This is a genomic window from Pseudotabrizicola sp. L79, from assembly GCF_036553525.1.
Taxonomy (GTDB): Bacteria; Pseudomonadota; Alphaproteobacteria; order Rhodobacterales; family Rhodobacteraceae; genus Pseudotabrizicola.
This window is the reverse complement of record NZ_JAZHDA010000051.1, coordinates 57,672-113,582: the sequence shown is the minus strand read 5'-3', so window position 1 is coordinate 113,582 and position 55,911 is coordinate 57,672. Positions and strand designations below refer to the sequence as shown.

The following is a 55,911-nucleotide window of genomic DNA, read 5'->3' as shown; positions in this document are numbered from 1 at the left end:
GGTAAAAAACAGCAAGGACAGGCCGGTCAGTTCCGGCGGTAGAAACCGGGGCCAGCCGTTTTCATCCAGCGCGCCTGCCGCGGCAAGGCGGGCGTGATCCCAGCCGCCGAATTGGCCGGGCAGGTGGCCAGTCCATTCACGCGCCGTTTTCAGCACGTTGAGGAAAGGCTGCTGCACTGTCCAATCGGCAATGCCATTCAATCCAAGCGCCAGATTGGGGTTGGTGATCGGCGTCAGGGCGGTGGTTTCAACCGCCGCTGCCGCAGGTGCCACTTTCGCGGCCTCCTGTTGCGGCACATTGGCTTGGGGGGCGGCGGGTTCGGTGGGGGCTTGGGCCAACCCCACGGCGGGCGGCTGATAGGCGCTGACGGCGGCCCATGCGATGCGCTGCAACGCGGCGGCCTGATCGTCTGTCACCATGCCATCCCGGCTGCGCCAGGCCCGCGTCAACCGCGTTGGCAGCCCTTCGACCGCGCGACCCGTGATGGCAGCGATATGCACCAATGCCACGAAATACTCGCCCTGTTCCGACAGGTGAATGTCGTCGGAAAAAAAGCGATCCATGCTGCTGATACCGGGCACGCGGCCTGCGGCAACCTCATCCGTCAGCAGCGCCATGGCCTGACCGGCGGGCAGCAGTTGCACGACATCAGCCCCCAAAGCCGCGTTTGCGCCCTGCACCGCGCCTTGCCACAGCGGCAGATCGGCCTCTAGCCGCTGGCGCCACGGCATGGCGGCATTGGGGTCGCCCTCGATCACCGTGCCGGGGCCCGAGGTGCGGCTGTGCCAGGTTTCATACAAGAACACCCGCACGTCGGGGTTGGCCGCGCGGGCCAGATCGGCAAAGCGGGCAATCTGGCCGGGGGTGTCGTTCCATTTCAGATGCTCGGCCAGCGGAATGGCCTCGGTCACGATCAGAACATCGGTTTCGGCCTTTTGCAGCTCGGCCTTGGCATCGACGCCTTCGGCCTGTGTGGAATGATCAAAGTTGAATTTCAGCGGGGCGCCGTTGATCAGTTGGGCGCTGACGGTGGCAGGGGCCTGCATGGCGCGCAGGCCGCCTTCCACTGTGATGGGCAGATTGGGGCCGATCAGGCTGTGCCCGATGTAAAGGATATCTGCCAAAAGGCCCAAGAACCCCGCCATGAACCGCTATCCCCCTTGGGCTGCTGCGCCGATACCCGTCGCAGCATAGCCCGAGACAACCTGCCAGACTATCCTTTGCAGGGCGGCAGCCGTTTCGGGGGCGATGGGTGTGATCGGGCTGCCATCGGCACGGGCCAGTGCATGGGGCAAGCCAAGGGGGCTGCGCTGATAGATCGTGGCGTAATGTGTCAGCGCCATCAGATAGGCCCCCAGGTCGTTGAAATGTATCTGGTCGGGGCTGCCATCGGCGGCACTGCCAAACAATTGGCGCCGGTCGGTCAGGCCGGGAACCTGGCCCGCCTCGGCGGCGCGCACGGTTGCCGCCATGACCTGACCACCCGGAATGACATGAATGGTGCCCACCCCATCGCGGGCCATCGCGGGGCGCAGCAGGCCGTCTTGCCAATATCGCGCCAGATCAAGGTCAAGCCGGGTCAGCCAGCCCTCGGGGTCGTCCAGCGGGTGCCATGTTTCATACAGATAGATCCGGGCATCGGGGCGCGCCGTGCGGCTGCGGGCGGCCCATTTCGCAAGGTGCGTGGCGCTGTCGAAATAGCGGATGGCATCGCGGATCTCGACCATTTCGGTCATAACCACCACGGGGTATGCGCCGCTGTCGATGGCGTGCAGGGCCGGGCGAAACCTTGGGTTGGCGTTTTCCTCGGCAAAGCCCGGCACCTCGCCGGTCCAATGGCCCTGCAAAGAGGCGCCCCACCCCAGTTGCAGCGCATAATCATGCCCGCCAAGCTGGGCCAGCATCGCAGGCATATCGCGGCCCACCAGCGAATGGCCCAGATGATAGATGGCCAAATCGGCAGGCGGGGGGGGCAGCGGGGTGGCATAGGCGCGGGCAAAGGCTTCGGGCGACAGCGGGGCGGGGCGTGATAGCCACCACCATGCCGCCACAGCCGCTGCCGCCGTGCTGGCGGCAAGGCCAAGCGCGATATTCAAGACCTTGCGCATGGTGTTTACCCCTGTTGCCTGACGAAGTATCTGGTAGTTCTGGCATCGAAAGACCAGATGGAGCTGCCCCATTGTGCTGAACTTTCTCTTGATCCGGAACGCAAGGCCGGGCCCCCGATTTTACCGGGTCGAGGTGGCCTATAACCTTTTTGGCGAATATTCAGTGGTGCGCGAATGGGGCGCGCGCGGGCGCAACGGCCAGCAATTGCTGGTCTGGTTTTCAAACCTGCGAGAAGCTTGTCAGGCCGCCGAAGGGTGGCGCAGACGGGCAATGCGGCGAGGCTATGACATGGAAGGATCGTCAAGATGACCCATCTTTGGGTGCGGGCCGAACAGCGCCCGAATGAAGAACGCGTGGGCCTGACGCCCGATGGCGCCGCGGCGCTGATCGCGGCGGGCATCAAGGTGACGGTCGAGAGGTCATCGGTGCGGGCGATTGGAATTGATGGCTATGTGGCCGCCGGCTGCGACATTGCCGAGGAAAACCAGTGGCCCAAGGCCCCGGCTGATGCGATCATCTTTGGCCTGAAGGAACTGCCCGAGGATGGCACGGCCCTGAGCCATCGCCACATCATGTTCGGCCATGCCTTCAAGGGCCAACCTGCCGGACAGGTGCTGTTGCAGCGGTTCAAGGCGGGCGGGGGCACGCTGTATGATCTGGAATATCTGGTTGATGAAACCGGGCGCCGGGTGGCGGCCTTTGGCTATTGGGCGGGTTACGCCGGCGCAGCCGTCAGCCTGAAGGTCTGGGTGGCACAGCGGCGGGGTGGGCTGATCGGGCCGGTGGCGAAATATCCGGGCAAGCAGGCCCTGCTGGATGATCTGGCAAGCGAAATGGTTGGGCTTACGCCCCCGCGCGCGATTGTGATTGGCGCCCTTGGCCGGGTGGGCACGGGCGCATCTGATCTGTGCACTGCCTTGGGTGTGGCTGTCACGAAATGGGATATCGCTGAAACAGCCTCGGGCGGGCCGTTCCCCGAGGTGTTGCAACATGACATCTTCCTAAATTGCATCCTGGCCCGTCCGGGCTGCCCGGTCTTTGTGCCTGCCAGTGCCAAAACCGATCCGCGCAGCCTGACGGTGATTGGCGATATCGCCTGTGATCCGACGTCGGATTTCTCGCCGATCAAGGTCTATGACCGGGCAACCGATTGGCAGGCCCCGGCCCTGCGGGTGGCTGAAAACCCGCCGCTGGATGTGATGGCGATCGACAATCTTCCGTCGCTGTTGCCGGTGGAAAGCAGCGAGGATTACGCCGCACAACTGCTGCCCAGCCTGCTGACACTGACAGATCTGGGCCAAGGGGTGTGGGCGCGGGCAAAGGCGGATTTTGACCGCCACAGCGCTGCGGTCTGAACGACGCGCAAATTTCTTTGAAGAAATTTGCCAGGAATTTTGAAAATTCCTGCCGCAAGGCGGGCAGGAAAAGGGAGCACGGATATGACGATTCATTGGTGTGGGACGGGGCTTTCGTCGGTTCCGGGGTTGCGGCGGCTGATCGAGGGCGGGCACAAGGTTGTGGTCTGGAACCGCACCGTCGAAAAGGCCCGCAAGGTGGTGGGCGATCTGGCGCAAGACATCCGTGCCTATGCGCTGGAAACCCTGACCGAGGCATTGCAGCCGGGTGACATTGCCGTGTCGATGTTGCCCGCCGATCAGCACGTGCCGATTGCCAGGGCCTGTCTGGCCCGTGGGGCGCATTTCGTTTCGTCCAGCTATATCGCGCCCGAAATGCGCGAGTTGGATCAGGCGTTTCGCGACAAGGGTTTGGTCAGCCTGAACGAGATCGGCCTTGACCCCGGCATTGATCACCTGATGGCGCATGATCTGGTGGCGCGGTATCGGGCCTCTCATGCCTATCATCCCGAAAATGTGCTAAGCTTCACCAGCTATTGCGGGGGCGTGCCCAAAATTGCCAATCCCTTCCGCTACAAGTTCAGCTGGGCACCGGTGGGTGTGCTCAAGGCGCTGAAATCGCCGTCGCGGTCGCTGAAGAATTTCAGTGAACTGCGGGTCAACCGGCCGTGGGATGCGATCACCGCCTATGACGCGCCACTGCCGCAGCCCGAAAGCTTTGAGGTCTATCCAAACCGCGATTCCTATCCGTTCATGCAGGATTACCGCTTTGATCCGGCATGGAAGGTGCGCGATTTCGTGCGGGGCACCATTCGCCTGAATGGCTGGGCCGAGGCATGGTCGGGCATTTTCCGCACGGTCGAAGGGTTGGAGGGCAAGCCCGCTGCCGAAGTTGATCAGGTGCTGACCGGAATTGCGAATGATCTGCTTAAGGAAAACTCGTATGACGTGGGCGAGCCTGACCGGGTGGTGCTGTTCGTCAGCCTGAAGGCTGAACGTGATGGCAAGGCGGTGTTCCATGAAACCTGGGCCATGGATGCCTGGGGCGATGCGCGGGGGTCTGCCATGTCGCGGCTGGTGTCGGTGCCGGTCTCATTGGGGGTTGAGGCGGTGCTGGCGCGGGCGGTGCCTGTGGGGGTGCATCCGGCCCCGCATGATCCGGCGTTGATCGCGCGCTGGATGGGGGAAGTGGGCCATCTGGCGCAATATCTGGCACGGGTGGATCATCTGGCCTGACCGCGCAAAGCCGGGGTGACAGGTCGTGTCGTTTGCGGCTATGCTGTCCCCCGGAATGCACCGGGAATCCGGGCGAGCAGGGCGGGCGAAACATGTCACTTTGGGTCTCGGGCGCAAGCGGGGGATGGCGGTCACGCCTTGCCGTCTGGCGCGCGTCGCGTGGGCCAAAAGCGGCGGGGTTCACCTCGTCGCCCGATCCGCGCTCGATCGGTATGGTTGCACGCGGGCGGCAATTGCTGGCGGGCAACTATCTGTTTGCCGGCCAGTTGGTCGAAGCGCCAGAGCACGGCCTGTGGGAGATCACCGCACCCGATGCCGATTTCGCAGCGGAAGCGCAGGGGTTTGTCTGGCTGGATGATCTGGCAGCCCTTGGCGATGCCCCGGCACGCCACAAGGCGCAAGAGTGGACGCAGGATTGGATCAGGCGGTTTGGCCGGGGCAAGGGGCCGGGTTGGTCGCCCAACCTGACGGGGCGGCGGGTGATCCGTTGGATTCACCATGCGATCTTTCTGCTGAATGGGGCGGATGGCGCCCAGACACAGGCCTATTATGCGGCGCTGACGGTGCAGACACGCTATCTGGCGTCGCACTGGCATCAGGCCGCCCCCGGTCTGGCCCGGTTTGAGGCGCTGACGGGGTTGGTCTATGCGGGCCTTTCGCTGATGGGAATGGATGGGCTGGTGGCCCCCGCGATTGCCGCGCTTGCCTCAGAGGCAGAGCGCGAAATTGACGCCAGTGGGGGGATCGGCACCCGCAATCCCGAGGAATTGCTGGACGTTTTCACCTTGCTGAACTGGGCCGCACTGGCGATGACAGAGACGGGCCATGTGGTGCCCGAAGCGCATCAGGCCGCGATGGAGCGGATTGCCCCCACCTTGCGCGCCTTGCGCCATGCCGATGGCGGTTTGGCGCGGTTTCACGGGGGCGGGCGCGGGCTGGAGGGGCGGCTGGATCATGCCTTGGCCAGTGCCAGTGCGCGGGCCCTGGCGCCCGAGCATCAGGCCATGGGATATGTCCGCCTGTCGGGGGGGCGGACCACGGTGATCATGGATGCCGCCGATCCGCCCGGTGGCGCGGCGGGGCATTCGGCCCATGCCTCGACGCTGGCCTTTGAGGTCACGTCGGGGCGCAGGCCACTGGTTGTGAACTGTGGTTCGGGCGCGCCCTTTGGCACCGAATGGCGGCGGGCGGGGCGTGCGACGCCCTCGCATTCCACCCTTGCCATCGAAGGCGTATCGTCATCGCGATTTGGCGAGAAAAGTGGCGAGGCTTTGGCCGAGCGCGCCCATGTGCTGACCCTGCGGCAAATGAACACCGAGCAAGGGCGCGGCGTGCATCTGGCGCATGATGGCTGGGCGCTGACCCATGGGCTGACCCATGTGCGCGATCTGGCCTTGTCGTCGGATGGCCGTCAGATTGCCGGGCAAGACGGCTTGATGGCCCTGAACCCCAAGGGCCGCGCGCGCTTTGAGCAAGTTCTCAGTGCAACGGGGCTGAACGGCGTGCCCTTCAGCTTGCGCTTTCATCTGCATCCTGATGCCGATGCCACGCTGGATATGGGCGGCAATGCGGTGTCGGTGGCCTTGAAATCGGGCGAGATCTGGGTGTTTCGCCATGACGGGCGGGCGCGGCTGGCGCTAGAGCCGTCGGTCTATCTTGAAAAGGGGCGCTTGCGCCCGCGTGCGACAAAACAGATCATTCTTTCGGGGCTGGCGGCTGAAATCGAGACGCGTATCGGCTGGACCTTGGCGAAGGCACAGGATACTCCCACCGCCATCCGCGATCTGGACCGGGATGATCTGCCGGTCCCTCTCTGAGCCTGGACCGAAGGGTGTGCCATATGACTGATCTCGTTGCCCCGCGCCGTGCGCTGATTTCCGTTTCTGACAAGACGGGTCTTTTGGAACTGGCGCGTGCGCTGCATGACCGGGGGGTAGAGTTGTTGTCCACCGGCGGCACCAGCGGGCTGCTGCGCCGTGCGGGTCTGCCGGTGATCGACGTTTCAGACGTGACGGGCTTTCCCGAAATGATGGATGGCCGGGTGAAAACCCTGCATCCGCGTGTGCATGGTGGCCTTTTGGCCCTGCGCGACAATGCCGAGCATCTGGCGGCGATGGAAGAACACGGGATCGGCCAGATTGATCTGCTGATCGTCAACCTTTATCCGTTCGAGGCCGCTTTGGCCCGCGGGGCCGGTTATGATGAGATGATCGAGAATATCGACATCGGTGGCCCGGCGATGATCCGCGCGGCGGCCAAGAACCATGGGTTTGTGGTGACGGTGGTGGATGTCGAGGATTACACCGCCTTGCTGGCCGAACTGGATGCGCATGAAGGCCAGACCACTTATGCCTTCCGCCAGAAGATGGCGCAGATCGCCTATGCGCGGACAGGGGCCTATGATGCCGCCGTCAGCAGCTGGATGGCCGGCGCGATCGGAGAGGTGGCACCGCGCCGCCGTGTCGTGGCAGGCAAGCTGGCGCAGACCCTGCGCTATGGCGAAAATCCCCATCAAGAGGCCGCCTTTTATGTGGATGGCAGCGGGCGGCCCGGCGTGGCGACGGCCCGGCAGCATCAGGGCAAAGAGCTGTCTTACAACAACATCAACGACACCGACGCGGCCTTTGAACTGGTGGCCGAATTTGATCCCGCCGAAACGGCGGCTGTGGCCATCATCAAACATGCCAACCCCTGCGGCGTGGCCAAGGGGGCGACCCTTCTGGAGGCCTATCAAAAGGCATTCGACTGTGACCGCACCTCGGCCTTTGGTGGGATTGTCGCGCTGAACCGCCCCCTGGATGCGGAAACGGCACAGGCGATCACAGAGATTTTCACCGAAGTCGTGATTGCCCCCGGTGCCTCGGACGAGGCCAAGGCGATTTTCGCGGCGAAAAAGAACCTGCGCCTGCTGACGACCGAAGGCTTGCCAGATGTTCTGGAACGCTCGCTGACCTTGCGGCAAGTGGCGGGGGGCATGTTGGTGCAAGACAAGGATGCCGGGTTCATTGGCCGCGACGATCTGAAGGTGGTCACCAAAAAGGCCCCGACCCCTGAACAGCTGGATGATCTGCTGTTCGCCTGGAAGGTCGGCAAGCATGTCAAGTCGAACGCGATTGTCTATGTGAAGGATGGGGCCACCGTGGGGGTGGGTGCGGGCCAGATGAGCCGGCTTGATTCGGCCCTGATTGCCGCGAAAAAGGCCGAGCGGATGGCCGATGCCCTTGGGCTGCCCGAACCGCTGACCATCGGGTCAGCCGTGGCATCGGATGCGTTCTTTCCCTTTGCCGACGGGCTGATAGAGGCCGCAGCCGCCGGGGCGAGTTGCGTGATTCAGCCCGGCGGGTCGATGCGCGATGCCGAGGTGATCGCCGCCGCAGATGAGGCGGGGCTGGCCATGGTGTTTACCGGCATGCGCCATTTCCGGCACTGATAGCCCCATGAAGCTGGCCGCCCTGACCGCAACACTGACTTTCGTTCTGGACCAAGCCACCAAACTGGCCGTGGTGCAGGGGCTGAACCTGATCGAACGCGGCGTGATCGAAATCGTGCCCCCGTTCCTTGTCTTTCGCATGGCGTGGAACCGGGGCATCAACTTTGGCTTGTTCGCGGGCGAAGGCGATCTGGTGCGCTGGTTTCTGGTGGCGCTGTCCTTGGCGATCACCGCCTGGGTCTGGCGGTGGATTTCCCGCAGTCATCAGACGCGGCTTGTGCAGATCTCGGCGGGGCTGCTGATCGGTGGGGCGCTTGGCAATGTGATTGACCGGGTGGTCTATGAGGCGGTGGCCGATTTCCTGAACATGTCCTGCTGCGGCATCGAGAATCCCTATGCCTTTAACGTGGCCGATATTACGATCTTTCTCGGTGCCATCGGGCTTGTCCTTTTTACCGGAAGCGGCGAGGATGCGCCAAAGCCCAAGGGTAAAGGGCGAAAGACCCCGTGACGCGCCCGTGTGATTGGGTTAAGAGGGGGCAGACAAGGTGCGGAGGCAAGACATGCTGACAGGACGGACACTCCTCGCGATGACCATCGCGGTGATGCTTTCCGCCTGTGGAGGCAGTGATAAAGCCCCGCAATTGATGAACATCCGTTCGACCACGGCCGGGCCTGATGAATTTGGCATTTTGCCCCCCAAACCGCTGGAAATGCCCAAGGATCTGGCAGCCTTGCCCGAACCGACGCCGGGAGGTGTCAACCTGACAGACCCAACGCCCGAGGCCGACGCGATTCTGGCCCTTGGCGGCACGCCGGGCCGTGGGGTTGGCTTGGATGCGGGGATTGTGGGCCATGCCTCACGCTTTGGTGTCAGCAGCAATATTCGCGCAACATTGGCCAGCGAAGACGTGCAATGGCGTCGTGACAACAACGGCCGGGTTCTGGAACGCCTGTTCAATGTGAACGTCTATTACCGCGCCTACGAAAACATGTCGCTTGACCAGCATGCCGAGTTGTTCCGCTGGCGCAAGCTGGGGGTGCGCACACCTTCGGCCCCGCCGCCGCAAGACGGCGAGACGCAGTAAGTCACGATGCCGTAGGGGTGGCTTGACCACCCGCCTGTGCCGCATAGCTTTGTTCCTGAAATGATGTGGGAGGTCGGCGGTGATTTATCGCGCAACCCTGTGTGCCTTTTTGTCTGCAACCGCGGCGCAGGCCGCAGATGATGTGACGACGTTTTCTTTGGATAACGGCCTGAATGTTGTGGTGATCGAGGATCACCGCGCCGCCGTTGTCACACAGATGATCTGGTATCGCGTGGGGGCCGCCGATGAACCCCCCGGCCATTCCGGCATCGCTCATTTTCTGGAACATCTGATGTTTCAGGGCACCGCCAATCTTGAGCCGGGCGAATTCAGCGCCACGGTCGAGGCGAATGGCGGCGAAGACAACGCCTTTACCAGTTGGGATTACACCGCCTATTTCCAGCGGATCGCGGCGGATCGGCTGGATCTGATGATGCAGATGGAAGCTGACCGGATGCAGAATCTGCAACTGCTGGATCAGGATGTGCTGACCGAGCGCAATGTCATTCTGGAAGAGCGCAAGACCCGCACCGATTCCAGCCCCGGCGCCTTGATGAGCGAGCAAACCCGCGCGGCCCAATATCTGAACCATCCCTATGGAGTGCCAATCGTTGGTTGGAAGCATGAAATCGAGATGCTGGACCGACAGGATGCGCTGGATTTTTACAAGCGCTACTACGCCCCCAACAATGCCACGCTGGTGGTGGCGGGCGATGTCACACCCGATCAGGTGCGCGCACTTGCCGAAAAGCATTACGGCCCGTTGAAACCGTCAGAGGGCCTGATGCCACGCGACCGCCCGGCGGAACCGCCGCAATTGTCGGAACGCCGTTTGGTCTATGCCGATGCCCGCGTGTCAGAGCCCTATGTGATCCGCAGCTATCTGGCGCCCGAGCGTGATCCGGGCGATCAGGCCAAAGCCGCTGCGCTGACCATTCTGGCCGAACTTTTGGGCGGTTCAGGCACCACTTCTTTGTTCGCGCAGGCGCTGCAATTCGGGCCGGACCCGGTGGCCGTCTATTCTTCGGCCTTTTACGATGGCACAACGGTTGATGACACAACCTTTGGCGTCGTTGTCGTGCCTTCCCCGACCAAAACGCTGGCCGAGGCAGAGTCCGCGATGGATGCGGTGATCGCCACCTTTATCGAAGCCGGCCCGGATGCCGATGATTTTGCCCGGATCAAAACCCAGATCGCCGCTGCCCAGATCTATGCGCGCGATAATGTTGACGGCCTGGCCCGCCGCTATGGCGAGGGCCTGTCGATTGGCCTGACGATTGACGATATTCAGGCTTGGCCTGCCGTGCTGGATGCGGTGACGCCCGAAGCGGTGGTGGCCGTGGCGCAAGAGGTGCTGGACAAACGCCGCGCCGTGACCGGCTGGTTGCAGCCCGAAGAAGGGACGAACTGATGAAAATCCTGCGTCTTGCCGCCTTGTTTCTGGCGCTTGCCACCCCCCTGCGGGCCGAGATTGATATTCAGACCGTCACCTCGCCCGGGGGCATCAAGGCTTGGCTGATCGAAGATCACAACATCCCCTTTACGGCGCTGGAAATTCGCTTTCGGGGGGGCACGGCGCTGGATCAGCCGGGCAAACGGGGGGCCGTGAACCTGATGACGGCGCTGATTGAAGAAGGCACTGGCGATCTGGACAGCCCGGCCTTTGCCCGCGCCCGCGATTCGCTGGCGGCCAGCTTTTCCTTTGGTGCCGACGAAGATGCGGTGTCGGTCTCGGCCCGGTTTCTGACCGAAAACCGCGATCAGGCGCTGGATCTGCTGCGCCGTGCCTTGGTGGAACCCAGCTTCCCGCCCGAAGCGGTTGATCGGGTGCGCGGCCAGGTTCTGGCCAATATCCGGTCGGATGAGAAAGATCCGGGCAGTCTGGCCGGGCGCATGTTGCGGGCCATGGCCTTTGGGGATCACCCCTATGCCAGCCCCGGTGATGGCACGGCCGAAACCGTGGCGGCGCTGACGCGTGACGATATCGTGGCCGCCCATGCCGCCACGCTGGCACGCGACCGCATCTATGTGGCCGCTGCGGGCGATATCTCGGCGGCGGATCTGGGGGCGGTGCTGGATGCGCTGTTTTCGGGCCTGCCGGCCAGCGGTGCGCCCCTGCCGGATCGGGCACCGATGAATTTGACCGGTGGCGTGACCGTGGTTGACTTTCCCGGCCCGCAATCGACCGTTCTTTTCGCCCATGAGGGGATGAAGCGCGATGATCCTGATTTCTTCGCGGCGTCCATCCTGAATGAGATCATGGGCGGGGGCCGCTTTGGCGCGCGTCTGATGACAGAGGTGCGTGAAAAGCGCGGCCTGACCTATGGCATTGGCAGCTATCTGGTGGGCTATGATCAGGCCGAATTGTATATGGGCCAGTTCGCCACTGCGAATGGCACAGTGGCCGAGGCGATTGAGGTGGTGCGCGGTGAATGGGCGCGTATGGCGGACCAGGGGGTAACGCCCGAAGAACTTGAAACCGCAAAAACCTATATGACGGGCAGCTATCCGTTGCGCTTTGATGGCAACGGCTCGATCGCCAACATTCTGGTCGGAATGCAAATGATCGGGCTAGAGGCCGATTATCCCAAGACCCGCAATGACAAGGTGAATGCTGTCACGATAGAGGATGTGCAGCGGGTTGCGGCACGGCTGTATCAGCCGCAGGCCCTGCGGTTCGTGGTGGTGGGCCAGCCCGATGGGGTTGCAACAACCGACTAAGCGAATCTATGGCTCTTGGCCCTTTGGCCTGCTAGAATTGGGGATATGAATGTTTCGACCCCCAATATATCCACAGATCGCCCGCCGATCCGCCAACTGGATGAGGCCGCCATCAACCGCATTGCGGCGGGTGAGGTGGTCGAACGCCCGGCCTCGGCCGTGAAAGAGTTGGTGGAAAACGCACTGGATGCGGGGGCGACGCGCATCACGGTTGATTTTGCCGAGGGCGGCAAGACCCTGATCCGGGTCACTGACGATGGCTGCGGCATGACGGGGGCAGATCTGCCCTTGGCCGTGTCGCGCCATGCGACATCCAAGATCGACGGGTCTGATCTGTTGAACATCCGTTCTTTTGGCTTTCGGGGCGAGGCTTTGGCCTCGCTCGGGGCTGTTGGGCGGCTGACGATCACCAGCCGTGTCAAAGGGCAAGAGGCGGCGCAGATCGCGGTGCATGGGGGGCGGATGGCCGAGGTGCGGCCCGCCGCGCTGACCAAGGGCACGGTGGTTGAACTGCGTGATCTGTTCTATGCCACGCCTGCGCGGCTGAAATTTCTGCGCACAGATCGGGCCGAGACGCAGGCCATTGCCGATGTGGTGCGGCGCCTGGCCATGGCCGAGCCGTTTGTGGGCTTTACCCTGAACGAAGTGTCAGACGGATCGTCGCGCTGCCTGTTTCGTGCGGATCCGATGTCTGGCGATCTGTTCGATGCGCTGCACGGGCGGCTGACGGGCATCATCGGGGCCGATTTCACCGCCAATGCCATGAAGATCGACCTGGAGCGCGATGGCTTGCAGCTGTTGGGCTATGCGGCACTGCCGACCTATTCGCGCGGGTCTTCGGCGCAGCAGTATATCTTTGTGAATGGCCGCCCGGTGCAGGATCGTCTGTTGCTGGGGGCGCTGCGGGTGGCGTATTTCGACTTCCTCTCTCGTGATCGGCATCCTGCGGCGGTGCTGAACCTGATGGTTGATCCGGAACGGGTGGATGTGAATGTGCATCCGGCCAAATCCGAGGTGCGGTTTCGTGAACCCGAAGCTGCACGGTCGTTGATCATCAGTGGCCTGCGCCATGCGCTGTCGGGGGCGGGGCATCGGGCGTCATCTACGGTGGCGACCGAAACCCTGGCGGCGATGCGGCCCGAGCTGCCAGTGATGCAGCCCTTGTGGCGCTATCAACCGCCTGAGCGCCCGTCGGAGCAGGCGCTGCAATCGGCCTATGTGGCGCAGGCCCCCGGCCCCTTTGCGCCCACAGGTTTTGCCGAGGCCCCATCGGCCCGGCTGGCCGATCAAGCGGCCCCGGCAGAGATGACGTCCCACCCCTTGGGCGCGGCACGGGGGCAGGTGCATGAAAACTATATCATCGCGCAAACCGCCGATGGGATTGTGATTGTCGATCAACATGCGGCGCATGAGCGGCTGGTCTATGAACGGCTAAAGCGCCAGATGGCCGAGCATGGAATCACGCGTCAGGCCCTATTGATCCCCGAAATTGTTGAGCTTTCGGTTAACGACGCGGCGCGTTTGCTGGAGGCGGGCCCGGCGCTGGAAAGCCTTGGGCTGGTGATCGAGCCTTTTGGCGGCGGTGCCATTGCGGTGCGTGAGGTTCCGGCGATCTTGGGGCAGGTGTCGGCGGCTGCGCTGCTGCGCGATGTGCTGGATGAACTGGCTGATGCGGGGCAAAGCCAGCTGGTCAAGGCCCGGATTGATGCCGTTCTCAGCCGGATGGCGTGCCATGGCTCGGTTCGGTCGGGGCGGCAGATGCGGGCCGAGGAAATGAACGCTCTGTTGCGCGAAATGGAGGCAACGCCCCATTCCGGCCAGTGCAACCATGGCCGACCCACCTATGTGGAGCTGAAGCTGGCGGATATCGAAAAACTGTTTGGGCGCAGATGATTACGCTGTTTGGCCAAAGCTATGCCTGGGATGCGCCCGAGGTTTTGGTGCTGGGTGGCGTGGCCTTGGCCGTGCTGATTTTGCTGGTGCTGATCTGGCGGGCGGCGGGGCGGTCGGCGGTGATGGCGGGGCCTTTGATGCGCGAAATGGGCTGGCTGTCGCAGCGGGTGCAGCAGTTGGGCGACGGGCAAGAGCGGTTGGCCGGTGGCCTGCACCATGTCAGCGAGGCGCAGGCGGTGAGCCAGACGGCCATGCTGCGGATGATGGAACAGCGCCTTGCCGAAGTGCAGCGCCAGATGGGCGAAAGCCTGCATGGCACTGCCACGCGCACAGCGCGATCATTGGGCGAGTTGCATCAGCGGCTGGAAACCATCGACAAGGCACAGGCCAATATCGAAAAGCTTTCAGGCAATGTGCTGAGTTTGCAGGATATTCTTTCAAACAAGCAAACGCGTGGGGCCTTTGGTGAGATCCAGTTGCATGACATCGTGCAAAAGGCGCTGCCGAAGGATGCCTTTACCATGCAGGCCACCTTGTCGACTGGCAAAAGGGCCGATTGTCTGGTGCATTTGCCCAATCCGCCCGGCCCGATCGTGATTGATGCCAAGTTCCCGCTTGAGGCCTATGAAGCGCTGCGCAGGGCCGAAAATCCGCGTCAGATGCAAGAGGCCGGGCAGTTGTTGCGGGTGGCTGTTCGCACACATATTCGTGCAATTTCAGAGCGTTACATCATCGAGGGGGAAACCGCTGACGGGGCTTTGATGTTTTTGCCGTCAGAGGCGGTTTATGCGGAATTGCACGCCAATTTCCCCGATGTGGTGCGCGAAGGCTTTGCGGCCAAGGTCTGGATCGTGTCGCCCACCACTTGCATGGCCACGCTGAACACCATGCGGGCGGTTCTGAAAGACGCCCGGATGCGGGAGCAGGCTGAGGCGATCCGCAAGGAATTGTCGTTACTTTACAATGATGTAGAGCGGCTGGGGGCAAGGGTTGAAAACCTTGACCGCCATTTTGGACAGGCTGCGAAAGACATCGAAGAGATCAAGATTTCAACCGACAAGGCCACCAAGCGTGCCCGCCGATTGGACAATTTCGACTTTGAGGAGTTGGCCCCGGATGACCCCGCCAAGGTGATCGGGCCCACCGCCGCAGAATGACAAAAGGCCGCGAAAATGCGGCCTTTTTGCTGTGCACCCCCTGTGCACCCCCCGTGCACCTTTGGTGCAGACAGGAGGGCAGGCGGTGATCACCCGCGCAGGGTGCCGCCGGTGGCCTTGGTGACCTTCTCGATGATCTTGGCCGAAACGGATTCGATATCCTTTTCGGTCAGGGTGCCCGAGGTGGGTTGCAGCCGGACGGTCAGCGCGATGGATTTCTTGCCTGCCCCCATCTGCGCCTCGGCCTTTTCGCCTGTGAACTGGTCGAAGACCCGCACGCTTTCGATCAGGGCCTTGTCGGCGCCTTGGGCGGCGTTGACGGCAGTCAGCGCCTCGACCCCCTGATCGACGACAAAGGCAAAGTCACGATCCACCGCTTGCAGATCGCTGATCGTCAGCGCCGGGCGGGTGGGGGTTTTCACCTTGGGATAGGGGATATTGGCGACAAGGATGGTAAAGGCCACAGCCGGGCCTTTCACATCAAATTCGCGCAGGATCTTGGGGTGCACTTCGCCAAAGGTGGCCATCACATTCGGCCCCAGGCCAATGACGCCCGAGCGGCCGGGATGCCACCACGCGGCGACCTTGCGGGTGATCTGCACGCGGGCAGGCGCGCCAAGGGCGGCCAGCACCGATTCGGCATCGGCCTTGGCGTCGAACACATCCACGGGCCGACGGCTGCCATAGGGATCACGCGGGGCCGAGGCCCCCACCAGCAGACCGGTGGCTTGCAGATGCTGGTCGCCGGGTTCGCCACCCGTAAAGGCGGGGCCGATTTCGGCCAGCGAAAGATCCATGAAGCCGCGCGCCTGATTGCGGGCAGCGGCGCGCAAAAGGCCGGCCAGCAGGTCGGGGCGCAGATGCGTCATTTCAGACGAGATCGGGTTTTCGACGCGCAGGGCATCTTGCCCGCCGCCGAACAGGCTGGCGGCCTGGTGGTCGATAAAGCTGTAGGTGACACATTCGTTATAGCCCAAGGCCGCGATGGTGCGGCGGGCGGTGCGTTCACGCTGTTGCAGCGGGGTCAGGATCGGTTTGGGCACGCCTGCGGTGCCACGGGTCAGCGGTTTGCCCACCAGTTTGGTCAGGCTGGCGATGCGGGCGACCTCTTCCACCAGATCGGCCTCGCCCAGCACATCGGGGCGCCAGGTGGGCGGGGTGGCCATATCGCCGTTCAGGGTAAAGCCAAGCGCGGTCAGGGTGGCGCGCTGTTCGGCCTCGGGTATGTCCATCCCGACAAGGCTGATCACGCGGGCCGGGTTCAGCCGATAGGCGCGGGTGGTGTCGATGGGGGCGCCATCCTGCGCGATATGGCTGGGGGTGCCGCCGCAAAGGTCGATCACCATTTGCGTCGCCATATCAAGGCCGGGCAGGGTGAAGGCCGGATCGACGCCGCGTTCAAAGCGATAGCGGGCGTCGGAATTGATCTTCAGCGCCCGGCCCGTGGCGGCGATGGTGATCGGATCCCACCAGGCGGATTCGAGGAAGACATCGGTGGTGTCTTCGGTGCAGCCCGAATGTTCGCCGCCCATGATGCCCGCCAGCGATTCGACGCCTGCGGCATCGGAAATGGCCATCATGCCGTCGCGCAGGGTGTAGGTCTTGCCGTCCAGCGCCAGAAATTCCTCTCCGCCCTTGGCGGGGTGGATGCGCAGCGTGCCGCCCTGCACCTTGGCGGCGTCAAAGACGTGCAGCGGGCGGTTCAGGCCAAAGGTGAAGTAGTTGGTGATATCGACAAGGGCCGAGATCGGGCGCAGGCCGATGGCGCGCAGGCGCTGTTGCAGCCAAGCCGGAGAGGGGCCGTTCTTGACGCCACGGATCAGGCGGCCGGCGAAATGTGGGCAGCCCTTGGTTTTCAGCGCGGGGTCGATTTCGACGCGCACGGGGCTGTCAAACTGGCCGTCGATTTGCGGCACGGTCAGCGGTTTCAGCGTGCCAAGGCCACGGGCGGCCAGATCGCGCGCAATGCCATGCACGCCAAGCGCATCGGGGCGGTTGGGGGTGATCTTGATATGGATCATCGGGTCAACCGTGCCGGGGCGGTTTTCGGCCAGCCAGTCGATGAATTTCTGGCCCACCTCGCCCGAGGGCAGTTCGATGATGCCGTTATGTTCGTCTGACAGTTCCAGCTCGCGCTCGGACGCCATCATGCCGTGGGATTCGACGCCGCGAATTTTGCCCACGCCCAAAGTGGTGTCGATGCCGGGAACATAATCGCCCGGTTTGCACAGAACAACGGTGATGCCCGCGCGCGCATTGGGGGCGCCGCAGACGATCTGCTTTTCGCCCTCATCCGTTTGGACGCGGCAGACGCGCAGGCGGTCGGCATCGGGGTGTTGTTCGGCGTGCAGCACCTTGGCCAGCGTAAAGCCTGCCAGTTTGGCGGCCGGGTTCACCACCTCTTCCACCTCTAGCCCCAGATCGGTGAGGGCATAGAGGATGTCATCCAGCGGGGCCTGAGTGTCCAGGTGATCCTTGAGCCAGGAGAGGGTGAATTTCATCGCGGGCGTCCCTTTGATTTCTTGGGTCCGGCCTTAGCGCAAAGGCCGGGGAAGGGGAAGTGTGGGCTGGTCGGTTTCCAGATGCGAAACGGGTTGTCGCGGTTTGCGCAGGGAATTTGCCATAATTGTGCTGAACGGCGCAGGTAAAACCACGGGCATGATGGACCCAATGTTGAACATACCCAAGAACCTGAAGCGAAAGAACCCGTGGGTGCTGATCGTCATGATGGGCATTGCGGCGATCAGCTTCCTTCTGGCGGCCAACGCTTTCGTTTCGGTGGCGGCGGTGATGGCCCTGCCGCCAGCCGGTTTCAGCGGCTAAGGCCACCCGGCAGGTCGGGCATGTCCAGCGCGGCAAAGCCGTAGTGGCGCAGCCAGCGCAGATCGCCTTCAAAGAACGCGCGCAGATCGGGGATGCCGTATTTCAGCATGGCGATCCGGTCGATGCCAAGGCCAAAGGCAAAGCCCTGCCATTCGTTCGGATCAACCCCAGCGGCGGCCAGCACCTTGGGATGCACCATGCCGCTGCCCAGAATTTCCATCCACTTGTCGCCTTCGCCGATGCGCAGTTGCCCGCCGACGTTCGAGTAACGGATATCGACCTCGGCCGACGGTTCGGTAAAAGGGAAATGGCTGGCGCGGAAACGCAGTTCGACCTTGTCCACCTCAAAGAAGGCGCGGCAGAATTCTTCCAGCGTCCATTTCAGATTGGCCATGCTGATGTCGCGGTCAATGGCAAGGCCCTCGACCTGATGGAACATCGGGGTATGGGTCTGGTCCATATCCATGCGATACACGCGGCCCGGCGCGATGACGCGGATCGGCGCGCCCTTTTCCGTCATGGCGCGGATCTGCACCGGGCTGGTGTGGGTGCGCAGCACATGCGGCGGGCGGTCATCGCCGGGGGCGCGGTGCATGAAGAAGGTGTCATGCTCTTGCCGCGCGGGGTGTTCGGGCGGGATGTTCAGGGCATCAAAGTTATACCAGTCGGATTCGACCTGGGGGCCTTCGGCAACCGAAAAGCCCATGTCGGCAAAGATGGCGGTCAGTTCTTCCATCACCTGGCTGACCGGGTGGATGGTGCCGCGCGGGCGCGGGCGGCCGGGCAGGGTGACATCCAGCCATTCTGACTTCAGCCGCTCATTCAGCGCGGCATCGGCAAGGCCCGCCTTTTTGGCGCGCAGGGCGGCGTCGATTTCGGTTTTCAGCACATTCAGCGCGGCCCCGGCGGATTTGCGTTCCTCGGGGTCCATCTTGCCAAGCGTGGCCATCATGGCGCTGATCTCGCCCTTTTTGCCCAAGGCGGCCAGCCGCACCTCCTCTAGCGCGGCTTCGTCTGCGGCATTGGCCACAGCCTGAATGTATTTGCCACGAAGTTCGGTCAGTTCCATGTCACTTGCCTCCGGCGCTTAGCGCCTTGGGGTTAGCGGGAAGGGGGCGGGGATGCAAGGGTGGGCCTAGTCGTCAACACGGGCTGCTGATGGGTTTTGTCGCACCAAGCCAGACAGTGTGCGTGCCAGATCCAGCCCATCCAGCGCCAATTCTTTCCCAAGGTCGCCAGATGTGACGAAACCAAGGGTCTTTGACCTGTTTTCGCGGCCAGAACCAAAAAAGCCCCGACCTTGCGGCGGGGCTTTTGTGGTTTTCGATCTGGTCTGGCTCAGGCGGCCAGGGCGGCCTTGGCTTGGGCTGCGATGGCGTTGAACGCCTCGGGCTCGTGCACGGCGAGATCGGCGAGAACCTTGCGGTCCACTTCGATGCCGGCTTTGGTCAGGCCGTTGATCAGACGCGAATAGGTCATCTCGATGTCGAACAGACGCACAGCAGCGTTGATACGCTGGATCCACAGGGCGCGGAACTGACGCTTGCGGACCTTGCGGTCACGGGTTGCGTATTGCTGGGCTTTGTCAACAGCCTGAGTGGCCGTGCGGAAGTTGGTCGAGCGGGCGGCGTAGTAGCCTTTCGCTTTCTTAATGACCTTGCGGTGACGCGCGTGGGTCACCACGCCGGATTTAACGCGGGACATGTGTGTGACTCCTTAGCGGTTATAGGGCATGTACTTCTTGACGATCTTTTCATCGCTGTCGCACAGGATCATCGTCCCGGTTGCGTCGCGGATGAACTTCGTCGAGCGTTTGATCATGCCGTGGCGCTTGCCTGCCACGCCTGCCTTCACACGTCCCGAAGCGGTGAAGCTGAAGCGCTTCTTCGCTGCGGATTTGGTCTTCATCTTGGGCATTTCGATCTCCAATCGTCAAATGCGCGACTCGGCATGCCACATTGGCCGGCCACGCAGGCTTTCAGAAGTGGCTCTGATAGGGGGCATCGGGCCGATCTGCAAGCAGATAATCAGTGCAGAACCCGGCCAATGACGCGGAAGATGATATCGGGCAGCGCCGAAAGCGTCAGATCGGCAGGCTGGCCCATAAGCGCGGCCCCAAGCAACCCGGCAGATATCAGCAAAACGACGATGGCCACCCAAGGAGGGCGGCCATCGGCATAGGCGGCAAGCACCGAGGGGATGGACAGGGCGGCAAGCGCCAGCCCCACGACGAACATCAGGTCGTAATCCATCGCACCCTCTGGCATGGGGCAGGCCCGACTTATTCGGGATCTGCCTTGTAGATCAGCCGTTCGTCGCAGGGGGCGACGCGCAGAATGTTGGTGGTGCCCTGCACGTTGAAGGGCACGCCTGCGGTCAGCACGATCTGGTCGGTTTCGGTGGCAAAGCCGTGTTGACGCGCCGCGCGCACCGCCGAGATGACGGCCCCCTTGAAGCGGTCTTGCTCCTCGGTGATGACGCAATGCGCGCCCCAGGTCAGGCACAGGCGGCGGGCGGTGTTCATCAGCGGCGTCAGGGCGATGATCGGAACCTTGGGCCGTTCGCGCGCGACCAGACCCACCGTGGTGCCCGATTGCGAGAAGACAGCGATGGCCTTGATGTCGGTCGCCTCGGCGATTTCGCGGGCTGCGGCCACGATGCCATCCGCGACGGTCGAGCGTGCAACGGTGCGGCTGGCCTCGATCACCTGACGGTAGGTCGGATCGCTTTCGACCGAAACGGCCACGTTGTTCATCGTGGTCACGGCCTCGATCGGGAATTTGCCAGCGGCGGATTCGGCCGACAGCATGACGGCATCAGCGCCTTCGTAGATGGCGGTGGCCACGTCCGACACCTCGGCCCGGGTGGGCATGGGCGATTCGATCATCGATTCCAGCATCTGCGTGGCCACGATCACCGGCTTGGCGGCGGCGCGGGCCATCCGCACAAGGCGTTTCTGGATCGGGGGCACGGAATGGACCGGCAGTTCAACGCCAAGGTCACCACGGGCCACCATGATGCCATCAGACACGGCAAGAATGGCTGCATAGGCTTTGACGGCGGCGGGCTTTTCGATCTTTGACAGCACGGCGGCGCGGCCGCGGGCCAGTTCCTTGGCCTGAATCACGTCTTCGGGGCGCTGCACGAAGGACAGGGCCAGCCAATCGACGCCCAGTTCGCAGGCGAATTCCAGATCTTTCAGATCCTTGTCGGACAGGGCGGCCACGGGCAGAACCACGTCAGGCACGTTCACGCCCTTGCGGTTCGAAATGGTGCCGCCGACGGTCACGGTGCAATTGGCGAAATCCGGGCCGCAGTCATCGACTTGCAGGCGGATCTTGCCGTCATTGACCAGCAGGGTTGCGCCCGGTTCAAGGGCTGCAAAAATCTCGGGGTGCGGCAACTGCACGCGGTTGCCATCGCCCGGCGCATCATTGAGGTCGAGGCGGAACTTGTCGCCATCCTCAAGATCATGGGCGCCGTTGGCAAAGACGCCAACCCGCAGTTTCGGCCCCTGAAGATCGGCCAGAATGGCGATCGGGCGGCCCGTGTCAGATTCGATCTGACGGATGATCGCATGGCGGGCCCGGATGTCGTCATGGGTGCCATGGCTCATGTTCAGGCGGAACACATCGGCTCCTGCCTCAAACAATGCGCGGATCATTTCGTAATCATTGGATGCCGGGCCCAGTGTAGCCACGATTTTGACGTTCCGAAGGCGTCTCATGCCTTCCTCCTTCTTCAATATACATTTCGTGGTGGGCCAAGGGTGGGAATAGAGCAATCGAGGGGCTAGGGCAACTGGCGCTTTCGCGGGGATTGGCCTAAATGCGGAAAACCATGGATATGCAACAGTTTCGTGATGGGATTGCATCGATATGCGGCATGAAGCCTTTGAGATTACGGGCGCGGCGCGGCGCGGTTCGTGGCTGGTGACCTGTGATCACGCCACCAATCGTGTGCCCGACTGGCTGGGGGGCGATCTGGGCATCGGGCCCGAGGATATGGGCCGCCACATCGCCTATGACGTTGGGGCCAAGGGCGTGGCGCTGGCCTTGGGCGCGGCGCTGGACAGCCCGGTGATCTGTTCTGATTTCAGCCGTCTGGTGATCGACCCCAACCGGGGCGAGGATGATCCGACCCTGCTGATGAAGCTGTATGACGGCACGATCATTCCGGCCAACCGCCACGCCGGGCCAGAGGAGGTTGAGCGGCGGCTGGAGCGTTTGCACCGCCCCTATCACGCGGCCCTTGCAGGGCTGGCCGAGGGGCGGGCGATTGTGTCGGTGCATTCCTTTACGCCCTGCCTGCGGGGCCGCAGCCCGCGCCCCTGGCAGGTGGGCATCCTTTACAGCCATCTGGATGCGCGGCTGAGCCGGGCGGTGATTGACGGGCTGCGCCATCAGGCCGACCTGTGCCTTGGCGATAACGAGCCCTATTCCGGCCATCTGCCCGGTGACGCGATCGACCGCCACGCCCTGCGGCATGGGCGCCACAACACGCTGATCGAATTGCGCAATGACCTGATCGGCACCGAGGCCGAGCAGCAGCAGTGGGCGCAGAGGCTGGCGCCGATTCTGGTGCAGGCTTTGGTCGCCGTTCGGGAAGTTGATTGTCGCGGAGCGGGTGGCTAGCCCGCCTTACTGATTGTTGGACAATTGCGAACAAAGATGGGTCTTGGCGCTGTTTGGTGGCGGCAATCTATCCATTTGGAAACAAATATTTTTCTTGCTTGATTTGCTGCTGATAGACTGATGTTGCTCACAATATAGTGAAGTGAATGCTGGCCGGTTTGTTCGGTCGGCATCGTTTATGGAGCATTGCGTTATGGGACTGCTGTATCTTCTTCTTCCCGCACTGTTGTTGGGTGGGTTGGCCTTTGGTTTCGGCGGTTCGGATGGTGGAGGTGAAGACGAGTCGAACGAGCCAGAAGAAGACAGCGGAGAGATCGAAACCGGAACCTCTGCCTCGGAGGAAGTGGCTGGAACGTCGCTGAACGATTTGTTGCTGGCGGCTGGTGGCGATGATGTCGTCGAAGGCCTTGAGGGTGACGATGTCCTGCTGGGAGAGTTCGGCGCTGATTCCGTCAGTGGTGACGCGGGCAATGACATCATTCTGGGTGGTGGCGGAAACGACCTGCTGGATGGATCAACTGGCAATGACCTTGTGATCGGCGGCGCCGGGAATGACCGGGTGGTTGGGAATGACGGCGATGACGTTCTGTTGGGGTCGAGCGGCGCCGATACCCTGGTCGGCGGCGAGGGAGACGACCTTCTTGTTGGCCTTGAGTATAACCTTGTTGCGCCGATCCTGTCGGAAACGGCAGACCTTGTCACGTCCGGGCTTTCAGCGCGCTTTGGCGATCAGGTTTCGGACAGGCTGCTTGAGCGGGTCAGCACCAGTGTGATGTCGGGTGATGCGGGCACGACTGCGCCGGATCTGCTGGAAGGCGGAGCAGGTGACGATCTGTTGATGGGCGATGACGGAGACACCCTGTCTGGCGGCAACGGGGCCGACAGCTTTGCCGTTGCCTATAACCTTGGCGATGACGTGACGCGGGTCACTGACTTTGACGCAGAGACCGAGGACTTGGTGCTGTTGGTGGCTAATCCTGCGACGGTTCAGATCAGCTTTGTTGCTGATGGGGCGGGCGGCACCAATATGCTGGCAGACGGTGCTCCTGCGGTGAATTTCGCCAACCTGACTCCGGACGATCTGCTTGCAGATGGCGCGCCGTGGTTGCTGGTTGATCAGGTTTGATACTGCTGCGTGTCGGCCGCTGTGGGCACTGACCAGTTCTTGAGGATGGGTCTGTCTTGCGTCATGTTGGACCGAACAGGAGGACCAGATGGCCGAGATTGACCCAACCACCCGCACCGAACTGGAAGCTGCTGCCTTTCGGGCGCTGATGCATCATTTGCTGGAAAAGCGGCCTGATGTGCAGAACATTGATCTGATGAATCTGGGCGGGTTTTGCCGCAACTGTCTAAGCCGCTGGTATCAAGAGGCCGCCAATGCGCGCGGCATCGAGATGGGCAAGGATGAGGCGCGCGAGATCGTCTATGGCATGCCCTATTCCGACTGGGTGGCCAAGAACCAGACCGAAGCGGATGCCGCAAAAAAGGCCGCCTTTGAGGTGGCCTTTCGCGAGAATGTTGGCCCCAAGGACTGAGACGCAGACCTGGGGCCGAAGCTTAAGGCCAAGGCCGAAAGCCGGGGCCGCCTGTCAAAGGGCGGCCTTGCGCATTTCGTCCAGATAGATTTCGCGCATCCGGGCGGCCACGTTGCCCGGTTTGCCGCTGCCGATGGCGGCGCCGTCGATTTCGACGACGGGCATCACAAAGGCCGAGGCCGAGGTGATGAACGCCTCATCTGCCTGCTGTGCCTCGGCGACGGTGAAGTTGCGCTCTTCGACCTCGAACTGCGCTTCTTTGGCAAAACGCAGGACAGCGGCGCGGGTGATACCGTGCAGAATATCATGGCTGAGGGCGCGGGTGATGATCTTGTTGCCCTTGACGATATAGGCATTGTTCGAGGTGCCTTCGGTGACAAAGCCATCCTGCACGAACCACGCATCATCGACGCCCGCATGTTTCGCCATCATCTTGCCCATCGACGGATACAGCAGTTGCACCGTCTTGATGTCGCGGCGGCCCCAGCGTTCGTCGGGGATCGAGATCACCTTCCAGCCGGTTTTTGCAGCGGGGCTGTCGGCAAGGCCGGGTTTGGCCTGGGTGAACAGAACCACGGTCGGCTCGACCTCGGGCGAGGGATAGGCAAAGTCGCGGTCGCCGGGATTGCCGCGGGTGACTTGCAGATAAACCATGCCGTCGGTCACGGCGTTGCGGGCGACGATTTCGCGGAAAATCGCCAGCCATTCGTCATTGGAATGGGGGTTCTTCATGCCCAGTTCCGACAGCGAGCGACCAAGCCGGATGCAATGGCCCGCAAAGTCGATCAGCTTGCCATCCAGCACGGACGTCACCTCATAGACGCCATCGGCCATCAGAAAGCCGCGGTCAAAGACCGAAACCTTGGCTTCGTTTTCGGGCAGATAGTCCCCGTTCAGATAGACGATGCGGCTCATGCTTATCCCCAGAGTTCGGCGGGTGGCGGGTGGATGCCTGCGCTGGAATAGGCAAGCGGTGTGTCGCGGTCTTGGGCCAACAAAAGCGGTGCGTCAAGATCAGAGAACGCCGCGCCCTGTGCCACAAGGGTGGCGGGGGCCATGGCAAGGCTGCTGCCGACCATACAGCCGACCATGATGCCCAGCCCCAGATCACGCGCCGCGTCGCGGGTGGCCAGGGCCTCGGTCAGGCCGCCGGTCTTGTCGAGCTTGATGTTCACCATGTCATATTTTCCCCGCAGCGCGGCAAGGCTGGCGCGGTCGTGGCAGGATTCGTCGGCGCAGACGGGCAGGGGGCGGGCGATTTCGGCCAGCATGTCATCGGCCCCGGCGGGCAGGGGTTGTTCGACCAGTTCCACGCCAAGCGCCACAAGGCGGGGGGCCAGATCAGCATAGACCTCGGCGCTCCAGCCTTCGTTGGCGTCGATGATCAGGCGGGTGTTCGGCGCGCCCTGCCGGACGGCTTCGAGCCTTGGCATATCGTCGGGGGTGCCCAGCTTGATCTTGAGAAGTGGGCGATGGGCGTTCAGCGCGGCCTGTTCGCGCATGCTGGCCGGGCTTTCCAGCGACAGGGTAAAGGCGATGGGCACGGGTTGGAGGGCTGGCAGGCCCAACAGGTGCCAGACCCGCTGGCCCGTTGTTTTGGCCTGCAGATCCCACAGGGCGCAATCCACGGCATTGCGGGCGGCCCCTGCGGGCAGGGCATGTTGCAGGTCGGTGCGGGTGATGCCCGGCGGCAGGTCGGCGATCTGTGCCGTCACGCTGTCAAGGCTTTCGCCATAGCGGGCATAGGGCACACATTCGCCCCAACCGGTCACGCCATTGCGGGTGATGCGCACGGTCAGCACATCGGCATGGGTTTTCGTGCCGCGGCTGATGGTAAAGGGGCGGGCAAGGGCAAAGCTGTCGCGGCTGATGCGGATCATGGGGCCAAGTCCAAAGGGTGGTCTTTCTTGGCAAGGGCGCAGCGTCGGGGCAAGGGCGGTGATGCGATTGCTGCAACTGCAAAGGTGGTATTGCAGAGTGCAGCGTAATAATCTAACCAATGAGGCAAGAGTCGTGAAATTTACTTGCTGACAGGATCAAGATGAGCTTCCGCATCCAACCCCCCGCCCCCGCCCGCCCGAACCGCTGCCAGTTGTTTGGCCCCGGCTCTCGCCCCGCGATTTTTGAAAAGATGGCGGCCAGTGCGGCGGATGTGATCAACCTTGATCTGGAGGATTCGGTGGCGCCGTCCGACAAGGTGGCGGCGCGGGCCAATATCATTCAGGCGGTGAACGATATTGATTGGGGCACGAAAACCCTGTCGGTGCGGATCAACGGGTTGGACACGCCCTATTGGTATCGCGACGTGGTGGATCTGCTAGAGCAGGCGGGTGACCGGCTGGATCAGATCATGATTCCCAAGGTGGGCTGTGCGGCGGATGTCTATGCCGTGGATGCGCTGGTCACGGCGGTCGAGCGGGCCAAGGGGCGGGCCAAGCCGATTTCCTTTGAAGTCATCATCGAAAGTGCCGCGGGCATTGCCCATGTCGAGGAAATCGCCGCCAGCAGCCCGCGTTTGCAGGCCATGTCGCTGGGGGCGGCCGATTTTGCGGCCAGCATGGGGATGCAGACCACGGGCATCGGCGGCACGCAGGAAAACTATTACATGCTGCGTGAAGGCGTTAAGCACTGGTCTGACCCCTGGCATTGGGCGCAGGCGGCCATTGTTGCGGCCTGCCGCACCCATGGTGTGCTGCCGGTCGATGGCCCGTTTGGCGATTTTTCGGACGACGAGGGCTTTCGCGCGCAGGCGCTGCGGTCGGCCACGCTGGGCATGGTGGGCAAATGGGCGATCCATCCGAAGCAGGTGGCCATTGCCAATGAGGTCTTTACCCCGTCAGAGGCCGCAGTCGCCGAGGCGCGCGAAATTCTGAAGGCGATGGACGAGGCCAAGGCGCGCGGCGAGGGGGCCACGGTTTACAAGGGCCGGCTGGTCGATATTGCCAGCATCAAACAGGCCGAGGTGATCGTGCGCCAGTCAGAGCTGATCGCCGGTTGATACATTGAATCGTTGACAGACTGCCCCAAAAAAGGGCAGGCTTGCGCGATCAGCGCCTGGTATCGGGCAGCTTGAAAAGATACCCGCGCCGCGATCAAGGGGAGAGGAGGCCCCTCGCGGCAAATGGGGAGGAAGCTCGCCCTGTGGCCCGGCCACAGGGCGCTGCTGTTTTTGGGGCGCTGCTGTTTTTTGGGGTTGGGGCGGGTGTCCTGTCCTCAGTTGCATCCTGCTGCTGTCGGGGCCATATAGGGCCATGCAGTGCGGGAGTGACCCATGAACTACCTGGAATTCGAAAAAGGCCTTGCCGAGATCGAGGGCAAGGCAGAGGAACTGCGGGCAATGGCGCGTGGCAATCCGGGGATGGATGTCGCCAAGGAAGCCGAGGCGCTGGACCGCAAGGCCGAAACCATGTTGCGCGATCTTTACAAGGATCTGACGCCATGGCGCAAATGTCAGGTGGCCCGCCACCCCGACCGGCCCCATTGCAAGGATTACATCGACGCGCTGTTCACCGAATTCACGCCGCTGGCCGGGGATCGGAACTTTGCCGAAGATCACGCCGTGATGGGTGGTATTGCCCGGTTCAACGACAAGCCGGTGATGATCATCGGCCATGAAAAGGGCAATGACACCAAAAGCCGGATCGAACGGAATTTCGGCATGGCGCGGCCCGAGGGCTATCGCAAGGCCATTCGCCTGATGGATCTGGCCGACCGTTTTGGCATGCCGGTGATCACGCTGGTGGACACGCCCGGCGCCTATCCCGGCAAGGGCGCAGAGGAGCGCGGCCAATCCGAAGCGATTGCCCGCAGCACCCAGAAATGCCTTGAAATCGGTGTGCCGCTGATTTCGATCATCATCGGGGAAGGTGGTTCGGGCGGCGCGGTGGCCTTTGCCACGGCCAACCGGGTGGCGATGCTGGAACACAGCGTCTATTCGGTGATTTCGCCCGAAGGCTGCGCCAGTATCTTGTGGAAAGATGCCGAGAAAATGCGCGAGGCCGCCGAGGCCCTGCGGCTGACGGCGCAAGATCTGCAAAAGCTGGGTGTGGTTGACCGGATCATCAAAGAGCCGATGGGCGGGGCACAGCGTGGCCGCAAAGAGGCGATCGAGGCTGTTGGCAAGGGCATCGAGGCGATGCTGAAGGAATTTGCCGGCAAAAAACCCGAGGCGATCATCAAGGAACGCCGCACCAAGTTTCTGGATATGGGTGCCAAGGGGCTTGCCGCTTGAGCCCCTGGGTTTTGGTGGCATTGGCCGGGATCATGGAGACCGGCTGGGCCATCGGTTTGAAATATTCAGACGGGTTCACCCGCCCCCTGCCATCGGTGCTGACCGTGCTGGGCGCCTTGGCCAGTTTCTGGATGCTGTCGGTGGCGATGAAGGATTTGCCGGTGGGCACCGCTTATGCCGTTTGGGTGGGCATCGGGGCCGTCGGCACAGCCGTGGCGGCTGTGGTGCTGTTCGGCGATCCGGTCAATCTGATGCGGGTTCTTGGCGTCGTGCTGATCCTTGCCGGGATCGCCGCGCTGAAACTGGCCTAAGCGCGTCTGTCGGGCCCCCGGTCAGGTCGGAAGGATCAGCCCGCCCTCGGCCATCAGGCGGTTGGAATGGGTTTCCACCTCGGCTTCCAGCCGTTTCATGAAGGCTGGAATCGGCAGGCCAGGTTCGATGCGCGGCAGAAACTCGACCACGGCCAGACCCGGCGTGCGCAACAGGCTGCGCTTGGGCCAGAACAGGCCAACATTGGCGGCCACGGGCACGCAGGGCTGGCCCAGTTGTTCATAAAGCAGGCCCGTGCCCACCTTATAGGGGCGCGCGGCACCGGGGGCGACACGGGTGCCTTGCGGATAGATGATCAGCTGGCCGGGATCTGCGGCGCCCTTGGCAACATCGGCTTTCATCTTGGTGATGGCTGCGCCACGCTTGCCCCGATCAACCATCACGCAGCCGATGCGCTGGGCGTATTGGCCCAGAACCGGCGTGAACATCAACTCGCGCTTCATCACGAACTTGCCGCGCGGGACGGCGTTGAAGATCAGGATGATGTCGAGAAAGCTTTGGTGTTTGGCGGCGATCACCACCTCATCCGTGGGTGGGGTGCCGCGCACCTCGGACCGGATGCCGCACATCACCCGCACGGTGAAGATCACCCATCGGCAATAGGTTTTGCAGGCGGCATAGGCCCCCTCTTTGCTGGCAAGGGCATAGGGGAAGAACAGGATGCCGATCACGGCCATGGCCACATACATCTGGATGATGAAGAGAACGGACATGATCCAGCGCAGGATGATCATCAGGGAAGCCTTTTCAAGGTGCGTAGGGCCGCAAAGCGGGTTGCGGCAAAGGCGACAATAGCAGCAAGTGGCGGCAAGATCAGGGGCAAAAGCCACCCCGCGCCCTGAAAGCGGAGGCCAGTCAGAAAGCCCCCGGCCTCATCCGTGCGGGGCAGCAGGGCCACACCGATCATCGCGATCACAGTGCCGATGGCCGCGCCGCCCAAGGCGCGCAGGGTGAAACGATGCACGAAGGCGCGGGTGATGTAGCTGTCTTTTGCGCCGACCAGCCGCAACACGCGGATGACCTGAAGGTTGGCGGCAAGCGCGGCATTGGCGGCCAGCGTGATCATCGCCCCCGTCGCACCCAGAATCAGCACCAGCGACAACAGGCCCAACAGCTGCAAGCGTTCGGCCGCGATGGCCAGCGGGCGTCGCCAGCGGGTGTGATCGTCCAGAATGGCGCCGGGGGCCTCGGCCGCAAGGCGCTGGCGCAGGCCTTCGCTGTCATAGCCATCGCCGGTCTCGGTCAACTCGATCAGGCGCGGCAGGGGCAGGGCATCGACCGGCAGATCGGGGCCGAACCATGGCTCAAGCAGGCGGCGCTGTTCGTCGGTGTCGATGGCACGGGCATTGGCAATGCCGGGCGTGGTGGACAGCAGTGCCAGAACGGCGGTCATTTGCGTTTGCATCTGATCGGCCGGGGCCGAGATGCGAATGGTGGCCGTGCCCGACAGCGCCGAGGCCCAGCGATCGGCCAGCCGCCCCGAGGCAAGGGACAACGCCAGCGCAAAGACCGCCAGAAAGGCCATCGCACCCGCCGAAAACAGTGTCAGCTGTGCGGTAAAGCCCGAGGGGGGCACGACACGGTCGGCCGACCGATCCGAGGAAAACAGGGCAGGCAATTTCACAGGTCGGCCCCCGCAAGCTGCACACGGCGGTTCTTGATGCGCAGCACCCGTGCGGCGATCTGCGATTTCGCCTGACGGATCAGGTTCAGGTCATGGGTGGCCACCAGAATGGTCTTTCCCATCCGGTTCAACTCGACCAGCAGGGTCAAAAGGCGCAGCGACATTTCCCAATCAAGGTTGCCGGTGGGTTCGTCGGCCAGAATGACATCCGGGTCCATGATGATGGCGCGGGCCAGAGCGGCGCGCTGGCGTTCGCCCCCCGACAGCGATGGCGGCAGCGCATCGCCCAACGTGCCAAGCCCGACCCAGTTCAGCAGATCGGTCAGGTTCTGCACATCAACAGGCCGGTTCGAGACGGTCAGCGGCAAGACCACATTGGCGGCAAGGGGCAGGTGGTCGAGGAACTGGCAATCCTGATGCACCACCCCGATCCGGCGGCGGTTCATCGCCACATCATCGCGTGTCAGGCTGTGCACATCGCGGTCAAACAGGGTGACATGCCCGGCCGTGGGCAAAAGATCGGCATAGGCCAGTTTCAAAAGGGTGGATTTGCCCGCCCCGGACGGCCCGGTCAGGAAATGAAACGATCCGGGGGCCAGTCGCAGGGACACTTCGGCCAATAATTCACCACCGCCGTAATTATAGGCAGCATTTTCGAATGCGATCACGGCACAGCCTCTTTTGGTCGGGTGCAGAATTGCTGAATCTGCGGGGGGATTCAATGACACTGATGTATGCGATATCCACAATCTATTGGAATCGACCAGTATCGTTGCTACAACATGGATGAACAGCCGTATCAACGGCGCGGGACACAGGCAGCATGCGTATCATTTGTCCGAATTGCGACGCCCAATACGAGGTTGATGATGCCGCGATACCGCCAGAGGGGCGGGACGTGCAATGTTCAAACTGTGGCAATGCCTGGTTTCAGGCCGCACCGGCCAGTGCCGAAAAGCTGACGGCGGCGCTTTACGACGATCCGGCGCCTGCCGAAGACCGCCCCGCCGCATTGGCGCAGGGCGAGGAGGAGCGTGAGGACGCCCCACCGGCGCCGCAGCCGATCAAGCGCAATCTGGATGAAGCCGTGCTGTCAGTGCTGCGCGAAGAGGCCGAGCGTGAGGTCAAGGCCCGCAAGGCCGAGGCCGATGGGCTGGAGATGCAGGGCGATCTGGGCCTGCCGCCGCCGGTGAACCCGGCGGTGAACCGACAGCCCCCTAGCCCGACCGAGAATGCGCCAGAGCCGAGCAGCGCCGAACGTCGCGTGGCCTCGATGAAGGGCAAGCCCGTGCCGCCGCCAAAGGCCACTCCTCGGCGCGATTTGTTGCCGGATATCGAGGAAATTAATTCCAGCCTGAAGCCAAGCCCAAAGGGCCAAACTGCCGTGATGGATGATGAACCGGCGGCCAGCTCGGGGTTTCGATCGGGGTTTGTGCTGATGCTTTTGGTGGGGCTGGTTGCCACGGTTGCCTATGTGATGGCACCGCAGATCAGCCAGCAGATTCCCGGTCTGACGGGGGCGATGGACGGCTATGTTGCGGCGATTGATGCCGGACGCGTGGTCATTGATGGTGCCATCCGCAGTGCGACCAGCTTCTTGCAGGGTTTGACGGGCAGCTGATCGGCGTGACGCCGCGTCGGGCGTGACAAGTGCTGCCCCCAAGGCCATGGTTCGCGCCACAGCCGGAGGAATGTCATGAGCCAGTTTCCCAATCTTCTTGCCCCGCTTGATCTGGGACATGTGACGCTGCCGAACCGCGTTCTGATGGGGTCGATGCATACGGGCCTGGAAGAAACCGGCGATTGGAACCGGGTGGCCGAGTTCTATGCCGCGCGGGCGCGTGGCGGGGTGGGCCTGATCGTGACCGGCGGTATGGCCCCCAATCGCGAAGGGGGGGTCTTTCCGGGCGCGGCGGGGCTGTTCTCGGATAAGGATATTGCCAATCACCGCATGGTCACCGACCGGGTGCACAAGGCGGGGGGGCGCATCGCCATGCAGATCCTGCATGCGGGCCGCTATGCCTATGGCAAGGAATGCGTGGCCCCCAGTGCGGTGAAATCGCCGATTTCGCCCTTTGTCCCGCGCGAGTTGGACGAAGATGGCATCGAAAAGCAGATCTCGGACATCGTGACCGCCGCAACCCGCGCCCGCGAGGCCGGTTATGACGGGGTCGAGGTGATGGGCAGCGAAGGCTATTTCCTGAACCAGTTTCTGGTGCGCCACACCAACCGGCGCGACGACCGTTGGGGCGGGTCGTATGAAAACCGCATGCGCCTGCCGGTCGAGGTGGTGCGCCGGGTGCGCGAGGCCGTTGGCCCCGATTTCATCGTGATCTACCGCATCAGTCTGATCGACCTGATCCCTGACGGATCAAGCTGGGATGAGGTGGTGCTGCTGGCGCGCGCCATTCAGGCGGCAGGGGCCAGCCTTCTGAACACCGGCATCGGGTGGCACGAGGCGCGGGTGCCGACGATTGCAACGTCGGTGCCGCGTGCGGCCTTTAGCTGGCTGACCGCCCGGCTGCGGCCCGAAGTGTCGATTCCCGTGATCACCTCGAACCGCATCAACACGCCCGACGTGGCCGAGGGCATTCTGGCGGCGGGGCAGGCCGATATGGTCAGCATGGCGCGTCCGTTTCTGGCGGATGCCGACTTTGTGGCCAAGGCTGCGGCGGGACGGGCCGATGAAATCGCCCCCTGTATCGCCTGCAATCAGGCCTGTCTGGATCACACCTTCAGCGGCAAGCTGACCAGTTGTCTGGTGAACCCGCGCGCCTGTCATGAAACCGAGTTGACCTATGCCCCGACAGAGGCACCCAAGCGGGTGGCCGTGGTGGGGGCGGGCCCGGCGGGGATGATGACCGCGCTGGTGGCGGCCGAGCGGGGCCATGAGGTCACGCTGTTCGATGCGGCGGCGCGTGTTGGCGGGCAGTTGCATCTGGCGGCGGCGGTGCCGGGCAAGGAAGAGTTCAAGGGCCTGATCCAGTGGTTCCAGACCATGCTGGGGAAAAGCCCGGTGCAGCTGCGGCTGAACACTGCCGTTACGGCGGCTGATCTGGCCGGGTTTGATGCGGTTGTGGTGTCAACCGGGGTTGCCCCGCGCGATCCGGGGATTGCGGGGCAAGACCGCGCCAAGGGGTATCTCGATGTGCTGCGTGGGGCGCCCGTCGGGCGGCGCGTGGCGATTGTGGGGGCTGGCGGTATCGGGTTTGATGTGGCCGAATATCTGGCGCATCAGGGCACATCGCCGACCGAGGATCTGGATCTGTGGCGCCGCGAATGGGGCGTGGGCGATCCGGCGCAGGTGCCGGGCGGGCTGGCCGCCGATGGCCCCGCGCCCGAGGCCCCGGCGCGGGAAATCTGGCTGTTGCAGCGCAAGGCCGAAAAGCCGGGCCGCCACCTGGGCAAGACGACAGGCTGGATTCACCGTGCGGCCTTGCAGATGAAGGGCGTCAGGATGCTGGGCGGCGTGACCTATAAGGCGATCATCGACGAAGGCTTTTTGATCGAGCGGGATGGCAAGGAAGAGCTGTTGCCAGTTGATGATGTGGTGCTGTGCGCAGGGCAGGTGCCGCAGCGCGGGCTTGCCGATGATCTGTTGGCCGCGGGCCGGGTGGTGCATGTGATCGGCGGGGCCGATGTGGCGGCGGAACTGGATGCCAAGCGCGCCATCAACCAAGGGGCGCGGCTGGCGGCGCAGCTGTAGCGCCGGTCAATAGCCGCGGGGGTTGCCGGTCAGGATGGTGCCTGTGCCCTCTTCGCCGCTGGCGCCGATCCACAGAACCGAGCTGCCGTTGATCTGAACCGCCCAGCAATTGGGCGGGTCGCCATCATAGGCAAGGCACAAACGGTTGCCCTGAACATGCCAGCTGCCAGCATAGTCGGGGCCACGCACCTGACCATCGGGGGCATAGTATTCCTCAAACCCGCCCGAGGCGACCATCGAGCCGCGAATGGTGTTGCCGGAAATGGCCCCACTGATCGCGGCACCGGAACTGCCGGTCTGGGCCGCCACGGGTGCGGCCAGCAAAAGGCCCATAAGGGCTGCTGCCAATGGAATGGACAACGGGACAAATCGCGTCATAGCCTGCACTCCTTATCGTCTGACGCTAGACGATTTTGTAACGGTTTCAAAGCCGGTCAAGCACCGAGGGTGCGGCATCGGCCAGCCCCAGTCTGGTCAACAGCGCTTGCAGCGTGCTGCGGGTGGGGGCGTCCCACTCGGCGCGGCGGGCGGCAAACAGCATGGCCTGGCTGGAATGGATCAGCCCGTCAGACAGGATTTTCAGATGGTTCGCCCGCAGCGTTTCACCCGATGAGGTGATGTCGGCCACGGCCTCGGCCGTCAGGTTCTTGACCGTGCCCTCGGTGGCCCCCTGGCTGTCAACCAGTTGATAATCGGCCACGCCATTCTGGGTCAGAAACTCGCGCACAAGGCGGTGGTATTTGGTGGCAATGCGCAGGCGGTGGCCGTGTGTGCGCCGGAATTGGGCGGCCACGGCATCAAGGTCATCCAGCGTATCCACATCGGCCCAGCCCGTGGGCACGGCAATGATCAGATCGGCATGGCCAAAGCCAAGCGCGGCCAGTTCGGCCACTTGGGCAGACCAATCGGCCAGCTTTTCGCGCACCAGATCGCTGCCGGTGACGCCAAGGTGGATGCGGCCTGCCGACAATTCCCGCGGGATTTCCCCGGCGGACAGCAACACCAGTTCAACCCCCGCAACGCCTTCGACCGTGCCGGAATATTCCCGCTCGGCCCCGGTCTGGCGCATGGTGACGCCGCGTGCGCCGAACCAGTCAAAGGTCTTTTCCATCAGCCGCCCCTTGGACGGCACGCCGATTTTCAGCATCACAGCACCCCTTTCAGCCGCGCCACCAGGCCGGGGCGGATAACACCGCCCACGGCCGGGATCGACCGGCCCTGACCCAGCACGGCGGTCAGCGCATCATAGCGCCCGCCGGTGGCGATGGGGGGCATGTCGGGGTCTTGCTCGGCGTAAAAGCCGAACACGAAGCCGTCGTAATATTCCATATTGGTGCGGCCATAGCTGGCCTCGAAATCCAGCGATCCGATATCAACGCCCTTGTCGGCCAGGGCCTGCATCCGGGCCTGCACACGCTGAACGGCGGGCACCAGCGCGGGCATGTCTGCGGACATCGACAGCAGGCGGGCGACGGCAGCGGGGCCTTTGTCGCGCACGGCCAGAACGGCCTCTAGCTGCGCCAGTTCCTGCGCCGGGATCGGCGGGGCGGCGGCGTCTTCGGCCAGGGCTTGCAGGCGGTCGGTGATTTCGGCGGTGCTGCGTTGGCCGGTTTGCACAAGGCCCGCCAGCACATCCTGCCCCCGTGACAGCCGATCCAGCAGAAAGGCGCGGGTGGCGGGCACCGGCACGCGGCCCCCAAAGCGATCAAGCAGCGCGCGAAAGCGGCGTGGCCGCCAGAGGTGGCGCATCAGCGCGGCCTTGCGGCGGTCGGTTGTGGTCAGCCCCTGCACAGCGGCGCGCAAAATGCCGATATCACCCGTGGCCGCGCGCAGGCCCAGCGGGGCCAGCAGGTGCTGGAACAGGGCAAACACCTCGGCATCGGCAGCCAGGGGATCGGTGCCGTCAAACACCTCATAGCCCACTTGCACATATTCGCTTTGACGCGGGCCAAGGTGATATTGCTGGCGAAAAACCTCGCCCATATAGCAATAGCGGGCGGGTTCGGCGCCATGTTCCATATGCGCCTGCACCACCGGCACGGTAAAATCGGGGCGCAGCATCATTTCGCCGCGCACCGGATCATGCGTGACATAGGCGCGGGCGCGGATGTCTTCGCCGTAAAGATCCAGCAGCGTTTCGGCGGGCAACAGCAGATCGGCCTCTATCGGCTGTGCGCCGGTGGCGGCGATGGCGGCGTAAAGCTGTTCGGCCTCGGCCCGGATGGCGGTTTTCGGTGTCATGGCATCAGCATCTTGCGCACGGCGGCGACCAGATCGGCGCGCGGCACTTCCACCTGTGCGGGGCGGTCTTTCCATTCTTCAAGCGTGGCGCTTTCAGCGATCTTGGCCCCAAGGATCAGGTCTTTGAGGATGACGGTGCCTGCGTCTTTCTCGTTCCCGCCCTGAATGACAGCCACAGGAGAGCCGCGCTTGTCAGCATATTTCAACTGATTGCCAAAGTTCTTGGGGTTGCCCAGATACATCTCGGCCCGGATGCCTGCGGCGCGCAACTCGCCCACCATGGCCATGTAATCGGCCATGCGGTCACGATCCATCACTGTCACCACCACGGGGCCTGCCGCCTCGCCCGCGGTGCGGCCCTTGGCGCGCAGGGCGGCCAGCAGGCGGTCAACGCCGATGGACACGCCCGTGGCAGGCACGGCCTGACCGGTGAACCGCTTGACCAGATCATCATAGCGCCCGCCCCCGGCAACACTGCCAAAATTGCGCGGGCGGCCTTTTTCATCGGTGATCTGGAAGGTCAGTTCAGCCTCATAGACCGGGCCGGTATAGTAGCCAAGGCCGCGCACGACACCGGGGTCGATCACGATGCGGTCAGGACCATAGCCTTGGGCCGAGAGAAGGTCGGCAATCATTTCCAACTCGGCCACGCCTTCGGCCCCGATGGCCGACGTGCCGATCAATTCGCGCAGGCGGGCAAGGGTTTCGTCGCCTGTGTCGCGTTTGGCCGTGGTAAATCCCATCACCACTTCGGCCTGTTCCGCGTTCAGCCCCGCACCTTTGGTGAAATCGCCCGACTCGTCGCGGCGGCCCGTCCCCAGCAGCGCGCGCACGCCTTCGGCCCCCAGACGGTCGATCTTGTCGATGGCGCGCAGCACGATGCCGCGCTCTTCTGTCTTGGCGTCCCCGGCAAGGCCCGCCACCTCCATCACGCCGTTCAGAACCTTGCGGTTGTTCACCTTGACGATGTAATCGCCGCGATCAATCCCCACGGCCTCTAGCGCATCTGCCAGCATGGCGCAGATTTCGGCATCGGCGGCGACCGACGGCGCGCCGACGGTATCGGCGTCGCATTGGTAGAACTGGCGAAACCGCCCCGGCCCCGGCTTTTCGTTGCGCCAGACCGGGCCCATGGCATAGCGGCGATAGGGCGAGGGCAGGTCGTTGCGGAACTGCGCGGCCACGCGGGCAAGCGGGGCGGTCAGATCATAGCGCAGGGCCAGCCAATCCTTGTCCTCATCCTGCCAGGCAAACACACCTTCGTTCGGGCGATCGACATCGGGCAGAAACTTGCCAAGCGCCTCGACCGTTTCGACGGCGCTGGTTTCCAGCGGATCAAAGCCATAGCGATGGTAAACCCCGGTGATCGCATCCAGCATCGCCTTGCGCTCGGTCACCTCGGCGCCGAAATAGTCGCGGAACCCTTTGGGCGTTTCGGCCTTTGGGCGGCGGATTTTTCCATCAGACATGGCTTTGGGCCCTTCGTTCTTTGGCATGGTTCCTGTAACGGATGGGGCAAGGGGCGGCAAGCGCATCGCGGGGGCAAGATGGATCGGACAGCACTTCTGGAAGAACGCGTGGCGCATCTGACGCGGGCGGTCGAGGATTTGTCGGATGTGGTGGCCGGTCAGCGCAAAGAGATTGACCGCCTGACCCGCCTTGTCGGCCTGCTGGTCGAGCGCGAGGCCGAGCGCGAAGCCGATGCCTTTGACGCGCCTGCCGCCAACCAAAAGCCACCGCATTGGTAAAGCCCTGGCGGGCTTTGCGTCAGGGCGCGCCCAAGGCCGTGTTCTGGACAGGGGCGGCCCCGCATGGCAAAGAGACTGCATTCCAAGGGAAAGCTCAGATGGCCCAAGCCCGTCACGACCCTGCCGCCGTTCCTGATGCGGTGGCACATTCCAATCAGGTTGCCGCCCGCGTTCTGATAACCGAAGCCGAGGCCTTGTTTGCCTTGGCCCGCGATCTGCCGCCCGATTTCGGGGCCGCGATTGATGCCATTCTGGCCGTGCAGGGGCGGGTGATCCTGTCGGGCATTGGCAAATCGGGCCATGTGGCGCGCAAGATTGCGGCCACCCTTGCCTCAACCGGGACGCCCGCGTTTTTTGTGCATGCGGGCGAGGCCAGCCACGGCGATCTGGGTATGGTCACGCCGCAGGATATTTGCCTGCTATTGTCGAACAGCGGTGAAACGGTTGAGTTGCGCGATATGATTGCCCATTGCGCGCGCTTTGACATTCCGCTGATCGGCATGTCGCGCGACCCGGCCAGTGCGCTGATGCGGGCGGCCGATTACCGGCTCACCATTCCCGACCTGCCCGAGGCCTGTTCCATCGGCATGGCGCCGACCACCTCGACCACGTTGATGCTGGGGCTGGGCGATGCCTTGGCCGTCGCGCTGATGGAGGCACGCAAGTTTCAGCCCGAAGAATTTCGCGCCTTTCACCCCGGCGGCAAGCTGGGCGCGCAACTGACCCCGGTGCGGCAGGTGATGCACGGGGCCGACCGCTTGCCGCTGGTGGCCGAAGACGCCCCGATGCAGGATGTGATTCTGACGATGACAGCGGGAGGCTTTGGTGTGGCGGGGGTGGCCGATGCGGCGGGGCATCTGGTGGGGGTGGTCAGCGATGGCGATTTGCGGCGCAACATGGATGGCATCATGGGCCGTCGCGCCGGGCAGGTCTGTTCGCGCCATCCGGTGACGGTGGCCCCCGATCTGCTGGCCGCCGAAGCCCTGGCCGTGATCAACAAAAACAAGATCGGTGTGCTGTTTGTCTGCGAGGGCGGTCGCCCGGTGGGTATTCTGCACCTGCACGATCTTCTTCGTATCGGAGTGATGTAGCCCATGTCGCAGCAGATTGTTCAGATTGGCGATATCGCCATTGGCGGGGCCAACCCGATTGCCCTGATCACCGGCCCCTGCCAGTTGGAAAGCCACGATCATGCCCGCATGATCTGCGAAGGCTTGCTAGAGGCCTGCGCGCCAACGGGGACAAAAATCATCTTCAAGGCCAGTTATGACAAGGCCAACCGGTCCAGCATCGGCACGGCGCGCGGGCTTGGGATGGACAAGGGGTTGCAGATTCTGGCCGATATCCGGGCCGAATTCGGCGTGCCGGTGCTGACCGATGTGCACGAGCCGTGGCATTGCGCCGAAGCTGCCAAGGCGGTTGATGTGCTGCAGATCCCGGCCTTTCTGTGCCGCCAGACCGATCTGTTGTTGGCGGCGGGCGAAACCGGCCTTGCCATCAACATCAAGAAGGGCCAGTTTCTGGCGCCCTGGGATATGAAGAACGTGGCCGCCAAGGTGGAAAGCACCGGCAACCGCCGGATCATGCTGTGTGAACGGGGCACGTCCTTTGGCTATAACACCCTTGTTACCGATTTCCGGGGCCTGCCCACCATGGCCGAAACCGGTTGGCCGGTGGTGTTTGATGCCACCCATTCGGTGCAGCAGCCCGGCGGCCTTGGCGGCAGTTCCGGTGGCCAGCGGCAGTTTGCGCCCGTGCTGGCGCGGGCGGCCTGTGCCGTGGGGATATCGGCGCTGTTCATCGAAACGCACCAAGACCCCGACACGGCGCCAAGCGACGGGCCGAACATGATCCCGCTGGCCGAGATGCAGGCGCTGATCGGGCGTCTTTGCGCCTTTGATCGTCTGGCAAAAGGGCTGTAACGATGGACGCCTGCATCATCATCCCCGCCCGCTATGCCAGCACGCGCTATCCGGGCAAGCCCTTGGCCACCCTGACCGGTGCAAGCGGCACGGCCCGCAGCCTGATTGAGCGCAGCGTCATGGCGGCGCGGGCGGCCTCGCAGGGGCAGATCCCGATCTATGTTGCCACGGATGATGACCGCATTGCCGCCGAGGCTGGCCGCATCGGGGCCGATGTGATCATGACATCGGAAAGCTGCCGCAATGGCACCGAACGTGTGGCCGAAGCCGTGGCAAAGGCCGGGATCACGGCCGAAATCGTGGTGAACCTGCAAGGCGACGCGCCGCTGACCCCGGCGCATTTCGTGACGGCGCTGATTGCGGCGATGCGCGCCGATGCCAGTTGCACCATGGCCACGCCCTGCCTGCGCTGCGATGCCGAAACGGTGAAAAACCTGCTGGCCGACCGGCAGGCCGGCCGGGTGGGGGCGACGACGGTGGTGTCTGATCATGCGGGCCGCGCGCTTTACTTCTCGAAAGAGGTGATCCCCTTTACCAATGGCAAAGGCGTGGTTGATGGCATCGTGCCGGTGTTTCACCATGTGGGCGTCTATGCCTATCGCCCCGCCGCCCTTGCGGCCTATTCGTCCTGGCAGCCCGGCCCGCTTGAGACGCTGGAGGGGCTGGAGCAACTGCGCTTTCTGGAAAACGGGCATCCCATCCGCATGGTCGAGGTTTCGGCCCCCGGCGCCGTGTTCTGGGAATTGAACAACCCGTCCGACGTTCCCCTGATCGAAGGCTATCTGGCCCGGATGGGGTGGGAGTAAGGCGCCGTTTCGGGCGCTTTGCCGGCGGCCCGCTTGTTTCCGCGCCCTGAACGATCCGCGATATTTCCCCGGATAGGCCGCGGCAGCGCCGTTATCCTGCCCGATTTCGAGATCAATAAGGTCAGATCAACCCATACCGTGTCTGCCGGGGGAAAAATGGATCGTCTGACTGAAATGGAAGCCTTTGCCACGGTCGTTGACCAAGGCGGCTTTACCGATGCGGCCAAGAAGATGGGCATTTCGAAATCTGCCGTTTCGAAACATGTCTCTGCCCTTGAAGCCCGCCTTGGCGCGCGGTTGTTGAACCGCACCACACGCAGGGTCAGCCCGACCGAGATCGGGCTTGCCTATTATGACCGCGCCCGTCGCGTGCTGAATGATGCAGGCGAGGCCGATGCACTGGTCACCAGCATGCAATCGGCGCCATCGGGCCTGTTGCGCATCAGCGTTGCCACCGATTTCGGTGTGAACCTGTTGTCACCCATTCTGGGGGATTTCCTGCTGGAATACCCCGACATCACCGTGAACATGGTGCTGAACAACCGCTATGTCGAACTGATCAGCGAAGGCTTTGATATGGCCATTCGGGTGGGCGAGCTGGAAGACAGCACCCTGCGCGCCCGCAAGCTGACCGACACGACCAAGCGCATGATCGCCTCGCCCAGCTATTTCCAGAAATTCGGGCGGCCGATGAAGATTGATGATCTGAACGATCACAAGCTGCTGCACTATTCCAATCAGGCCAATGGCAATGTCTGGAAGATTACCGCGCCTTCGGGGGAAAAGCGGCAGGTTCGCACGGCGGGCTGGCTGACGGTGAATGACGGGCAATCGCTGCTGAATGCGGCGGTTTCGGGCCTTGGCATCGCCTATCTGCCCAGCTTTCTTTATGCCGATGCTATGAAACAGGGGCTGGTCGAAGAGGCCCTGCCGGGGCTGCCGACCGAAATTCTGGGCATCTATGCCGTCTATCCGCCGGGGCGCTTTACGCAGCCCAAGGTGCGCGCCTTTATCGATTTCCTTGCCCGTCGCTATTCCGACAAGGGCCCGGACAAGTGGTAACGACAGCCTGATTTTGTTCCCTTCACGGCTGAACTGGGGTCGAGGTCACCATGACTTCGACCCGTCTGTTTTTCTGCCGCCCCTCTTCGGTCTGATTGCTGGCAATGGGGGCCAGATAGCCCACGCCCTCGGCCTCTATTCTGCTGCTGTCGATGCCGTGCTGGCGGATCAGATATTGCCGCACCGCCTGTGCCCGCTGACGCGACAGCGCGATATTCCCGGCAAGCCCGCCCGAGGCATCGGTATGCCCCACAACGGCAACGCTGGTTTCGGGGTTGGCCTTCATCCAGGCGGCCATTTGATCCAGTGCGGCATAGCTGCCTTTGGGCAAAGCGGCAGAGCCTGAGGGGAAATCAAGGCCCGTCAGAACTGCGGCCCCACTGGCCAAAAGGCGGCTGGCCAATGTGTCGCCCGTGCCTTGACTGGGCTGGGGTTGGCGAAACACGGTTTCTTGGGCAGGCTGGGGCGTGGCTGGGGCGGTCGTGCCCAAAGCCTGCGCCGGTTTTTGCCCGACATGGGTGACCTGCACAAACCCCGCGGCGGCACTTTTGCTGACCATCAGGCTGATCGCCTCATCCTTGCGGGTGGCCGAAAGAAACCGGAAATCGCCCAGATCGACATGCATTTCCGGTTCGGGCAAAAGCGGGGTGGCAAAGCGGAAATCAAAACCGCCGCATTGCAGGCCTTCGCATTCAAACACGATGTCAAAGCCCTGTGCCGCCAGTTGGGCGCGCAAGGGAACCAGCAGTTCCAATGTGCTGGCGCCCGACCCGTCGATCCGCCACGCCCGTTGCTGCACCGCGCCTTCCAGTGGCTTGGTCGGCAGGGTGCCATCGCGAAACGGCCCCAAAGGCAGCGGATAGCTGGCAAAGGGCGCGCTTTGTTCGGCAACGGCGGCACTGTTTTCCGGCATCACCAGATCGACCGACTGTGCCTGCCCCGGCATGGGGGCCAGACTGCTGCCAAGCAGGGCTGCGATGATAAGCCTGCGGGGTGTCGTCACGAACGGTCAGCCTTTCTGGGGGGCAGCCTTTTGGGGGTCAGCCTTTTAGGGCCCCCTGAACAGGGCCAAATTGGCGGTAATGATACTGCCCTACGATCTGCATGCCCAGAGTGCTGTAAAGACTGCGGGCGGGATTATTGCCAAGGGTCACCACAACAGCCAGTGTCTGCGCGCCCTGATCCAGTGCCCAGCCCGCCGCTGCCCGCAAAATGTTGTGCCCGGCACCCTGTCTGCGCAAGGTGGGCCGCACCTCCAGCGCGTGCAGCATCGCACAGTCGTGATGGCAGGCGATAAAGGCAGACCCTGCGGGCCGGTCTTGGCTGCGCGCCAAAAGGGCGGTTTTCGGGCCCTGCACCCTGTCCATCACCGCAAGGCGACCGGGGCCAATACCCGCCTCGGCCCACAGCTCGGTGCAGATGGCAAGGGGCGGCCAATGGGCAAAGGTGGTCATTGGCAAAGGCGCGGGCCGGGCCAGTTCGGCACAGGGCGCGGCATAGGCGACCACGGGATCAACGATCCGATAGCCGCGCGCCTGCAAGGCCTGATCCAGCAACACATCTTCCTCGCGGATCATGAACAGCGCAGGTTGGTTCAGCTGGGCCATGGCCTGTTCTGCGGCCGGAATGTCTTCGTCTTGCCAGCCGGGTTGGGCCGTGGCCGCCGAAACCCGCTTGCCGCCGCCCTGACCCTCTCGGATCAGCCAAGGCCCAATGTCGTGGCGGCCTGCGGCGGGCCATGTCGACTCAAGCACAGTGAAAAGATCGGGGGCCGTCATGGAAACAGGGCTGCAAGCTCTGCCATGGCCGCGTCAATCTGGGCCGGATCGGTGCCACGGATCACCAGATTGGTGCCATGCGCCCCGTTTTGAATGAACGGATACGACCCCATCGACAGATCGGGATAGGCGGCAGCCAACCGCCTAAAGGCATCTGCCACCTCGCCTTCACCCCGGTTCACGCGCAAGGTCTGGCTTAGCAAGGGGTCACCGCCCGTCAGCGTTGGCATGACACTGGCCACCATCGCCTCAAAGATCTTGGGCACACCCGCCATGACATGCACATTGCCCAAGGTGAACCCCGGCGCCGTGCTGACCGGGTTGTCGATCAGCGTGGCGCCATCGGGAATGCGCGCCATGCGTTGGCGTGCGTCGTTAAAGGGCAAACCCGCGCGGTCGTAATGCGCCTGCAACAGCGCCATGGCATCGGCCCGGTGGCCGATCTTGGCGCCAAAGGCGGCGGCGATGGCATCGGCGGTGATATCGTCATGGGTGGGGCCGATGCCGCCGCTGGTGAACACATGGTCCCACTGTTCTGACAAGGCCCGCACCGCCTGCACGATGGTGCCATGGTCATCGGCTACAACCCGCGCCTCCATCAGCCTGATGCCGTGCCGCGTCAGTTCATTGGCCAGAAAATGCATGTTGGAATCGCGCGTGCGCCCCGACAGGATTTCATCTCCGATGACCAGCATGGCGGCGGTTGGGTTTGCCATCTTCGATGCTCCTCTGCGTGAAGTTGAGCTTGGGTATAGGCTTGCTGTCCCGTGTTGCAAGCCCTTGGCCATGGTGCGCGCGCCATGGCTCTGGTCAAATCCTGCCGATTTCCTTATTTAGGCGGCAATTGAAAAGGAGTGTCAGGTGGAAGAGACGCGCGGCCGGATCACGCGGGACGGCATCCGCATTTACGAAGCCCCCGATTTTGCGGGCATGCATGCGGCTGGCAAGGTCGCTGCCGAGATCTTGGATATGGTGGCGCCGCTGGTGCAGCCGGGCACCACCACGGCTGTGATCGATGATTTCATCCGCGAAGAGATTGAGCGCCGGGGCGTCACCTCGGCCACGATCGGCTACAAGGGCTATCAGCATGCGTCATGCATTTCGGTGAACCATGTGGTGTGCCACGGCATTCCGGGTGCCAAGGTCTTGTCGGATGGCGATATCCTGAATGTCGATGTGACGGTGATCGTGGATGGCTGGTTTGGCGATACCAGCCGCATGTATGTGGCCGGAAATCTGCCGCGCAAGGCCGAGCGTCTGATCGACGTCACGCATGAGGCCCTGATGCGCGGGATTGCGGCGGTCAAGCCGGGCAACACCTTTGGCGATATCGGCCACGCGATTCAAAGCTATGTCGAGGCCAACCGGATGAGTGTGGTGCGCGACTTTTGCGGCCACGGCCTTGGTCGCGTCTTTCATGCGCCGCCGAATGTGCTGCACTATGGTCGCGCCGGCACGGGGCCGGTTCTGGAAGAGGGCATGTTCTTTACGATCGAACCGATGGTCAATCTGGGTCGTCCCGAAACCAAGGTTCTGGCCGATGATTGGACGGCGGTTACCCGCGACAAATCCCTGTCGGCACAGTTTGAACATTCGGTTGGCGTGACGGCGACGGGGGTTGAGATTTTCACATTGTCCCCGGCCGACAAATTCCATCCGACCTGGGGTTAGGTGATCTGTGGCGGTGGGTGGCCGCATCAGGATGATGCAGCCACAAAGACGTTCAGTTGATGACAAACTCGGCATGCAGGGCCCCTGCGGCGTGAATGCTTTTCAGAATGTTGATCATGTCGTTTGGCGGCACGCCCAAGGCATTCAAGCCTGCGACCAGTTCTGACAGCGATGTGCCCCCCCGCACCTCGGCCAGGCCGGTGCCCACCGGTTGATTGATCGCCGCATTGGTGCGGGGCACAACCACGGTTTCGCCCTGGGCAAAGGGGTTGGGCTGAACCACCATCGGGGCCTCTTCCACCCTTAGGGTCAGGTTGCCTTGCGCCACGGCAACCCGGCTGATCCGCACATCCTGGCCGATCACGATTGTGCCAGAGCGCTGATCCACCACAACCCGTGCCCGCGTTTGGGGCGCAACAGACAGGTTCTCAATCTTGCCGATGGCATGCGCCGCTGACCGCATGCCCGTTGCATCCACATTCAACTCAACCGTGCCTGCATCCAACATTGTTGCCACCCTGCGACCGAATTCCCGGTTCAACTGTGTTTCTATCAGGGCCGCAGTGCTGAAATCAGGGTTGCGCAGCGCCAGTCGCAGCGACCGCAGGCTGGTAAAGTCGAAATCAACCTCCCGCTCGACCCGTGCGCCCGCCGGTATAGACCCAGCCGTCGGAACGCCCTGCACCACACGCGCGACCTCGCCTTCGGCAACCAAACCCCCGGCGATCACCGTGCCTTGGGCAACGGCATAGATCTGCCCGTCGGCCCCGTTCAGGGGCGTCATCACCAAAGTGCCGCCCAACAGGCTTTTGGCATCGCCGATGGCCGAAACGGTCACATCGATCCGCCCGCCCGCCCGCGCAAAGGCGGGCAATTCCGAAGTCACAAGCACCGCAGCCACGTTCTTGGGCCGAAACGCCTCTCCCGTGACGTTGACGCCCAACCGCTCTAGCAGATTGGCCATGATTTCTTCGGTAAAGGGCGCATTGCGAATCCCGTCGCCTGTTCCGTTCAGGCCAACGACAAGCCCATAGCCGACCAGATCATTGCCACGCACGCCGTCAAATTCCACCAGATCCTTAAGCCGAATCTCTTGAGCGACCGCTGGCAGCGCCCACAACAAGCTTAGCGTCAAAAGCAGGCTTCGGATCATCGCAGGAACCTCGCCAAGGTGAGTTCAGAGAGCCGTGCGGTGACAGTATAGGCCATCTCAAGGCTTGTTCTGACCGCCTCCAACTCGACCGCGGTTTGTGCCGGATCAGTGCTGATCAGATTTGAGATCGTCAATTCCTGGGTAAGTGATGCCGCTTGCTGGTGGGAAATCGCTGTTTCGATCCTGGCCTCATCCGTACCGATGCGGGCGGAAAGGTCGACAAGGGCTGTCACGCCAGATTGCAGGGCATCAATCGTGTGGTCCCGCAGGGCCATCCGGTCGGCGCCACTTGTCGAAAGATTGGGGTGATCGATAAAGCTGGCCACCGCCAAGCCTGCCAGCGCCTTTCTGATCTGCGCGCTTGCCGCTGTCTGATCGTCCACCGACGTGCCCTCGGCATCAATGCGCAGGCCCGGGGCTGCCGCGGCGCCGACATAGGCGACAGATGCAAAACCTGTCGGGCTGTCGAACCAGGCGGTCACCCGCGCAGAGATTTCTTCGGCTGTCTGTGCCCCCGAAACAAGCGTTTCAAGCGCATCCAGCACCGTTTCTGGTGGGGCAAGGGCTGGCCCGTTCAGGGCCATTCCGGCGAAGATCGCCTGCCCCGCAACTTTGGTGTTCAAAGTCGAAAAGGCAGAGGCAAAGGCTGTCTTCGCGCGGTCAGCCACCCGCTGGCCCTGGGTGCCATCGCTGTCTTGCGACAGGGTCGAGAAGGCTTCGCTCAAACCCTCAAGCTCGGCGCTGATGGACGAAAGGGCCGCCTGCTGCGTCTGCGCCTTTACGGCAGCCCCGCCGGCAGCCGAAATAAAGCCGTCCAGCATCTGACGCGACCGTTCCAGCGCAGCAAGGCCCGAGGTGTCGCCTGAAAGGCTGGCCGCAATGTCCGTTTTTTTGCCCGAGGCAAGCTCATTGGCAAGGCGGATGCTGTCTGATTTCAGGCCTCCGATCCGGGATTTGGTCGTATAGGCCTGGGCCAGATCGCCAAAGGAAATTCCTGTCATCGTCAAATCTCCAGCAGGGTGCGCAGCATGTCATCCACCGTCTGGATCACACGCGCATTGGCGGCATAGGCTTGTTCGATCAGCATCAGATCCTGCATTTCATCATCCGTATCGACGCCGTTTTTCAGCAATTCCGTCTTCAGCGTTTCGGTGCGTGCCGCCGAAAAACTTGCCGCCGTTTCCGCCGACAGCCGGGCCGTTGCAGCCTGCGATCCGGCATCTGCCAAGATCTCGGCAAAACTGCCCGCAGCGGAAAATTGTGATGCGGCAGCGGGTCGGTCTTCGGTCAGCCGTGTCGCAATGCTTTGCAGAAGTGTGGGGTCGAAAATAGCCGATTGAGTGGCGGCGTTCATGCCGTCGCGCAGCCGCCAAAGCGATGCCCCACTGCTTTGTGTTAAGGTTGGATTGACAGAAATCCGCGCTGCAAGGCCGGCCTCATCCAGCGGCGCCATCGGGCCAAGGGAGTCGACAAAAAGACCGGCCTCACCCGTCGCCAGCGTCGGATCGACGCCAGGGCCGGCCGTTCGTTCGATCAGATCGCGCGCCAAGGCATCCAACTGGTTTTGCGCATCGACAGTGGTTTGGTCGCGCAATTCAAACTGCGCGGCAAGTCGCCCCTGGCCCAGTTTGCCACCATTGGGGCTGGCTGACACAACCTTGCCGTCGATTGTCAGGCCCGAAAGGGCACCTGTGGCCAAGGTCATCGTGGGGGTAATCGGTGTTGTGCTGCTGAACCCGAATTGCGCGGGGCGGCCATCCAGCAGCGTCACCCCAGTGGTTGAAAACAGCGTAACCTGCAAATTGTCACGGGCCACTTCGCGCAGGGGGATGATCTCTCCGATTTGGTCGATCAGCTTTTGCCGTTGATCCATCGCGGCAGAGGTGTCTTCCTTGCGCGTGGCCATCCGTGTGATTTGGGCATTCAGTTCCTGAACCGATTTCAGCGTTGTGTTCAAGAAACCGACATCACGGGCAATGGCGCTGTCGGCGTCCTGACGCGCTGTGGCGACCGTTTCGGATGCCGTTTTCAGCCCCGTTGCGAACTGATTTGCCGTATCGACAACGGACTGCAGCCTTGCATCAGAATCGGGGCGGGCGGCGGCTTCAACCACGGCGCGTTCAAAACTGGCAAGCCGTGCTGACAGTGATGTGCTGGTGGTGGGGTCGCCGTAGGCAGTCTCGAGTTTTGCGGCAAACTTGGCCTGTGTGTCCTGAAAAACATTGTTCGCACCGGCCAGCCGCAAATCCTGCACCAAGGCCTTGTCCACTTGCCGTTCGACAGAAACGATCTGCACGCCCATTCCGATGCCGCCAACCATGCGCCCGGTCACCACTGCCTCGCGTTTGGCATAGCCTTCGGTCAGCGCATTCGAAATGTTGCCAGATGCCACTTCTGCCAGCCGCGCGCCGGCAGATAGTCCCGAAAATGCATTGTTCAGCGCCGATGAAATGCCCATGTCCCCAACCCTTAGCGTTTGATATTCGTCGTTTCCTGCAGCATCTCATCGACGGTCTGGATCACCTTGGCGTTCGATGAATAGGCGCGCTGCGTCTGGATCAGCGCGGTAAGTTCTGCGGCGATATCGGTGGTTGACCCTTCGCGGGCATATCCGGCGATCGCCCCGGTCGGGCCGTCACCCGCATCCCACAGAAAAAACGAGCCCGAGTCAGGTGAAACCTGATAGGTCTGATTGTCCAAGGCGGTCAGGCCATTGATGTTGGGCACGTCGATCAGTGGAATCTGATAGATGCGGCGCACAAAGCCTGTGTCATAGCTGGCCAGAATATAGCCGTTTGAATCCACTTCCACCGCGGTCAGATTCCCGACAGGAGAGCCATCTTTGGTGATGTTTGTCGGGGCGAAACTGTCAGACAGTTGGGTCAAGCCGTTGGTTTCCCCGGTGCGGCCGATTTCAAGGTTGATCGGCCCACCGGCAACCGAAAGTTCGATCATCCCCGTCACCGGGTCATAAGCGCCACCAGAAACGGTTGTTACCGTGGCCAGTGTGCCGCCAGCCGTTCGCGAATCGTCAAAGGTCACTTCGTATTCACCGATGATCGCCCCATCCGAGGCGCTGTCGCGGATCTGCACTGTCCAACTGTTGGAATAGCCATTTGCGGGGACGACCGGGGTAAAGGTGATGTCCAGCGTTTCCGAAGTGCCCAGATTGCCGAAGTATTCGATCGTGCGTGACAGAGCCTCGCCCGAGGCACCGGCGGCCGTTTCGGTTGCAGGCAGGTTCGCGCCCAATGTGATGCGCGTCGTCGGGTCACCTGCCGTTTGGTTGACGTTGATCACGACAGGTTCCAGGCCCGAGACGGAATCGCGCGGAAAGTTTGGAATTTCGCCATCGGAATTTGCGGGCCAGCCCAACAGAACCAACCCCGATTCCGTGCGCAAGACGCCATCTGCATCGGCCCGGAACGCACCGGTTGTCGTCATCATCAAGGGAATGTCGCCGGCATCAACGCCCAGTGCCACAGCGGGCATGACGGGCAGCATGCCCCGCCCTGATACCGCCAGATCAAGCGCATTCGACGTGCCCACCAGGGCCCCCCGCTCTTCGATCAGGCGAATGGTGGAGGCCCTGACGCCCCCCGCAGCATAGGTGCCCGCCCCCCGAGAGTCTGAGATGACCATGCTTTCGAACTCGGCCGAGGCCCGCTTGTAGCCATAGGTCGAAGAATTCGCGATGTTGTCAGAGATGGTGGCAAGACGGGTTGCATTCGCGTTCAGCCCAGCCACCCCCGCATTCAGCGAGGAAGAAATCGTCATCTGTTCCGCCTTTCTACAGGTCGATGCGCCTTATGCATCGCACCCTGCAGCACGGCGATTAATGTGCCCCTAACAATGACAATTTGAACGATCTCAGCGGTCGGGGCGCAGCAAGATCACCTCCAGGCGGTTGTTGCGGGGGTTGCTGGCATCTGCGACGACAAGATCGCGATCCGCATGGCCCGACACGCGGGCAAACCTGCTGTCGGGCAAACCGTTCTGCACCATCATCTCGCGCAGTTTCTGGCCGCGTGCGGCAGACAGGCCCCAGACGGGATTGTCAATCAAGACAATCGGATAGCTGTGGGTGTGCCCATTGATTGCCAGCGCATTCGTTGTTGCCACCAGCACATCTGCCAGAACACTGGCAAGGCCGCCAAGGATTTCATTCGGTTCTGCGGCTTCGCCCTTGAACAAAGCGGCATCGGGCAGATCGAACAACTCAATCACCAGCCCTTCGTCCGTGATACGGGTCACCACATGTTGCAAGATCCGTTCCATCGTGGCGCTTTCGCCAGAGCGGGCCAGCAGTTGTTTTTCAACTTCGGCCAGCAGCACTTCGGGGGCCGCACCAGAATCGGCGCCTGCATTATCTGTGTTTGACGCCTGATTTTGCCTGCTACGATTTGGAGAGGATGTCCCCGATCCATTTCCCAGCAGCGTATTCTCTGAAAGAATCGAGTCGCCACCAAAGGCCCCATTCCCGCCACCCGACGTGCGGGAAATCGGGATGGATGGATTAAAGTAATCCGCCAGCCCCTTGCGCTGTTGTTCTGTCGTCGCGTTCAGCAGCCACATCAATAGAAAGAAGGCCATCATGGCCGTCACAAAGTCTGCATAGGCAACCTTCCACGCCCCACCGTGATGGCCGCCGCCGACAATGACTTTCTTTCGTTTGATGATGACTGGCGCGGCATTTGATTGCCCTGCCATCCACACACCCAATGTTTCACACCCACTGTCTGTTCTACGCAAAGCAGATGAACAGCGCCTTAAAAGCGGGTATTTTAGGAATTTCAGGCGCGCCACTCAGTGGCCGGCCATGCCCGCGATGACCGGCGGTTTTCATCGGGTTTTCTGTGGGGCACGGATCAGTTGCTGTGGGTTTGCTGTGCGAACGGCGCATTCTTTCGGGCCGGAATGGGGGGCACGGGCAAGCGTGCGTTGCAGCCGGGGGAAAGCTCGTTCACATTGGCGGGATGAAACAGACTGTCTTGATGATGAGAGACTTCGGTCTTGCGGTGTGGGGGCGGATCGGCGCGGGGCATTTCGGGCTGATCGCGGCGGGCGTGGCCTTTTATGCGATGTTCGCGGTCTTTCCCGGATTGGCGGCCAGCGTTGCGATCTGGAGCCTGGTGGCGGATCCGGCGGTGATGCAGGATTACCTCGAGGTCTCGCGTGAGTTTCTGCCTGCGGGGGCGTGGGCCTTGGTCAACAATCAGGTGATGATCCTGCTGTCGGCCCGAAAGGCGACGTTGGGTTGGGCGACGGGGGTGTCCATTCTGGTCGCGCTTTATTCTGCGCGGGCGGGGGTGGCGGCTTTGATCAGCGGGCTGGAGTTCGTGCACCGGTCTGATCCGCGGCCCTTTCTGTGGGGGCTGACGATTGATCTGATGGTGACGGGGGCGTTGGTGCTGGCGTTGTTTTCAGGGTTCACGACCAGCATCGCGGTGCCGATCATTCTGGATTATGTTGAGCTGGGTGTGGTGGGGGAGTGGTTGCTGGCGGTGTTGCCACGGTTGGCAATGTTTCTCGTGGTCTTGTCCTGCCTTGCCATTCTGTATCGCTTTGGGCCGCGTCGCAAGGCGCGGGGGATGGTTCCCAAGGTCTGGTTGGGGGTGCTGGTGGCGGCGGTGGCCTGGGCTTTGGTCAGCTATGCTTTCTCGGCCTATCTGGCGAATTTCAACAGCTATAACAGAATTTACGGGGCCATCGGTGCGGTGGCGGCCTTGATGATGTGGCTGTATCTGAGTGTCTGGGCCGTGCTGCTGGGGGGCGCAATCAACGCCGAGCTGACCGCGCGGGATCAGACCGTCTCTGGCAGAGACGGTCTTCCGGCTGAATGAAATCAAGGGCTTGGCCGGGGGTTTTTACCCAACCTTAGCCTTTGGCGGCCTAGACATACTTGTTCCACAGGTTTTCCAGCCGTTCCTGACGGCCCGATTTTGGCTGCGGTTCCAGGCCTTCGGCGGTAACGCGGGCAGCCGCCGACTCGAGGCTGCCGGCCAGCATTGCCTGCGCTGCCGGGGTTTGCCATCCGGCATAGCGTGCGGCGCGGGCCTGTTCCAATTCGCCCGAGTCAAGCAGGGCGGCGGCGGCTTTGAAGGCGCGGGCGCAGGTATCCATGCCGCCGACATGGGCCAGGATCAGATCCTCGGGGTCAAGGCTTTGGCGGCGGATCTTGGCGTCGAAATTGGTGCCGCCGGTGGTATAGCCGCCCGCGCGCAGAATCTCGTAAAAGGCCAAGGCCTTTTCGGCATGGTTGTTCGGGAACTGATCGGTATCCCAACCCGATTGGTAATCATTGCGGTTCATGTCGATTGACCCGAAAATGCCAAGGCTGGCGGCAAGGGCGATTTCATGTTCAAAACTATGGCCCGCAAGGATGGCGTGGCCCTGTTCGATGTTCACCTTGACCTCGGCCTCCAGCCCGAAATCCTTGAGAAAGCCGTAAACCGTGGCCACATCATAATCATATTGGTGTTTTGACGGCTCTTGTGGCTTGGGCTCGATCAGGATCGTGCCGGTAAAGCCGATCTTGTATTTATACTCGACCACCTGTTGCAGGAACCGGCCGGCATGGGCGCGTTCGGCGGCAAGGTCGGTGTTCAGCAGCGTTTCATAGCCTTCGCGCCCGCCCCACAGCACATAGTTCTGCCCGCCCAGTTTAAGCGTGGCATCCATGTTCGCCTTCACCGTTGCGGCGGCATAGGCATAAACATCGGGGTCGGGGTTGGTGGCCGCACCTGACATCCAGCGCCGATGGCTGAACAGATTTGAGGTGCCCCACAGCAGCTTGGCCTTATGCGCCTGCTGCTTTTCGCCCAGATAATCGACGATTTCATTCAGATTGCGCAGGGTTTCGGCAAAGCTGGCACCTTCGGGCCGGGCATCGGCATCGTGAAAGCAATAAAAGGGCTGGCCCAGAATATCGAACATGTCAAAGGCCACATCGGCCTTTTGTCTGGCCAGATCCATCGTGTCGCCAAACCACGGGCGATCAAGCGTTTGGCCGCCGAACGGGTCGCCGCCCGGCCAGGCAAAGCTGTGCCAATAGGCCACGGCAAAGCGCAGGTGATCTTCCATGCGCTTGCCCAGCACCACCTCATCGGGGTTGTAGTGGCGAAAGGCGAATTCGCTGGTGGCATTCGCGCCCTGATAGGTGATGGCGGGGATGTTTTTGAAAAAGTCGGTCATGTCAGGCTTTCAATAGCAGAGCGGGCGGCAAGATGGCGGGCATGGCCGGCATCAAAGGCCGCTTTCAGGGCGGGGTCGGGCAGAATTTCGCGGGCGATTTTCGGCAGAGTGGCAATCTCGGCCCCGGCACCGGTGGCGGCCATCAGGGCCAGCCGGGCCGCGCCAAAGGCACCGCCGAAATCGCCGGCAACAGGCAGTTGCACCGGGCAATCCAGCGCGGTGGCAATGGCACGCAACCAATAGTCTGATCGGGTGCCGCCCCCGACGGCCAACAGCTTTTCAAGCCTTGTGCCGGTGGCGGCCAATGCGTCTCGGCAATCGCGGAAGGCAAAGGTGACGCCTTCCAGCAGGGCGCGGGTGGCGGCGGCGCGGTCGGTGGCATGGTCAAGCCCGACAAAGGCCCCGCGAATACTGGCCGAGTTCAGCGGCGTGCGTTCGCCACCCAGATAGGGCAGGAACAGGGTCTTGCCGGGGGCCTGAAGCGGGCCAAGGCCCGAGGTCAGGCTGGCGGCATCACTGCCTGTCAGCCCGGCAAACCAGTTCAGCGCATCGGTGCAGGCCAGAATGACGCCCATCTGATGCCAGGTGTCGGGCAGGGCGTGGCAAAAGGTATGCACAGCGGTGGCCGCATCGGGGCGATAGCCATCATTCGCGGCGAACAGCACGCCCGAGGTGCCAAGGCTGATAAAGGCCTCGCCCGCGCGCACAGTGCCGACACCCACGCCCGAGGCGGCATTGTCGCCGCCACCCCCCGCCAGGATGACGCCGCGCGGCAGGCCCCAGCGGGCGGCCAGATCGGGGCGCAGCATGCCCGAGGGGGCAGAGCCTTCGACAAGGCGCGGCATGTGGCTGCGCGTCAGCCCGGTGGCGGCCAACAGGTCGTCCGACCAATCGCGCGCCCCGGTATCCAGCCAACTGGTGCCCGCGGCATCCGACATTTCGCCGACGTGATCGCCGGTCAGCCACAGGCGCAGGTAGTCTTTGGGCAAAAGCACCTTGGCCAGACGGTCGAACTGGGCCGGTTCGTGGCGGGCCACCCACAGGATCTTGGGGGCGGTAAAGCCGGGAAAGACGATATTGCCGGTCAGTCGGCGGAACATCGGGTCGCCATCCAGTTCGGCGGCCTCTTCATGGCTGCGGGTGTCGTTCCACAGGATGCAAGGGCGCAGCACCTGATCGCGGGCATCCAGCAGCGTGGCCCCGTGCATCTGGCCTGACAGGCCGATGGCCTGCACCTGACCAAGGCCATGCCCGGCCAGTTGGTCGAACACGGTTTCGGCGGCGGCGATCCAGTCGGCGGGGGCCTGTTCGCTTTGGCCCGGGGCAGGGCGGCTGACGGTCAGGGGGGCTGTGGCCTCGGCCAGCACCTGTTGGTCATGGCTTATCAGCACGCCCTTAAGGCCGGACGTGCCCAGATCAAGGCCGATGAACATCAGTAGGCCTGTGGCGGTTTCTTGCCCGCGATGATCATGCCAAGGATGTCATCATCGGTGACCTCGTTCACATTCACGCAGCCGATGTTCTGGCCGTTCTTCATGATCACCGCGCGGTCGCACAGCTCCATCACGGCATGGATGTCATGTTCGATCAGGAAGATGCCAAGGCCCTGGGCCTTTAGTTCCTGGATCAGTTCGGCCACCATCTGGGTTTCATGCGGGCCAAGGGCGGCGGTGGGTTCGTCCATGATCAGGATCTTGGCGTTGAAATAGACCGCGCGGGCAATGGCAACCGACTGGCGTTGCCCGCCTGACAGCGCGCTGACCGGCACGTTGAACTTGCGGAAGTTCGGGTTCAGGCGGCTCATGATCTTGCGGGTCTCGGCCTCCATCCGCGTGTCGTCCAGAAAGCCTGCGGGGCTGACCAGTTCGCGGCCCAGAAACAGGTTTGACGCTGCGTCAAGGTTATCGGCAAGGGCAAGCGTCTGGTAGATCGTCTCGATGTTGTATTTGCGGGCGTCGCGGGGGCTGTTGATCTGCACCTGCTGGCCGTTGATGTAGATCTGGCCCGCATCCTTGTGATAGGCGCCCGACAGGCATTTGATCAGGGTCGATTTGCCAGCCCCGTTGTGGCCCAGCAGGCCGACGACTTCACCCGGATACAGGTTGACCGTGACGTGATCGACGGCCTTGATGCCCCCGAAGGCGATCGAGATGTCGCGCAGCTCGACCAGCGGGGTGCCTTTGTTTGGATTACCACTCATCACGCTTCCCCTTATTTGCGGCGGCTGTTGTAAACGTTGTCAAGATAGACGGCGAGGACGAGGACAAGGCCCACGACGATGCGCTGGATCGAGGCGTCAAAGCCGATCAGCACCATCCCCGATTGCAGGCTTTGCATCACCAGCGCGCCCAGAATGGCGCCGTAGATGGTGCCCAGCCCCCCGGCCAGCGAGGTGCCCCCGATGACGGCGGCGGCGATGACGTAAAGTTCGTCCAGCGTGCCCAGCGCATTGGTTGCGCT

General features: G+C 62.7%; 56 protein-coding genes (2 of these 56 running past the window's edge). 27 read left to right on the top strand and 29 right to left on the bottom strand.

From position 1 onward, the window contains the following. Positions 1-1,146: the 5' end (the start) of a hypothetical protein gene (locus V3C85_RS12310; protein ID WP_331795394.1), read on the bottom strand. 1,392 nt of this gene lie to the left of the window's left edge; only the first 1,146 of its 2,538 coding nucleotides appear in the window; the start codon lies at positions 1,144-1,146; its stop codon lies off the left edge, out of view. 6 nt (positions 1,147-1,152) lie between these two features. Then, positions 1,153-2,109, bottom strand: coding sequence for a hypothetical protein (locus V3C85_RS12305; RefSeq protein ID WP_331795393.1), 957 nt, complete (start codon positions 2,107-2,109; stop codon positions 1,153-1,155). A gap of 73 nt (positions 2,110-2,182) precedes the next feature. On the opposite strand from V3C85_RS12305, the gene V3C85_RS12300 reads away from it, so the two are divergent. The 11 genes from V3C85_RS12300 to V3C85_RS12250 all read left to right on the top strand — a co-directional run bounded on the left by V3C85_RS12300 (position 2,183) and on the right by V3C85_RS12250 (position 14,990). Continuing rightward, positions 2,183-2,419, top strand: coding sequence for a WGR domain-containing protein (locus tag V3C85_RS12300; protein ID WP_331795392.1), 237 nt, complete (start codon positions 2,183-2,185; stop codon positions 2,417-2,419). Next, a complete protein-coding gene (locus V3C85_RS12295) occupies positions 2,416-3,465 on the top strand; it encodes a saccharopine dehydrogenase (RefSeq protein ID WP_331795391.1) in 1,050 nt (349 codons plus the stop codon). Before V3C85_RS12300 ends, V3C85_RS12295 begins: the two co-directional genes overlap by 4 nt. An 84-nt stretch (positions 3,466-3,549) precedes the next feature. Next, the gene (locus V3C85_RS12290; protein WP_331795390.1) at positions 3,550-4,701 is read left to right on the top strand and encodes a saccharopine dehydrogenase family protein; all 1,152 of its coding nucleotides are present in this window, start codon (positions 3,550-3,552) and stop codon (positions 4,699-4,701) included. Between the two features lie 92 nt (positions 4,702-4,793). After that, positions 4,794-6,518 carry a heparinase II/III family protein gene (locus tag V3C85_RS12285; protein WP_331795389.1) on the top strand — a complete coding sequence of 575 codons (1,725 nt, stop codon included), beginning with the start codon at positions 4,794-4,796 and terminating at the stop codon, positions 6,516-6,518. A gap of 23 nt (positions 6,519-6,541) precedes the next feature. Then, positions 6,542-8,131: a bifunctional phosphoribosylaminoimidazolecarboxamide formyltransferase/IMP cyclohydrolase gene (purH, locus tag V3C85_RS12280; protein ID WP_331795388.1), complete on the top strand. Its 1,590-nt coding sequence runs from the start codon at positions 6,542-6,544 to the stop codon at positions 8,129-8,131. Between the two features lie 7 nt (positions 8,132-8,138). After that, positions 8,139-8,642: a signal peptidase II gene (lspA, locus tag V3C85_RS12275; RefSeq protein WP_331795387.1), complete on the top strand. Its 504-nt coding sequence runs from the start codon at positions 8,139-8,141 to the stop codon at positions 8,640-8,642. 52 nt (positions 8,643-8,694) lie between these two features. Beyond that, positions 8,695-9,219: a DUF3035 domain-containing protein gene (locus tag V3C85_RS12270; RefSeq protein WP_331795386.1), complete on the top strand. Its 525-nt coding sequence runs from the start codon at positions 8,695-8,697 to the stop codon at positions 9,217-9,219. A gap of 82 nt (positions 9,220-9,301) precedes the next feature. After that, a complete protein-coding gene (locus V3C85_RS12265) occupies positions 9,302-10,630 on the top strand; it encodes a M16 family metallopeptidase (protein ID WP_331795567.1) in 1,329 nt (442 codons plus the stop codon). After that, positions 10,630-11,940, top strand: coding sequence for a M16 family metallopeptidase (locus V3C85_RS12260; RefSeq protein WP_331795385.1), 1,311 nt, complete (start codon positions 10,630-10,632; stop codon positions 11,938-11,940). Before V3C85_RS12265 ends, V3C85_RS12260 begins: the two co-directional genes overlap by 1 nt. Before the next feature lie 45 nt (positions 11,941-11,985). After that, positions 11,986-13,833, top strand: coding sequence for a DNA mismatch repair endonuclease MutL (gene mutL, locus V3C85_RS12255; RefSeq protein WP_331795384.1), 1,848 nt, complete (start codon positions 11,986-11,988; stop codon positions 13,831-13,833). After that, a complete protein-coding gene (locus V3C85_RS12250; RefSeq protein ID WP_331795383.1) occupies positions 13,830-14,990 on the top strand; it encodes a DNA recombination protein RmuC in 1,161 nt (386 codons plus the stop codon). Before mutL ends, V3C85_RS12250 begins: the two co-directional genes overlap by 4 nt. Positions 14,991-15,079: 89 nt before the next feature. On the opposite strand, the gene pheT is transcribed toward V3C85_RS12250, so the two are convergent. After that, complete coding sequence (gene pheT, locus V3C85_RS12245) at positions 15,080-17,491, bottom strand: phenylalanine--tRNA ligase subunit beta (RefSeq protein WP_331795382.1); 2,412 nt, start codon at positions 17,489-17,491, stop codon at positions 15,080-15,082. A gap of 127 nt (positions 17,492-17,618) precedes the next feature. Here pheT and V3C85_RS12240 point away from each other — a divergent pair, with 127 nt between their 5' ends. Next, on the top strand, positions 17,619-17,813 hold the full coding sequence (locus V3C85_RS12240; RefSeq protein ID WP_331795381.1) for a hypothetical protein: 195 nt from the start codon (positions 17,619-17,621) through the stop codon (positions 17,811-17,813). Here the strand turns inward: V3C85_RS12240 and pheS are convergent. From pheS to pyk, 5 genes are all read right to left on the bottom strand, one after another. Beyond that, positions 17,803-18,882 (bottom strand): phenylalanine--tRNA ligase subunit alpha, encoded by a 1,080-nt coding sequence (pheS, locus tag V3C85_RS12235; RefSeq protein WP_445942015.1) that lies wholly within the window; start codon positions 18,880-18,882, stop codon positions 17,803-17,805. The two genes, V3C85_RS12240 and pheS, sit on opposite strands and share 11 nt — an antisense overlap. A 269-nt stretch (positions 18,883-19,151) precedes the next feature. Then, positions 19,152-19,517: a 50S ribosomal protein L20 gene (gene rplT, locus V3C85_RS12230; protein WP_331795380.1), complete on the bottom strand. Its 366-nt coding sequence runs from the start codon at positions 19,515-19,517 to the stop codon at positions 19,152-19,154. Between the two features lie 12 nt (positions 19,518-19,529). Beyond that, the gene (gene rpmI, locus V3C85_RS12225; protein ID WP_331795379.1) at positions 19,530-19,730 is read right to left on the bottom strand and encodes a 50S ribosomal protein L35; all 201 of its coding nucleotides are present in this window, start codon (positions 19,728-19,730) and stop codon (positions 19,530-19,532) included. 110 nt (positions 19,731-19,840) lie between these two features. After that, positions 19,841-20,065, bottom strand: a complete 225-nt coding sequence (locus V3C85_RS12220; RefSeq protein WP_331795378.1) for a hypothetical protein — start codon at positions 20,063-20,065, stop codon at positions 19,841-19,843. A gap of 29 nt (positions 20,066-20,094) precedes the next feature. Further along, positions 20,095-21,540 (bottom strand): pyruvate kinase, encoded by a 1,446-nt coding sequence (gene pyk, locus V3C85_RS12215; RefSeq protein WP_331795377.1) that lies wholly within the window; start codon positions 21,538-21,540, stop codon positions 20,095-20,097. Between the two features lie 151 nt (positions 21,541-21,691). Here pyk and V3C85_RS12210 point away from each other — a divergent pair, with 151 nt between their 5' ends. The 3 genes from V3C85_RS12210 (at position 21,692) to V3C85_RS12200 (ending at position 23,985) form a co-directional block, all read left to right on the top strand. Further along, positions 21,692-22,447: an N-formylglutamate amidohydrolase gene (locus tag V3C85_RS12210; RefSeq protein WP_331795376.1), complete on the top strand. Its 756-nt coding sequence runs from the start codon at positions 21,692-21,694 to the stop codon at positions 22,445-22,447. 193 nt (positions 22,448-22,640) lie between these two features. Further along, on the top strand, positions 22,641-23,573 hold the full coding sequence (locus V3C85_RS12205; protein WP_331795375.1) for a calcium-binding protein: 933 nt from the start codon (positions 22,641-22,643) through the stop codon (positions 23,571-23,573). 97 nt (positions 23,574-23,670) lie between these two features. Next, positions 23,671-23,985, top strand: coding sequence for a DUF1244 domain-containing protein (locus tag V3C85_RS12200; RefSeq protein WP_331795564.1), 315 nt, complete (start codon positions 23,671-23,673; stop codon positions 23,983-23,985). 54 nt (positions 23,986-24,039) lie between these two features. Here V3C85_RS12200 and V3C85_RS12195 read toward each other — a convergent pair whose 3' ends face one another. Both V3C85_RS12195 and dgcA read right to left on the bottom strand, forming a co-directional pair. Next, positions 24,040-24,900: a D-amino-acid transaminase gene (locus tag V3C85_RS12195; protein ID WP_331795374.1), complete on the bottom strand. Its 861-nt coding sequence runs from the start codon at positions 24,898-24,900 to the stop codon at positions 24,040-24,042. Positions 24,901-24,902: 2 nt separating this feature from the next. Next, a complete protein-coding gene (gene dgcA / locus V3C85_RS12190) occupies positions 24,903-25,865 on the bottom strand; it encodes an N-acetyl-D-Glu racemase DgcA (protein WP_331795373.1) in 963 nt (320 codons plus the stop codon). Between the two features lie 161 nt (positions 25,866-26,026). On the opposite strand from dgcA, the gene V3C85_RS12185 reads away from it, so the two are divergent. The 3 genes from V3C85_RS12185 to V3C85_RS12175 all read left to right on the top strand — a co-directional run bounded on the left by V3C85_RS12185 (position 26,027) and on the right by V3C85_RS12175 (position 28,527). After that, positions 26,027-26,983 (top strand): L-malyl-CoA/beta-methylmalyl-CoA lyase, encoded by a 957-nt coding sequence (locus tag V3C85_RS12185; protein ID WP_331795372.1) that lies wholly within the window; start codon positions 26,027-26,029, stop codon positions 26,981-26,983. Positions 26,984-27,256: 273 nt separating this feature from the next. Beyond that, a complete protein-coding gene (locus tag V3C85_RS12180; RefSeq protein WP_331795371.1) occupies positions 27,257-28,216 on the top strand; it encodes an acetyl-CoA carboxylase carboxyltransferase subunit alpha in 960 nt (319 codons plus the stop codon). Further along, a complete protein-coding gene (locus V3C85_RS12175; RefSeq protein ID WP_331795370.1) occupies positions 28,213-28,527 on the top strand; it encodes a DMT family transporter in 315 nt (104 codons plus the stop codon). Before V3C85_RS12180 ends, V3C85_RS12175 begins: the two co-directional genes overlap by 4 nt. A gap of 21 nt (positions 28,528-28,548) precedes the next feature. Here the strand turns inward: V3C85_RS12175 and V3C85_RS12170 are convergent, their stop codons facing one another. The 3 genes from V3C85_RS12170 to V3C85_RS12160 are packed head-to-tail and all read right to left on the bottom strand — an operon-like array spanning position 28,549 to position 30,838. Next, entirely contained in the window at positions 28,549-29,280 is a 732-nt protein-coding gene (locus V3C85_RS12170; RefSeq protein ID WP_331795369.1) for a lysophospholipid acyltransferase family protein, read from the bottom strand. Continuing rightward, on the bottom strand, positions 29,280-30,170 hold the full coding sequence (locus tag V3C85_RS12165) for a cell division protein FtsX (RefSeq protein ID WP_331795368.1): 891 nt from the start codon (positions 30,168-30,170) through the stop codon (positions 29,280-29,282). The genes V3C85_RS12170 and V3C85_RS12165 overlap by 1 nt, the downstream gene beginning before the upstream one ends. Next, on the bottom strand, positions 30,167-30,838 hold the full coding sequence (locus V3C85_RS12160) for a cell division ATP-binding protein FtsE (protein WP_331795367.1): 672 nt from the start codon (positions 30,836-30,838) through the stop codon (positions 30,167-30,169). Before V3C85_RS12160 ends, V3C85_RS12165 begins: the two co-directional genes overlap by 4 nt. A gap of 155 nt (positions 30,839-30,993) precedes the next feature. Here V3C85_RS12160 and V3C85_RS12155 point away from each other — a divergent pair, with 155 nt between their 5' ends. Both V3C85_RS12155 and V3C85_RS12150 read left to right on the top strand, forming a co-directional pair. Then, a complete protein-coding gene (locus V3C85_RS12155; RefSeq protein WP_331795366.1) occupies positions 30,994-31,791 on the top strand; it encodes a zinc-ribbon domain-containing protein in 798 nt (265 codons plus the stop codon). 75 nt (positions 31,792-31,866) lie between these two features. Further along, positions 31,867-33,876 (top strand): NADPH-dependent 2,4-dienoyl-CoA reductase, encoded by a 2,010-nt coding sequence (locus V3C85_RS12150; protein ID WP_331795365.1) that lies wholly within the window; start codon positions 31,867-31,869, stop codon positions 33,874-33,876. A gap of 6 nt (positions 33,877-33,882) precedes the next feature. Here the strand turns inward: V3C85_RS12150 and V3C85_RS12145 are convergent, their stop codons facing one another. The 4 genes from V3C85_RS12145 to hisS are packed head-to-tail and all read right to left on the bottom strand — an operon-like array spanning position 33,883 to position 37,586. Continuing rightward, a complete protein-coding gene (locus V3C85_RS12145; protein ID WP_331795364.1) occupies positions 33,883-34,254 on the bottom strand; it encodes a hypothetical protein in 372 nt (123 codons plus the stop codon). A 46-nt stretch (positions 34,255-34,300) separates the two neighbouring features. Next, on the bottom strand, positions 34,301-35,026 hold the full coding sequence (gene hisG, locus V3C85_RS12140; RefSeq protein WP_331795363.1) for an ATP phosphoribosyltransferase: 726 nt from the start codon (positions 35,024-35,026) through the stop codon (positions 34,301-34,303). After that, positions 35,023-36,117: an ATP phosphoribosyltransferase regulatory subunit gene (locus tag V3C85_RS12135; RefSeq protein WP_331795362.1), complete on the bottom strand. Its 1,095-nt coding sequence runs from the start codon at positions 36,115-36,117 to the stop codon at positions 35,023-35,025. Before V3C85_RS12135 ends, hisG begins: the two co-directional genes overlap by 4 nt. Continuing rightward, a complete protein-coding gene (gene hisS, locus V3C85_RS12130) occupies positions 36,114-37,586 on the bottom strand; it encodes a histidine--tRNA ligase (protein WP_331795361.1) in 1,473 nt (490 codons plus the stop codon). Before hisS ends, V3C85_RS12135 begins: the two co-directional genes overlap by 4 nt. A 78-nt stretch (positions 37,587-37,664) precedes the next feature. Between hisS and V3C85_RS12125 the strand changes: the two genes are divergently transcribed. The 5 genes from V3C85_RS12125 to V3C85_RS12105 all read left to right on the top strand — a co-directional run bounded on the left by V3C85_RS12125 (position 37,665) and on the right by V3C85_RS12105 (position 41,655). Next, entirely contained in the window at positions 37,665-37,865 is a 201-nt protein-coding gene (locus V3C85_RS12125) for a SlyX family protein (RefSeq protein WP_331795360.1), read from the top strand. Positions 37,866-37,963: 98 nt separating this feature from the next. Next, positions 37,964-38,956 (top strand): KpsF/GutQ family sugar-phosphate isomerase, encoded by a 993-nt coding sequence (locus V3C85_RS12120; protein WP_331795359.1) that lies wholly within the window; start codon positions 37,964-37,966, stop codon positions 38,954-38,956. 3 nt (positions 38,957-38,959) lie between these two features. After that, positions 38,960-39,787, top strand: a complete 828-nt coding sequence (gene kdsA / locus V3C85_RS12115) for a 3-deoxy-8-phosphooctulonate synthase (protein ID WP_331795358.1) — start codon at positions 38,960-38,962, stop codon at positions 39,785-39,787. Between the two features lie 2 nt (positions 39,788-39,789). Beyond that, positions 39,790-40,593 carry a 3-deoxy-manno-octulosonate cytidylyltransferase gene (locus tag V3C85_RS12110; protein WP_331795357.1) on the top strand — a complete coding sequence of 268 codons (804 nt, stop codon included), beginning with the start codon at positions 39,790-39,792 and terminating at the stop codon, positions 40,591-40,593. A 156-nt stretch (positions 40,594-40,749) separates the two neighbouring features. Then, positions 40,750-41,655 (top strand): LysR family transcriptional regulator, encoded by a 906-nt coding sequence (locus V3C85_RS12105; protein WP_331795356.1) that lies wholly within the window; start codon positions 40,750-40,752, stop codon positions 41,653-41,655. 22 nt (positions 41,656-41,677) lie between these two features. On the opposite strand, the gene V3C85_RS12100 is transcribed toward V3C85_RS12105, so the two are convergent. Genes V3C85_RS12100 through V3C85_RS12090 form a run of 3 tightly spaced genes read right to left on the bottom strand, consistent with a single transcriptional unit; the run spans position 41,678 to position 44,149 of the window. After that, complete coding sequence (locus tag V3C85_RS12100) at positions 41,678-42,658, bottom strand: OmpA family protein (protein ID WP_331795355.1); 981 nt, start codon at positions 42,656-42,658, stop codon at positions 41,678-41,680. Positions 42,659-42,695: 37 nt separating this feature from the next. Next, positions 42,696-43,433, bottom strand: coding sequence for a GNAT family N-acetyltransferase (locus tag V3C85_RS12095; RefSeq protein WP_331795354.1), 738 nt, complete (start codon positions 43,431-43,433; stop codon positions 42,696-42,698). Then, a complete protein-coding gene (locus V3C85_RS12090) occupies positions 43,430-44,149 on the bottom strand; it encodes a competence/damage-inducible protein A (RefSeq protein ID WP_331795353.1) in 720 nt (239 codons plus the stop codon). Before V3C85_RS12090 ends, V3C85_RS12095 begins: the two co-directional genes overlap by 4 nt. 145 nt (positions 44,150-44,294) lie before the next feature. On the opposite strand from V3C85_RS12090, the gene map reads away from it, so the two are divergent. Further along, positions 44,295-45,104 (top strand): type I methionyl aminopeptidase, encoded by an 810-nt coding sequence (gene map, locus V3C85_RS12085; protein ID WP_331795352.1) that lies wholly within the window; start codon positions 44,295-44,297, stop codon positions 45,102-45,104. A 52-nt stretch (positions 45,105-45,156) separates the two neighbouring features. Here map and V3C85_RS12080 read toward each other — a convergent pair whose 3' ends face one another. The 5 genes from V3C85_RS12080 to V3C85_RS12060 all read right to left on the bottom strand — a co-directional run bounded on the left by V3C85_RS12080 (position 45,157) and on the right by V3C85_RS12060 (position 50,967). Further along, a complete protein-coding gene (locus V3C85_RS12080; protein ID WP_331795351.1) occupies positions 45,157-46,257 on the bottom strand; it encodes a flagellar basal body P-ring protein FlgI in 1,101 nt (366 codons plus the stop codon). Beyond that, a complete protein-coding gene (locus V3C85_RS12075) occupies positions 46,254-47,258 on the bottom strand; it encodes a hypothetical protein (RefSeq protein WP_331795350.1) in 1,005 nt (334 codons plus the stop codon). The genes V3C85_RS12080 and V3C85_RS12075 overlap by 4 nt, the downstream gene beginning before the upstream one ends. A 2-nt stretch (positions 47,259-47,260) precedes the next feature. Continuing rightward, positions 47,261-48,715, bottom strand: coding sequence for a flagellar hook-associated protein FlgK (gene flgK / locus V3C85_RS12070; protein ID WP_331795349.1), 1,455 nt, complete (start codon positions 48,713-48,715; stop codon positions 47,261-47,263). Between the two features lie 11 nt (positions 48,716-48,726). After that, on the bottom strand, positions 48,727-50,034 hold the full coding sequence (locus V3C85_RS12065) for a flagellar hook protein FlgE (protein ID WP_331795348.1): 1,308 nt from the start codon (positions 50,032-50,034) through the stop codon (positions 48,727-48,729). 93 nt (positions 50,035-50,127) lie between these two features. Then, the gene (locus V3C85_RS12060; RefSeq protein WP_331795347.1) at positions 50,128-50,967 is read right to left on the bottom strand and encodes a flagellar motor protein MotB; all 840 of its coding nucleotides are present in this window, start codon (positions 50,965-50,967) and stop codon (positions 50,128-50,130) included. 284 nt (positions 50,968-51,251) lie between these two features. On the opposite strand from V3C85_RS12060, the gene V3C85_RS12055 reads away from it, so the two are divergent. After that, positions 51,252-52,100: a YihY/virulence factor BrkB family protein gene (locus V3C85_RS12055; protein WP_331795346.1), complete on the top strand. Its 849-nt coding sequence runs from the start codon at positions 51,252-51,254 to the stop codon at positions 52,098-52,100. Between the two features lie 49 nt (positions 52,101-52,149). On the opposite strand, the gene xylA is transcribed toward V3C85_RS12055, so the two are convergent. The 4 genes in view from xylA to V3C85_RS12035 are tightly spaced (at most 11 nt apart) and all read right to left on the bottom strand, a layout consistent with a single transcriptional unit that may run on beyond the window. Continuing rightward, on the bottom strand, positions 52,150-53,451 hold the full coding sequence (gene xylA, locus V3C85_RS12050; protein ID WP_331795345.1) for a xylose isomerase: 1,302 nt from the start codon (positions 53,449-53,451) through the stop codon (positions 52,150-52,152). After that, positions 53,448-54,884: a xylulokinase gene (xylB, locus tag V3C85_RS12045; RefSeq protein WP_331795344.1), complete on the bottom strand. Its 1,437-nt coding sequence runs from the start codon at positions 54,882-54,884 to the stop codon at positions 53,448-53,450. The genes xylA and xylB overlap by 4 nt, the downstream gene beginning before the upstream one ends. Continuing rightward, positions 54,884-55,651, bottom strand: a complete 768-nt coding sequence (locus V3C85_RS12040; protein WP_331795343.1) for an ATP-binding cassette domain-containing protein — start codon at positions 55,649-55,651, stop codon at positions 54,884-54,886. The genes xylB and V3C85_RS12040 overlap by 1 nt, the downstream gene beginning before the upstream one ends. An 11-nt stretch (positions 55,652-55,662) precedes the next feature. Next, a protein-coding gene (locus V3C85_RS12035) for a sugar ABC transporter permease (protein ID WP_331795342.1) crosses the window boundary here: on the bottom strand, positions 55,663-55,911 show its 3' portion. 1,077 nt of this gene lie beyond the right edge of the window; the window shows 249 of its 1,326 coding nt (coding positions 1,078-1,326); its start codon lies beyond the right edge, outside the window — the gene reads right to left on this strand; its stop codon occupies positions 55,663-55,665.

Excerpts from the sequence above, each read along its gene's own strand:
- V3C85_RS12305 (WP_331795393.1), bottom strand. The coding sequence starts at position 2,109 with ATGCGCAAGGTCTTGAATATCGCGCTTGGCCTTGCCGCCAGCACGGCG.
- V3C85_RS12295 (WP_331795391.1), top strand. The coding sequence starts at position 2,416 with ATGACCCATCTTTGGGTGCGGGCCGAACAGCGCCCGAATGAAGAACGC.
- V3C85_RS12290 (WP_331795390.1), top strand. The coding sequence starts at position 3,550 with ATGACGATTCATTGGTGTGGGACGGGGCTTTCGTCGGTTCCGGGGTTG.
- V3C85_RS12285 (WP_331795389.1), top strand. The coding sequence starts at position 4,794 with ATGTCACTTTGGGTCTCGGGCGCAAGCGGGGGATGGCGGTCACGCCTT.
- purH (WP_331795388.1), top strand. The coding sequence starts at position 6,542 with ATGACTGATCTCGTTGCCCCGCGCCGTGCGCTGATTTCCGTTTCTGAC.
- lspA (WP_331795387.1), top strand. The coding sequence starts at position 8,139 with ATGAAGCTGGCCGCCCTGACCGCAACACTGACTTTCGTTCTGGACCAA.
- V3C85_RS12270 (WP_331795386.1), top strand. The coding sequence starts at position 8,695 with ATGCTGACAGGACGGACACTCCTCGCGATGACCATCGCGGTGATGCTT.
- V3C85_RS12260 (WP_331795385.1), top strand. The coding sequence starts at position 10,630 with ATGAAAATCCTGCGTCTTGCCGCCTTGTTTCTGGCGCTTGCCACCCCC.
- mutL (WP_331795384.1), top strand. The coding sequence starts at position 11,986 with ATGAATGTTTCGACCCCCAATATATCCACAGATCGCCCGCCGATCCGC.
- V3C85_RS12250 (WP_331795383.1), top strand. The coding sequence starts at position 13,830 with ATGATTACGCTGTTTGGCCAAAGCTATGCCTGGGATGCGCCCGAGGTT.
- pheT (WP_331795382.1), bottom strand. The coding sequence starts at position 17,491 with ATGAAATTCACCCTCTCCTGGCTCAAGGATCACCTGGACACTCAGGCC.
- pheS (WP_445942015.1), bottom strand. The coding sequence starts at position 18,882 with ATGGAACTGACCGAACTTCGTGGCAAATACATTCAGGCTGTGGCCAAT.
- rplT (WP_331795380.1), bottom strand. The coding sequence starts at position 19,517 with ATGTCCCGCGTTAAATCCGGCGTGGTGACCCACGCGCGTCACCGCAAG.
- rpmI (WP_331795379.1), bottom strand. The coding sequence starts at position 19,730 with ATGCCCAAGATGAAGACCAAATCCGCAGCGAAGAAGCGCTTCAGCTTC.
- V3C85_RS12220 (WP_331795378.1), bottom strand. The coding sequence starts at position 20,065 with ATGGATTACGACCTGATGTTCGTCGTGGGGCTGGCGCTTGCCGCCCTG.
- pyk (WP_331795377.1), bottom strand. The coding sequence starts at position 21,540 with ATGAGACGCCTTCGGAACGTCAAAATCGTGGCTACACTGGGCCCGGCA.
- V3C85_RS12210 (WP_331795376.1), top strand. The coding sequence starts at position 21,692 with ATGCGGCATGAAGCCTTTGAGATTACGGGCGCGGCGCGGCGCGGTTCG.
- V3C85_RS12205 (WP_331795375.1), top strand. The coding sequence starts at position 22,641 with ATGGGACTGCTGTATCTTCTTCTTCCCGCACTGTTGTTGGGTGGGTTG.
- V3C85_RS12195 (WP_331795374.1), bottom strand. The coding sequence starts at position 24,900 with ATGAGCCGCATCGTCTATCTGAACGGGGACTATCTGCCCGAAAACGAA.
- dgcA (WP_331795373.1), bottom strand. The coding sequence starts at position 25,865 with ATGATCCGCATCAGCCGCGACAGCTTTGCCCTTGCCCGCCCCTTTACC.
- V3C85_RS12185 (WP_331795372.1), top strand. The coding sequence starts at position 26,027 with ATGAGCTTCCGCATCCAACCCCCCGCCCCCGCCCGCCCGAACCGCTGC.
- V3C85_RS12180 (WP_331795371.1), top strand. The coding sequence starts at position 27,257 with ATGAACTACCTGGAATTCGAAAAAGGCCTTGCCGAGATCGAGGGCAAG.
- V3C85_RS12170 (WP_331795369.1), bottom strand. The coding sequence starts at position 29,280 with ATGATCATCCTGCGCTGGATCATGTCCGTTCTCTTCATCATCCAGATG.
- V3C85_RS12155 (WP_331795366.1), top strand. The coding sequence starts at position 30,994 with ATGCGTATCATTTGTCCGAATTGCGACGCCCAATACGAGGTTGATGAT.
- V3C85_RS12150 (WP_331795365.1), top strand. The coding sequence starts at position 31,867 with ATGAGCCAGTTTCCCAATCTTCTTGCCCCGCTTGATCTGGGACATGTG.
- V3C85_RS12145 (WP_331795364.1), bottom strand. The coding sequence starts at position 34,254 with ATGACGCGATTTGTCCCGTTGTCCATTCCATTGGCAGCAGCCCTTATG.
- V3C85_RS12135 (WP_331795362.1), bottom strand. The coding sequence starts at position 36,117 with ATGACACCGAAAACCGCCATCCGGGCCGAGGCCGAACAGCTTTACGCC.
- hisS (WP_331795361.1), bottom strand. The coding sequence starts at position 37,586 with ATGTCTGATGGAAAAATCCGCCGCCCAAAGGCCGAAACGCCCAAAGGG.
- V3C85_RS12125 (WP_331795360.1), top strand. The coding sequence starts at position 37,665 with ATGGATCGGACAGCACTTCTGGAAGAACGCGTGGCGCATCTGACGCGG.
- V3C85_RS12120 (WP_331795359.1), top strand. The coding sequence starts at position 37,964 with ATGGCCCAAGCCCGTCACGACCCTGCCGCCGTTCCTGATGCGGTGGCA.
- kdsA (WP_331795358.1), top strand. The coding sequence starts at position 38,960 with ATGTCGCAGCAGATTGTTCAGATTGGCGATATCGCCATTGGCGGGGCC.
- V3C85_RS12110 (WP_331795357.1), top strand. The coding sequence starts at position 39,790 with ATGGACGCCTGCATCATCATCCCCGCCCGCTATGCCAGCACGCGCTAT.
- V3C85_RS12105 (WP_331795356.1), top strand. The coding sequence starts at position 40,750 with ATGGATCGTCTGACTGAAATGGAAGCCTTTGCCACGGTCGTTGACCAA.
- V3C85_RS12095 (WP_331795354.1), bottom strand. The coding sequence starts at position 43,433 with ATGACGGCCCCCGATCTTTTCACTGTGCTTGAGTCGACATGGCCCGCC.
- V3C85_RS12090 (WP_331795353.1), bottom strand. The coding sequence starts at position 44,149 with ATGGCAAACCCAACCGCCGCCATGCTGGTCATCGGAGATGAAATCCTG.
- V3C85_RS12080 (WP_331795351.1), bottom strand. The coding sequence starts at position 46,257 with ATGATCCGAAGCCTGCTTTTGACGCTAAGCTTGTTGTGGGCGCTGCCA.
- V3C85_RS12075 (WP_331795350.1), bottom strand. The coding sequence starts at position 47,258 with ATGACAGGAATTTCCTTTGGCGATCTGGCCCAGGCCTATACGACCAAA.
- flgK (WP_331795349.1), bottom strand. The coding sequence starts at position 48,715 with ATGGGCATTTCATCGGCGCTGAACAATGCATTTTCGGGACTATCTGCC.
- V3C85_RS12065 (WP_331795348.1), bottom strand. The coding sequence starts at position 50,034 with ATGACGATTTCTTCCTCGCTGAATGCGGGGGTGGCTGGGCTGAACGCG.
- V3C85_RS12060 (WP_331795347.1), bottom strand. The coding sequence starts at position 50,967 with ATGGCAGGGCAATCAAATGCCGCGCCAGTCATCATCAAACGAAAGAAA.
- V3C85_RS12055 (WP_331795346.1), top strand. The coding sequence starts at position 51,252 with ATGATGAGAGACTTCGGTCTTGCGGTGTGGGGGCGGATCGGCGCGGGG.
- xylA (WP_331795345.1), bottom strand. The coding sequence starts at position 53,451 with ATGACCGACTTTTTCAAAAACATCCCCGCCATCACCTATCAGGGCGCG.
- xylB (WP_331795344.1), bottom strand. The coding sequence starts at position 54,884 with ATGTTCATCGGCCTTGATCTGGGCACGTCCGGCCTTAAGGGCGTGCTG.
- V3C85_RS12040 (WP_331795343.1), bottom strand. The coding sequence starts at position 55,651 with ATGAGTGGTAATCCAAACAAAGGCACCCCGCTGGTCGAGCTGCGCGAC.